Origin of the sequence: Bifidobacterium sp. UTCIF-39 (assembly GCF_006408715.1) — a bacterium.
GTDB classification, from domain to species: Bacteria; Actinomycetota; Actinomycetes; order Actinomycetales; family Bifidobacteriaceae; genus Galliscardovia; species Galliscardovia tissieri.
Map to the genome: position 1 here is coordinate 1 of NZ_JEOG01000009.1, position 57,671 is coordinate 57,671.

Here is a 57,671-nt window from a genome sequence, read left to right on the forward strand (position 1 = left end):
AGGCACAACATCCAGCGAACCAGACGCTGCCATGCCGGGCAACAGAAAGCTAATGTACAGGAATGTCCGAGCTATCGCAAATCGGGCATGATGAAGCGGAACGAAACCGTTGAAAACACAAGCTTCGCTCGGCGTGTCGCAAACCGCTTACAAAACACGTCTACAACAAGTTTATCGAGGAATATTACGAAAAATGCCGCACCTATCCCCCGTACACCAACCTTTCCGCTCTCTGACATAGCGCATTCACCCTCAGTTCAGGCAGACAAAACGGCATTCGCGCATTCAGGGCACCGACCATCCCGTCATCGACGCAACACAATGTGTACGATCGTACACATTTGATGTATGATGATGACGACGGTTGGTTCCCGTCACCGATATCAATCGGTCACGCGACGACAGACTTGTCATCCGTTTCTCTCAACGTCGCCGCGTGGCCGTTCTTCGACGACTATCGCCCATCACCATCACCCATCACCGCAGTCACGAGGGCAAGGCAATCTCACCGACACAAATACCCTCAACGCACTCGGCCGATCTTGGCCTATGCTGTTCCTGTCGCCGCTTTGACGCCACACGGCCCATCGGAAACAGTGCATCCACGGCAATAATTCCGATGCGATGAGGGAACGATCAACGACGACGAACCGCAAACACCGGCGCAACCGCAGTCAACGCCATCGTCGTCTGCGTTGTCATCAACGACGAAACGCCATGTTGTCATCAAAGGCCAAGGAAAGGAACAACGATGAGCTCCGACGCCCGCACGGAACAGGAGTATGCAGTCCACGCGGAATCACTGGGGTTCTACCGGCAGCAGAGGCTCATTCTCGCCGATGTGAACCTCGACATTCCCCGCGGTCAGCGCTGGGTGCTGTTCGGACCGAACGGCATCGGCAAATCCACGCTCGTCTCCATGATGGCCATGCGCATGTTCCCCAACGTCGGACACATGACGGTGCTGGGTTCGCGGACCGTGGGTGGTTCCGATATTCAGCGGCATCGTCGTCGCATAGCACTCGCCTCGGCATCGTTCGGCAGGGAGATCAGCCCGATCGAGGATCCACTCAACGTGGTGATGGACATCATGCGCGGACAGTTCGGCAACACGTGGAGAGATCATACCCAGGACGAGATCGATCGTGCCATGGACATCATGGAACGGTTCGGCATCGACTATCTGGCCGGCAAGCAGATGACACGCCTGTCCGAAGGCGAGCGAACGCGCGTACTGATCTGCCGGGCGTTGCTCGCCGACGCCGATCTGCTGATTCTCGACGAGCCGACGACCGGACTCGACCTGGGTGGTCGAGAGCTCATCATGCGCGAACTCGGGAAAGTAGGCACCGCGGACGACGATCGCACGATCGTGATCGTGACGCATCAGCTGGAGGAGATTCCGGACGGATTCGATCACATCGCTCTAATGGGCCGAATCGATCGCGCGCGTTACGACGACTATTGCGAGCGCCACCCGCAGATCTATTCCACGTTGGAGGGCAATCCGCTGCCCGGCTCGGTGATCTTCACCGGAGCCCTTGAGGACGGATTGACATCGGAACGACTTGGCGCATTGTTTGGCCTGGATCTTGACGTACATCGCGTGGGTACGCGTTGGACGGCGTTGAGAAGGAGATGAGATAGGACCGGTAACGGTTCAATTCGAGGTCGGTGTCGATTCCACGTTGTTCTCGATGCTGACCGTCGATTTCAGCGAAACGCCACAATGCAAAAACGGAAACCTGTTTCCTGTCCTCCCCTTCTCGGGAATCTCCGCACGATTCCCATACACTTCCCGATGCTCTTTATGACGTTCCTCATACAGAGCGCAGCTACCGAATCCGCGCTGATTCACGGATGTCTCCGGTTTCGCGCCCCGTAGAGCGAAACCGCTGCTCGTAATAATGGACCAGCGGCAGAAACAGTTCATCCACGACGGCGACGATGTCGTCATCCGCGAGCGGTTGCATGTTGCGGATGATGGCGGAACGTCCCAGATCTCCTGGCATGTGCATCAGACTGTCCGGCAGTTCGCAGGATGCCCCCCCCCCGTTCGCGGGCGTTGTCCACGGCCATGGCGATGCTCGGACGTTCACTCAATACCGTACGCCTATACAGTTCATGACTGTCGGCATCAAGCCAGCTTGCACCGATGCTGAATTTGGCCAGAATCATCACCGCATCCGATTGCCGCGCCGTCCGCATGGATTCCAATGCTCACCGGAGCCGCCCTGATCGTGGGATTCGTGGCCTGGGACCACCACGCCAGCAATCCACTGATGAAGCTGTCCTTGATGCGCAACCCATCGTTCGCGGCCAATGTGCCCGCGCTGCTCATGCTGAACTTCTCCATGTATGGCATCATCTTCATCATGTCCGCCTATCTGGAGACGGTGACGAGCCACGGCGCGTTCGTCGGAGGCCTGCTACTCATGCCGCTGGTGGTGGCCTCCATCGTCGGCTCCCTGTGCAACGGCCAAGCCACATCCTGGATCGGATACCGCGGAGCATCACTCCTATCCCTGATCATGCTGGCGGCCGGCATGGCCGCGATGGGTGGCGGAGCCTTCCTAGGTGACACCGTCGTGGGCTGGATCCTCCTGATCACCGGTCAGGCAGTGGCAGGACTAGGCCTTAGCGCAGGCCAGCCGGCCATGCTCACCTGGGCGATGTCCACCATGCCCGCCGAGCACAGCGGCTCCGGATCCAGCCTGCTCACCGTGTTCCACCAGTTCGGCTCGATCATCGGCGTGGGAATCTTCGGCAGTATCTCGGGAGGCATGTACGCCACGCGATTCCAGTCCGACGCGAGCGCAGCCGCGGCCGGCACGAACCCGGGCCACCTCACCTCGGCCGGGTCGGTCAATCTCGATTTCCAACAGGCGCAGCGGCTCACGGGGCAGGCCGCAGAGACGCTGAGAACCGTGGCCGCCAAGGCCTACGAATCCTCGATGCTCGCCAGCTTCCTCATCGCCGCGCTCGTCATCGCGATCACAACCACCGCCGTAGCGGCGATCTCGCGCAAGCACAACCTACACGACTGACCGTGGCGGCATCACCGCATGAGCCGCATGACATCTTATCCACGATTCGCCTGGCGCCGCCAATCTGTCCGATGCCCGCTGCGATACGGCGCGAGCGCGCACTTCGTCAAACCGCGCCATAAGCCGTCCCATCGGACGTCCTGCAGAGACGCAGCAAACACTAAAGCAGACTTTTGGCATCGACTACAGCAATGTTATGGTATTATATAGAGCAATGTTATGGTAAAAAGTAAAGCAAAGTTCTGGTCGCAGATTGTAGGCAAGGAGCCACCCATGATTCCAAGACTGCTCACCGAGCAGGCGCAGCGCTCCGCCACTTGGTTTCCGATCGTCTCCGTAACCGGCCCACGTCAAAGCGGGAAGTCAACGCTCGTCGAAAACGCTTTCGCGGATTATACATATCTCAATCTGGAAGATCTCGAACTGCGCAACCAAGCAAACGTCGACCCGATCAGCTTCGTCAGGAATCGTTCCACACATCTGATCATCGACGAGGCGCAATACGCACCGGACCTGTTCTCCGTGCTACAGGTGGTTTCCGACGAGACGAAACAACCCGGCCAATTCATCCTGTCAGGCTCGCAAAACTTCCTTCTGCTCAAGCAAATCAAGCAATCGCTGGCCGGCAGGGTCGGCGTGTTGAAACTGCTGCCGCTTTCGTATGCGGAAGCGCTCACAGCACACCCCGAGCTCACAATCGAGGAGTTCATCCTCGACGGCGGCTACCCTCATCTGCATGCCGCACACATACCGCGCAGCATCTTCTTCGAAAGCTATCTCAACAGCTATATCGAACGCGACGTCACCGACTATCTCGACGTACGCAATCTCACCACGTTCCGCACGTTTCTCCGCCTCTGCGCCCAGCACGTCGGAGGACTGATCAAAGCCACCTCCCTCGCCAATGAGCTCGGCGCCACCTACCGCACTGTCAAATCATGGATGTCGATCCTCGAATCAAGCTACATCACGTTCAGCCTGCCGCCATATTTCGGCAATCTGAACAAACGGCTGACCAAAACGCCGAAGCTATACTTCCACGACACCGGCCTGCTCTGTTACCTGCTGCGCATCGAAACCGTACAGGACCTTCAGGAACATCCGCTCTTTGGGGAAATTATCGAGAACCTCGTAATATCAGAAACCGTCAAGAGATACTACAACGCGTTGAAAACCCCCGAATTGTACTTCTACCGCGACGACAGCAAAATCGAGGTAGATCTCATCGACTGCACGCATTCCCAAACCAAGCCGGAACTCATCGAGATCAAATCCGGGCGCATGTACCATGACAGGTTCGCAAGGCATCTACGATCGGTTGGCACATTGCTGAACGTTCCGGAAACAAACCGCACGGTTGCCATGCGAATCGACAGCCCATACATCGATCACGGCATCAACGTATGCCCCATCCGCAATCTGCTGCTGCGAGGGGAACCTCCCGTCGCATGATTCACGGTTCCTCCGTTTCGCTGATTCGCCGCGCGCCGCCGAAACACGGCGCGCGGCGAATCAACAGCGTCTTCCGACGTCAAGAAACATCATATCCGGATGACGACCTTGCCGGCGGGATGTCCGTCGTTCACCAGCCGCAGGGCATCGCGCACGTCGTCCAAACGGAACTCGTTCGGGTCGATGGTCGGCGCGCCGCCCTGCCGGATGATGTCCGCGACCTTACGCAGCTGTTCGCCGTTGGCCTGGACCATCATGAATCGGTAGGTCACGTCCTTCGCACGCGCCTTGCGATCGTACGACGCGCTGAACAGGGAGAACATCAGCCGCTTGGCGCCCGTTATGCCGGCCCGCTCGGTGAATGCCTTGTTCGGCATGCCGCGCAGGCTCACCAGCACTCCGCCGGGCCTCATGACGGACAGTTCGTGGTCGAACTCGGCCGGACCGATCGCGTCGATCACGTGATCGACCTCGAGACCGGCCTCCCAGTAATGCTCCCTGCGGTAGTCGAGGTACCGGTCGGCGCCGAGGGCGAAGATCTCCTCGCGGGACCGCGCATTGCCGGTGACGATGACCGTCAGATTCCGCGCCTTGGCGAGTGGGACCAGCATGCGTCCGAGTCCGCCCGACCCGCCGGGAATGAGCACGCTCTGGCCTGACTTGGCGCCGAGCTCGTCAAGCGCCTGCCATGCGGTCAGTCCGGAGAGCGGAATGGCGGCCGCCTCGGCGAAATCGAAGCCGTACGGCAACGGCGCCACCGCGTCGGCCGGTGCGACGGCGAATTCGGCGAACGAGCCAATGCGGTCGAACGGCAGTCGCGCCATCACCCGGTCACCGGGATGGAAATCCCGAACCGCCGAGCCGATCCGTTCCACCATGCCCGCGCATTCGTTGCCCAAAGTGAGCGGCATGGCGTAATCCTGGACCATCTTGATGCTGCCGGTGATGGTGAGGATGTCCAGCGGGTTGACGCCGGCGGCCTTCACCCGGATGCGCACATCGTGCTCTCCGACCGACGGCGTGCCGATCTCGTTGACCGAAATGTTGTCGATGGCCTTGCCGGCATCCTTGAGATACCTGTTGACCTGTGCGGCTTTCATGGTTGTTCCCTTCGTTGTATGTCCTTATGTTCCGTGCTGCGTTATTGTCGATGGCCGACGGCTGCCGGCCATCGACGGGATGTCATTTGCGTCTATTCGGTCCTCAGCGCGATGACAGGATCCTGCTTGGCGGCCTTGCGGGCGGGCAGGAAGCCGCCGATCAGGGTGATGAGCACGCTGATGGCCACGAGGACGATCGCGTACGGGATCGGCAGTCCCACGGAGAGCGTGCCGGCGCCGAGCAGGTTCGAGACCACCATGTTGGCCGGGATGGTCAGCAGCGCGGTCACGCCCACGCCCAGCAGGCCGGAGGCGAGGCCGACGATGATCGTCTCCGCGTTGAACACCTGCGAGACGTTGCGCTTGGATGCGCCGAGCGCGCGCAGGATGCCGATCTCCTTGGTGCGTTCGAGCACGGAGATGCGCGTGATGATGCCGATCATGATGCACGAGACCACCAGCGAGACCGCGACGAACGCGATGAGCACATACGAGATCACGTTGACGATCGTGGTAATCGAGCTGGTCATCAGGGCCACGTAGTCGGTGTAGGTAATGCGGTGGTCCTCGTCCTTGCCATCGTTGTATGCCTTGATGGCGTCGGAGACCGCCTCCTTGTCGTCGAAGCTGTCGGTGTAGATGCTGATCGATGACGGGGCGTCGGTGTTGACCTTACCGAACGCGGCGAGGTTGTCGTCGGCGGTCCTGCCGTCCGCGAACACCTGGCCGGTGAGCACGTCCGTGTCCGGCTTGGACTCCTGCGCCTTGACGATCGCGCTGTCGTCGGCGCGGTCGATCATCCAGTCGGTGAGTTCGGGCGTGTAGGCGACGGCCGTGACGATGTTCGCGCCCTTCGCATCCTCCATGGGGCGGATCACGCCGCTGATCTTCAGCGTCCTGCCGTTGGTGCGCAGCGCATCCCAATTGGCGTCGCCATCCGCAAGGTAGGTGAAGGTGCCATCGCCGTCGTCCTTGTACCGGTCGGAGGCGGTCGTCAGCGTGAACTCACGTCCGACGAGATCGCCGTAGTCCCAATCCATGGCCGGCGCGTCCCCGCCGTCCTCGATCGCCTTGGCGGCGTCCTTGTACTGGTCGGCGGTGATCAGGCCGAGCTGATACATCGTTCCGGCAGACAGCGAGTTGTTCCGGTCAAGCACGAGCACCACGTCATCGGCGCTCTTCGGCCACGATCCGGAGAGCATGTCGTAGCTGTCGAGCGTGGCCTTGCTGATGCCCTTGCCGTCGGCGCCGGGAGTGAGCTGGGAGAAGTTCGGCGCGGTGGGTTTGGCCGGCGTCTGGGACATGGACTCACCGCCTGCGCCGGACTGCTTCTGCCGCTCCGCGAACGCCACGCCCAGCAGATCGTTGAGCCGGCTGCTCTGGAACTGCGCCTTGCCGCTGCCGCCGTTGCCCTGATGCTCCACCGCGTTCCAGTCGACGTCGCCCTTCATGCCGGGCGCGGCGATGTTGAGGATGACCGGCGACGGCGACTTCTCCAGCAGGTCGGTCAGACCGTAGCTCAGGATGTAGCGGCTCACGTACATGAGGGCGAACAGGAACTCGAATCCCTCGCCCGTGACCTTGGTTTCCTTCGCCTGCCTGAGCGATGCAGCCGCGAGGACGATGGAGTCCAATGAATCGTGCTTGGCTCTGACCTCCTTGATGACGCGGCGGTTCTCGCTCACGAGGCTCAGGTCGGCGCGGATGTAGGTGGCTCGCTTCTTGGCGCCCATTGCGGCGGCCTCGGCAAGGAACCGATCGCCCTTGCCCTGCGAATGCCCCACGACGACCACGGAGTCGCCGCGCCTGAGGTAATGCATGGCCAGACCCCTGCCCATGCCGTCCGTGCCGCCTGTGATGAGGATCGTCTTCATGTTCACTCCCGGATGATGAGGTATTGATGAATTCCAGTTGATAGCTTTACTTTATCAAGTAACTGGATAAAGTAAAGTAGAGAAAGATAGTATAGTAACTTGCAGAAAGTAAAGCTGGAGGATGCGATGAAGATAACCGAGGACGCGGTATGCGTCGAATCACTGCGCAATGTGATGGGCGTTTTCGGCGGGAAATGGCCTTTTCTCATCATGGGTGAGCTTCACGAGGGCCCCAAACGGTTCAACGATCTGAACAAGGAACTGAAGATCAACACGAAGTCCCTGTCCGATACGCTGAAACGTCTTGAAGCCGAGGGCGTAATCTCCCGTACCGTCTCGGACACCACGCCGGTCACCGTGGAATACGCGCTGACGGACAAGGGACGCGACTTCGAAACCGTCTTCCACGCCATGCGCGACTGGTGCGTCAAGTGGCAGTACTCCGGGGAGACGTCGCACACCGCGCACACCGCCCGCTGATTGCACGACCGCAGTCGCCCAATCCGGCCACCCAATGACAGCGCGGAACGTTTGGTCCGTTTCAGCCCATTTTCGAGCCCAAAAACGAACCAAATGTTCCGCGCTGTGAGTTCCCAGCTGCGAGTGTTACCATTCCAGCCTTTCCGTTACCATGGTGGGCGGTGGTTTGGCATGAAAGCGATCGCTATGCGGACAGACGCCGCACCGGGCGACCGGCATGCGCAAACCGACGGAACGGCGAAATTGCAATCTTTATTAAGGAGTAACTGCAAGTGGCAGAGTTCATCTTCCAAATGATCAACGCTCGCAAGGCATACGGCGACCGTGTGATTCTCGACAACGTGACGCTGAGCTTCCTGCCTGGCGCGAAGATCGGCGTGGTGGGCCCCAACGGCATGGGTAAGTCCACGCTGCTCAAGATCATGGCCGGAATCGATACCGTGTCGAACGGCGAGGCGACCCTGACCCCGGGCTACACGGTGGGCATTCTACAGCAGGAGCCTCCGCTGGACGACGACAAGACCGTGGGCGAGAACATCAAGATGGCGTTTGGCGAGATCGCCGCCAAGGTCGCCCGATTCAACGAGATCGGCGAGGAGATGGCGAATCCGGACGCTGACTTCGACGCGCTGATGGAGGAGATGGGCAAGCTGCAGACCGAGATCGATGCGGCCGATGGCTGGGATCTCGACTCGCAGCTCGAGCAGGCCATGGACGCCCTGCAGTGCCCCGACCCCGACACCCCGGTGTCCGTGTGCTCCGGTGGCGAGCGCCGTCGTGTGGCACTGTGCAAGCTGCTGCTTGAAGCTCCCGATCTGCTGCTGCTCGACGAGCCCACCAACCATCTGGACGCCGAGTCGATCCTGTGGCTGGAGCAGTTCCTGCACCAGTACAAGGGTGCCGTGATCGCCGTCACCCACGATCGTTACTTCATGGACAACGTGGCCGAGTGGATCTGCGAGGTGGACCGCGGTCAGCTCTACCCGTACAAGGGCAACTACTCCACATATCTGGAGACCAAGGCCAAGCGTATGGAGATCCAGGGTGCCAAGGACGCCAAGCTGGCCAAGCGACTCAAGAACGAGCTCGAATGGGTCCGTTCCTCGCCGAAGGCCCGTCAGGCCAAGAACAAGGCCCGTCTGGAGCGGTACGACCAGATGGAGCAGGAGGCACGCAACAACAAGAAGCTCGACTTCTCCGAGATCCAGATCCCGGCCGGCCCGCGTCTGGGTTCGCTGGTGCTCGAGGCCAACCACATCCACAAGGCGTTCGGCGACCGCGTGCTCATCGACGATCTGAGCTTCACCCTACCGCGTAACGGCATCGTCGGCGTGATCGGCCCGAACGGTGTGGGTAAGTCCACACTGTTCAAGACGATCGTCGGCCTTGAGCCGCTGACCAGCGGTGAGCTGAAGATCGGCGATACCGTGAAGATCAGCTACGTGGATCAGAACCGTGCCGGCCTGGATCCGAAGAAGAACCTGTGGGAGGCCGTGTCCGACGGTCTCGACTTCATCGAGGTGGCCGGCGTGGAAGTGCCGACCCGCGCCTACGTGGCCAGCTTCGGCTTCAAGGGCTCCGATCAGCAGAAGCTCACGGGCGTGCTCTCCGGTGGTGAGCGCAACCGTCTGAACCTGGCGCTCACCCTGAAGCAGGGCGGCAACCTACTGCTCCTCGACGAGCCCACCAACGACCTCGACGTCGAAACGCTCGAATCGCTCGAAAACGCATTGCTCGGCTTCCCGGGCTGCGCCGTGGTGATCTCCCACGACCGTTGGTTCCTCGACCGCGTCGCCACGCACATCCTCGCGTGGGAGGGCGACGACGAGAACCCGGCCAAGTGGTACTGGTTCGAGGGCAACTTCCAGGCCTACCAGGAGAACCGTGTGGCCCGTCTCGGCGAGGACGCGGCACGTCCGCATCGCCTGCACCGCAAGCTCACCCGCGTGTGATGCCACGCTGATACGCACAGCATGCGCATACGAAGGGGCGTTCCCTTGGAGAGATCCGGGGGACGCCCCTTCGTCGTCTGTGCAGTCGTCCGTGCGGTCGTTCGTGCGATCATACGGACAACGAAGTCCGAATCAGCCGTCCCGGTGTGTCCGCCCCACCATGAAACCCAATGGACACACCGTCATCTCACGTTCACCTATCTCACGAAGTCGTTACATGACACACCAAAGTTTCTTTACTCACGCCGCATAGACTGCTGTGCAGACATATTGAATCAGCCTATACGTGAAGTGAGGAAAGCTATGCCGGTCAAGGAACAAACGCCACTGGAACATCTGATCAAGGTGCTTCATCTGGGAGAGCCCTCCTCATACCGCAACCACACGTATATCAACGGCGAAAGCCTGTACTTCCCCACAGGCCGCGTCTACGGCGGGCAGGTCGTGGCGCAGTCCGTGGTTGCCGCCGCCCGAACGGTTGATGAGGATCGTCTGCCGCATTCGATTCACGCGTATTTCATCGCGGCCGGCGACATCCATCAGGACGTGCTGTTCGATGTGGAGAATCTTCGCGACGGCCGCTCGTTCTCCGCTCGCCGCGTGAACGCCACACAGGCCGAAGGCCCGATCCTCACCGCCATCGCCAGCTTCCAGAAGCATGGGCAGGACGGCGTGGAGTTCGCCGACCCGATGCCCGAGAACGTGCCGGATCCGGAGACATTGAGTTCGGCCAAGGAGCTCATGGAGCCGTATGCCAGCCAGTCGGAGTTCGCCAACTATTATGCGACCAAGTCCGCGTTCGATATTCGTCACGTGAATTCCACGGTGATGCTTGGCAGCGATAACACGGCGAAGACCCATGACAGCGGACGGCAGATGGTGTGGATGAAGGTGGACGGAAACGCCGATGTTCCGCAGCTGTGCCATCGCGCCATTCTCGCCTGCGGCTGCGATCAGATCATGATGGAACCGATCGTGCGCCGTGCGGGATTGAGTTTCATGACGCCTGGCATTTCATATGCGACGATCGATCATTCGATGTGGTGGTATCGCGACGTGGATGTGAACCAGTGGCATCTGTATGTGCAGGATACGCCGACCGCGGCGCATGGCCGAGGCCTGAGCTATGCGAAGGTGTACTCGCAGGATGGCCGTTTGGTTGCCGCCATGAGTCAGGAGGCCATGGTTCGTGTTCCGGAGTCGGCGACGGCGAAGACCGCGACGGCGGCGAAATAAAAAACGACGACGGCAACCAGCAACACGGTCATCGGATCGGCGATCATGCCCAGATAACCGTGAGGGCTTCGTTCCGATCACATCCGTTCGAGATGTCTGATCGGCACGAAGCCCTCGTTGCTTCACGCGGCTGTTTCATGCGTCGTCTGCGTCACGACTTCTGCGTCACGACTGTTCACGGGGTGCAAGCACGTTCGCCAGATGGCTCATCGTCATCACGGATTCGGCCGGCAGATAGGCGGGATCATCCTCATCCACCGTCGGGTCGGGAATCGTATACACCTGAGCCGGGGTATCGGGGAAGATCACCTCCTGCTCCTTCGACCGTTCGCGAATCCAATCGGCCAAGGTCCGATCGTTGTGGAACACCAGCATATTCGAATCGTCAAGGGCACCGGCGACGTCGGCGTACGTCGGATAGTCAAGGTTCACGGAGATCGCATCGCGGGCACGGGACAGGGTGGGTACCGCGGTCTCGTCAAGTTCCCCCATCAGAGCGCTGAACACCGCGTCGATGCCACGGTATACGGCCACTGGATTCTTCCGCTGGTTGGAGCGCGAGTACACGCTGGAAACGAACCATGCGTCCGGGTCCACGGGCACTCCGCGCATGGGCTGGTTCTTCTTCCAGTTCTTGGTACGGCGTACGTCCACGATCGGCTCGTCGTCGGGTCTTCTGACGTGGACCGCCACATGATTGCTCATCAACGCCCAGAGCGATCGGGCGTCCTTGAACCGCCGTGCGTTGCCGGAACCGTCGGCCGCGGCATGGGCCGCTCGCTGGGCGAGGTTCTTCAGGCTCACCGTCTTGCCGTCGGACGCCGCGGTCTCGATCCGTTCGTCGTCCACGACGGTGGCGTCGTTGCCGTCGAGCAGATCGAGGACGTCGAGGAACAGATTCGGCAGATTCGTATAGTATCGATCGGTCGTCAATGGATACTGTTCGTGCTCGCCATATACATGCACCGGGCGCAGTTCCCCACCATCGCCGGCGACCCACAGGGCGATGTCACGCGTACCCGTGATTATGCGCAATTCATAACGTGTCATGCTTTCCATTGTGTCATACACGTGTACATGCGAGTCGCGGGTACGCCCCAGGCCTTTCCCTGCCGGCCGGCTTACTGACGATCGTCGCCGCCATTCCAATGACGATCATGTTTGCTCCGGGTAGTCGAAGAGACAGCGGTGGCGTTCGTGGAAGTGGCGGCCGGGGTGGCCGGAGCCGCGCCGCGCAAGCGTTCGGTCTCCTTGACCTTGGGATGCTCCGGCCCCTCGCGTGGCGGCAACTGACACCAGTACTCCCCCACGATGCCGATGATCATATCGGCAAGACAGACCACGGCGCTCACTCCGCATTCGATGGCCGCATTGGCATAGTATTCGGCATCGAGATGTGGCAGGCACATGACCAGCTGGCCGCCGTACCATCCGACGAGGGCGGCACCGGCCACGCCCAGGGATTTGGCCAGCACGAGCGTGTTCACGGCCCGGGACATGCTCATTTCCCTGAGATCGCCCTTGATGTACCGGCGCACCTGCCATGCCATCACCAGCACCAGTATGCCCATCAGCGCCAGCAGCACGGGAACGATCCAAGGAGCGCCCGTGAACGTGTATTCGCTATGTTCGGTGAGCTTGACCAGCATCACGCCGGCGAATCCGCCGAGAATCACCGCGATGACGTAATACCACCATGGCGTACGACGTGCCTTCATATGTTGTCTCCCGTCAGTTCGTCCGTGCCGGTGTCCGCTGCGCTATGCTTCCGCAACGGATCCGCCAAGGATCCAACCATCCGAAACCTTGTGCACCTCGTCATGGTCCGGCGTGTTTGCGAGTAGTTCGGTCACACGGCCGCCATGCGGTCCCGCGAGACGGGCATCAGGATCGAGATCGGCCCATGGAGCGAGCACGAATGCCCGCTGCCATGCACGGGGGTGCGGCAGCGTGAGATGCGGGTCGGCGCTGATCTCACCGTCATAGTCCACGATATCGAGGTCGAGCGGACGCGATCCCCAATGCACGTCGTGAGACCGTCCGTGCGCGGATTCGATGGTCTGCAGGGCGGCGAGCAGGGTCTCCTGATCCAGCGTGGTGCTCACCTGAATCACAGCGTTGAGAAAATCGGGTGTTCCCGGTTCCATGCCCCATGCGGCCGTTCGGTACAGCGGGGAGATGCCCGTGAGCTGATTGCCGGGAACGCCGTCGATCGCCACCACGGCGGCTCTCAGCGTCTGTTCCACATCGCCGAGATTGCCACCCATGGCGATCACCGCGGAATGTACTTTTGGCGTGGAAACCTCTGAATCCGAGGACCGGTCGGCTCGGGTGCCGGTCATATCGCCGGTATCGACCGACGCCGATCCAGCCGCGGATGCCGCGATCGAGGCCGCAGTCGGGTTCTCGTCATCGTATCCGTCACGTGCGCGCTCGATCGTCACGCTCACGTCGTCGAACGGCACGGTGATGGGCGCGTTCGGTTTGTGCACGGTGACGATGACGCGACGGATGCGATGCGACAGCAGGATCGAGTCAGCGATCTTCGCAGCCAGACGTTCGATCAGATCGACATGTTCGCCTTCGATGACGTTGACGATGCGCTGAGCGATCTGGCCGTAGTCGACCGTTTCCGTCAGGTCATCGGTACGTCCGGCCTCCGAAAGATCGAGGAACATCGTGGCGTCGACGATGAACGGCTGCGGTTCGGCATGTTCGAAATCGAATACGCCGTGTGCGGCTTCGGCGCGGATGCCGGTGAGACGGATGGAATCCATGGGATCGGTGCCTTTCAGAACGAATGATGAAATGATGATGGATGACTTGACTGCTTACCGCTGACGGAAGTTGCGCCACAGCGTGCCGGCGTGCACGGCGGCGACGGATCGGGGAACATCGTGCACGCGCACAGCCCACGCACCATGTTCGGCGCAGAGTGCGGATAGCGCGGCGGTCATGGAGTCACGATCCTCCATCGTGGGCTCAGCGAATCCGGCTTCCTGCAGCATGGCGGTGACGAACCGTTTGCGGGACTGTCCGATCAGCACCGGATAGCCGGTCTCCTCGAACGTCTCAAGCCCGGCGAGCAACGGCAGATTATGTTCGATGCCGGGCTTGGAGAATCCCAGACCGGGATCGATGATCACCCGTTCGGGATCCACACCGGCGGCGAGCACCGCATCGACCTGTGCCATGAGCTCGTCCTTGACGTCGCGCAGCACGCCGTGCTCATAGACGGACGTGTCGGCGTCGGGAACTCCGCCCTTGCCGCCGGCGAGCCAGCCACGCCAGTGCTGCACAATGTACAGGCAGTCGTGATCGGCGACCACATGCGGCAGGTCGGGATCAAGCCGGCCGCCGGAGACGTCATTGATGATTTGTGCCCCTTCGTTGAGAGCGGCAAGCGCCACGGACGAACGGGTGGTGTCGATTGACAGCACGGCATCGTGGTCGTCGTTCAGCAACGCCTTGACCGCGCCGGTGACGCGTGCCAGCTCATCCTGTTCGCTGACGCGCTTGGCACCGGGACGCGTGGACTCGGCACCGATGTCGATCAGATCGGCCCCATCCTTCATCATCGCCTCACCGTGCTCCCGCGCCTTGACGGGATCGAGCCAGAGGCCGCCGTCGGAGAACGAGTCCTCGGTGATGTTGAGCACCCCCATGACCAGTGTGCGGTCGGGGTTGCGTAGTGCAGTGATATCGGTCATGTGATGACCCCCTTGTATACACGACTGAGGGTGGCCGCCGTTCCGCGACCACCCTCAGTCAGATTTCCCAGATTTCCGCCGTCATATCAATGGGGCGGATCAATGCTGTGACAGTATCAGGCTCATGGCTTCGGCGCGCGTGGCGGGCTGTCGCATGATTCCGCGCACCGCCGATGTGGTGGTACGGGCCTGCGACTTCTTCACGCCGCGCATCGACATGCACAGATGCTCGCACTCGGTGACCACGATTGCGCCGCGGGCATCCACATAGTCCATAAGCGCATCCGCGATCTGCTGGGTGAGTCGTTCCTGCACCTGCGGTCGACGAGCGTAGACCTCCACCAGACGGGCGAGCTTGCTCAAACCGGTCACGCCCTCCTTGGAGGGGATGTAGCCCACATGGGCCACGCCATGGAACGGCAGCAGATGATGCTCGCACACCGAGTAGAGCTCGATGTCGCGAACCAGCACCATCTCCTCGGTATCTACCTTGAACCGTGCGGAGAGCACGTCCTTCGGATCCTGATGCAGACCGGCAAAGAGTTCGCGAGACGCCCTGGCTATACGGTCGGGGGTGTCGAGCAGTCCTTCGCGGTCGGGGTCCTCACCGATGGACTTGAGGTAGAGGCGTACGGCCTGACGCACGCCCTCCTCGTCGAATGCACCCTGTGTCTGTTCCTCTTGTGCCTGTGCCTTCTGTGCGACTTCACTCATCAGGCGGCTCCCTGAGTGGCATCGCCATTGGCGGAAGCGGCAGAAGCGGCGGGGTCGGCAGGGGTGGGGGCGCTGTCAAGACCGGCATTGCGACGCAGCGATTCGGGGATCGGCACGGGAGGCAGATCGGAATCGGGGCGACGGTCGTTCGACAGCCACACCTCACGCTGCGGCGCCTTCTTCACCTTGGAGAAGATGACGGCCAGCTCCTTCTCGTTCAGGGTCTCCTTGACGAGCAGCTGACGGACGAGCTCGTCGAGCACCTCGCGGTTCTCGTTGATGATCGTCCATGCCTCGGTGTGCGCGGTCTCCACGAGACGAAGCACCTCATCGTCGATGGTCTCGGCGGTCTGATCAGAATACTTGCGCGGGCTCAGGCCGTCCATCACCGTGGTCTGATCGTCGTCCGACGCCCACTTGATCGCTCCGAGCTTGGAGGAGAAGCCGAACTCCACCACCATCTTGCGGGCGATGTTCGTGGCCTTCTCAATATCATTCGAAGCGCCGGTGGTCGGATCGTGGAAGACGATCTCCTCGGCGGTGCGGCCGCCCATGGCGTAGGCCATCTGATCAAGCAACTCGTTGCGGGACTGGGAATAGCGGTCCTGCGTGGGCATCACGGCGGTGTAGCCGAGCGCACGGCCACGAGGCAGGATCGTAACCTTGGTCACCGGGTCGGTGTTGTTGAGCGCGGCGGCGACCAGCGCATGACCACCCTCGTGATATGCGGTGTTGCGCAGCTCTTCGAGGGCCATGCCCTTGGAACGGCGACGCGGGCCGGACAGCACACGATCGATGGCCTCGTCAATGGCACGGTTGTCGATCAGCTGGGCACCGGCACGGGCGCACAGCAGCGCGGCCTCGTTGAGCACGTTGGCCAGATCGGCACCGGTGAAGCCGGGGGTACGCACGGCGATCATGTGCAGATCGACGTCCGGAACGAACGGCTTGCCCTTGGCATGCACCTTGAGAATGGCCTCGCGTCCCTCCAGATCCGGAGCCTCGACGGCCACCTGACGGTCGAATCGGCCCGGGCGCAGCAGTGCCGGGTCAAGCACATCGGGACGGTTGGTGGCGGCGATGATGATCAGATTCGTATCGTTGTCGAAGCCGTCCATCTCCACAAGCAGCTGGTTCAGGGTCTGCTCGCGCTCGTCGTGTCCGCCGCCCATGCCGGAGCCACGCTTGCGGCCGACGGCATCGATCTCATCGATGAAGATGATGGCGGGAGCGTTCTTCTTGGCCTCGTCGAACAGGTCACGGACACGGGACGCGCCCAGACCCACGAACATCTCGACGAAGTCGGAACCGGCCATCGAGTAGAACGGTACGCCGGCCTCGCCTGCGATGGCTCGGGCCAGCAGCGTTTTACCGGTTCCAGGAGGACCATACAGCAGCACGCCGCGCGGGATGCGGGCACCCAGGGCCTTGTACTTGGACGGGTCCTTGAGGAAGTCCTTGATCTCCTCGACCTCCTGCAGTGCGGCATCCTCACCGGCAACGTCGGCGAACTTGGTCTTCGGAGTGTCGCCCTCCAGCAGCTTGCCCGTCTTCTTGCCGCCCATGCCGAACATACCGCCGCCGGCTCCGCCCTGCATACGACTCATCAGCCACCAGAACAGGCCGAAGATGATGAGGAACGGCAGCAGGGAGCTCAGCAGATACGTCAGCATGCTGGTCTGCGGCACAGTGGAGGTCCAGCCCTTGGACGGGTTGGCCTTCTCCACCGCCTGCGAGACCTGGCCGCCCTGCGCGAACACGTAGTAGAACTGCACGTTCTTGCCGTAGTTGCGGATCTTGCCGGTGTCGGGATCCTTCTTGCTGAAGTCATCCTTCAGCTCCAGCTTCACGGTCTGCTTGTTCTCGGTGATCTCCGCGTACTGCACGGCACCGTCCTCAAGCAGTTGCAGACCGTCCTGGGTGTTGATGGTCTGGGTGCCGCCCATGGAGAACATCTGGAAACCACTGATGGCGAGCAGCACCAGCAGCGTGACCCAGATCCACGGCGACTGCCAGAACGGACGCTGCGTCCCATTGCCGTTTTTGTTTTTGTTCTTGTTGGACTTACCGCCCCGACCCCCATCGGGATTGGTGAACGGGTTGCCGTTATCGCCCCTGTTCGGGCCCGGAAAGCTCATGTACTACTCCTGGTTTTCTTGATATACCTTGGGATTGAGAACCGCGATCGAATCAAGATTGCGATACTTTTCGTCATAATCCAAGCCGAATCCCACCACGAATTTGTCGGGAATCTCGTACCCGCGGTATTTTACGTCGATATGCACCTTGTGACGTGCCGGCTTTTCGAGCAGGGCGAACACCTCCACGGAGGCGGCGCCACGACGCTTGAGCTCCTTGATCAGCCAGTCAAGCGTGATGCCGGAATCGATGATGTCCTCCACGATTAGCACATGACGTCCACGCACATCGGTGGAGAGATCCTGACGGACCGTGATCTTGCCGGAGCTTTCAGTACCCGATCCATACGATGACAGGCTCATGAAATCCATGGACACCTGAATCGACAGGGCCTGGGAGAACGATGCCAGCGTATTGATCGCCCCCTTCAATACTGCCACCAGCAACAGATCCTTGCCGGCGTAGTCACGACTCACCTGAGCTGCCGCCTCCTGAATTTTGGCGTCGATCTGCTCCTTGGTGACGAGTTCCTCAATGATGTCGTCTGGGATGTCAGCGATTTTCATGCATTCCATCATGGCACAGGAGAATGACGTGATTCTGACGGCTTGCTGAGTAACCGCTGGAAAGACGCACGGCACCTTGACCATGCCAGTCGACGATCAACCGATCGATGGCCTCCACATGCCGGGAAGATGTGGGGGCGCCAGCCTCGGTGAGCAGTCGTGCGATCACCCTCGTGCGGATCGCCTCATGCTCCTCGGCCAGCGTTCGCGCGTCGATTCCCGCAACAGCTTCGCCATGGGCGAAGTCCACCGCATGATCGTAGACGCGGGCGGCCTGCATATCGAGATAGTCCTTGTCCCGTTGCGCGATCCGCGCACTGCGGGCCAGATGCGACACCATGTCGGTTTTGATGAAGTTCGTCAGATACGGCAGCAGCGCGATACGGATACGACTGCGCAGCGGTAGGTCGGTCGACAGTCCTCCCTCATCGGCGGTGCCGCCATTGGTCGGGTCGTCCCACCATTCGATATCGCGGCTGACGCACACGGCGGTGGTCTGTGCCCGGGTGAGGTCGAGGAACGGCCGGGCGAAGGTCACGCCATCACGCTCGATCACGTCCGGCATGCCGGCCAGCGAATCCAGGCCAAAGGTACGGGTCAGACCAAGGAGCACGGTCTCCGCCTGATCGTCGCGCGTATGGGCGAGCAGCACCGCCGCGGCGTCGAGTTCCGAAGCCACGGCGGTAAGAGCCTCGTAACGGGCGTTTCTGGCTGCCGCCTCCACGCCGACTCCGGCGGCCTCCACGACCACACGGCGCACGATCACCGGGGCCATACCGAATCCGCGGCACTTGTCCGCGGCCTCCCGCGCCACATCGGCCGAGCCGAACACCAGCCCATGGTCCACGATCACCGCGCCGCAACGCACGCCGAGCGTGCCGCACACGGTGGCGGCGACGGACGACAGCGCCAACGAATCCCTGCCACCCGAGCAGGCGACGAGCACCAGAGGGGCGGTGCGATCAGGCCGGTGCACCCCATGTCCACGCTCTCCTGATCCTTGGATTCCCAGCATTTCCAAGCATCGACGCACATCGCCGATGGCCTTGCGAAGTTCCGGCGTATAGGTCATGGGTCACAGCTCCGGCAGTTGGCCAACCAGATGGTCAAGCGCCTGAATGGCGGACCACATGTTGGCGGGGTTGTTGATGATGATCGCGAATGTCAGCACGCCTCCCTTGGTCCGCGAGACATTGCCGGTCATGGACGTGACCGTGTCGAGCGTACCGGTCTTGAGACGGATCAGACCGTTGGTGGACGAGGGGAACGTGTGATGCAACGCGGTGCCGGACAAACCGCTGACGGCGAGCGCTTCGCTGGCGGACGCGACGGCGGTGCCGGTTTGCGCGTACTTGGATTGGGTCTGCATCAGGGTCTCCACGGTGAGCTGCGTGCCGGTGGACAGACCGGAGCAGTCGGCCATGGTGAGACCGGTGGTGGTGATGCCGTGCGCTTCGAGGATGCTTTTCACGGCTTTGGTGGCACCTTCGGGAGAGTTGTCCTGTCCGGTTTTGATGGCGGTGAGCCTGCCGAACAGTTCGGCTTCTGTATTGTTGGAGTTCTTGAGCATGAAGCTCATGATCTCACTGAGTTTCGCCGAGCTGACGGACGCGATGGGCTTGCTTTCAGGGGCCGTGCCTTCGGCGGTCGAGGTGACGGTGATGCCCTGTTCGCCGAGTTGCCGGGCGAATTCGGTAGCGGTGTCGGCGGCGGGGGTGGAGGATCGGGGCGGGAACTTCGAATCGACGTCGGGGTTGGTGGGCTTGGTGGTGCCATTCCAGTTGCGTGCGCCGTCGATGGCCATGGATGCCATGGGAGCGGCGTTCATGAGGTCGACATTGTTGGCGCCGATGGTGTCGGGCAGGCGTTTGCTGCCGAACAGGGAGTCGTCGTAGGCGAGGGCGACCGTGGTGATGTTCTTCTCGCGGAGCACGGCCGTTGTGCGTGCGACCAGTGTGGCGATGCCTGCCCTGCCGTTGATGTGGTTGGGGTCGGATTCGCCTGATCCGAGCAGCATATCGCCGTTGCCTTTGAGGGTGAGCGTTGCGGAGTCGCCACTGCCGGTGAGATACACGTCGGTGTCGAGCGTGGACGACATGTCGAGCGTGGACGCGGCGGCGAACGCGGTCAGGGTCTTGAGCGTGGACGCGGGTTCGCGAGCGACGGTTTCATTGCGTTTCACCACGGCATTGCCTTGTGCGTCGGCGATGATCAGGGAGAAGTCGTTCCCTACGCCTTCCGCCGATGCGAACTCGTCGACGAGCTTCTGCGCCTGGGCCGCGTCGATCGTCGGACCGTTCTGGAGCTGTCCGGTCAAGGTCTTCACCGTCCGGGTTTTCGCCGCGGCGGGGAAGGTGATCGGCTGCGCGGATGTCGAGGTGAGCAGACCGGGTGCCATGTCGGCCGCGTCGGCCACGATGTAGCCCACGGCGAGCAGCACGGTGACCGCCGCCGAGACGATCACCGTGATCTTGCGTCGGCCCATCGTCTGACGGTGGATACGCATGGACCGCCTGTCCCCCGGATTGGCGGGAGCGTTATCGGCAGTGGATACGGTCACGATTCCTCTTTTCGTATGCTTTCGTAATGAAGTCTACGATGGTTCCATCCGGCGGATCAGCGGCCACGATGCTCGATGGGTTTCCAACCGGGCTTGGAGAACATGGCCTGGAACGAGATCGGAATATAGCTGATCAGGTAGATGGGGAAGCTCAGGCAGTAGGCGACGAGCTCCTTGTTCGTTGCGTCGATCTTATCCCGTTCGGCGATGCAGGTGATGGCCGCCAGCGCCATCATGCCGATCACGGATGCCACACCGCCCACGATCCAGAAGTTCAGCGAGGCGAGTTGGCTTGACAGCGAGACGAATCCCAGAGCGACGAACAGGCCGGCGAGCGCGGTGCGGATCACCGACAGTGCGGTGAACGGGCAGATCAGCAGCGTCAGGTCGATGCAGGAGAAGTCGCGCTCCTTGATGGCCCTTTGGATCATGGCCGGACCGTAGTAGCGGAATACCTGCAGGAATCCTCGGCTCCACCGCAGGCGCTGACGCCAGCTCTGCTTGAAGGTGACGGGCTGCTCATCGTAGAGCACCGCGGTGCCGCAATAGCCGATGCGGTCGCCGTGAAGGATCGAGTCGAGTGTGAATTCCAGATCCTCGGTGAGCAGGTGGAACTTCCATCCCTCGTTGCGTTCCATCACCTCACGGGAGAACATGAATCCAGTGCCGCCGACGTGGCAGCTGGATCCGAACACCATACGGGAGTTGTTGAGGAAGCGCGATTCCCTGACGAACCATAGCGCCGATCCGGAGGAGACCCAGTTGTCGTCGAAGTTGACGGAGTTACGGTAGCTGGTGAGGATGCGGAAGCCCGACTGGAAGGCGTTGTTCATCTGCGTGAAGTAGTCCTTGTCGAGCAGATTGTCCGCATCGAATACGAAATAGGCGTCGTACTGTTTTGTGGCCCCCGAGTCGATCATGGTGTTGAGCAGGAATGTCAGGGCGAATCCCTTGCCGATTTGTGTCTGGTCGAATCGTTCCACGACATGGCATCCCTTGGATCGTGCGAGTGCCGCCGTGCCGTCGGTGCAGTTGTCGGCCACCATCCAGATGTCGATGAGTTCGCTGGGATACGTCTGGTTCTGTATGCAGTCGATGAGATTGCCGACCACGGTCTCCTCGTTGCGCGCCGAGATCAGCACGGCGTACCGCTTGTTCTGCGGCGCCTGGGGGAATGTGGTGGTCTTGGCAAAAAATCCGGTGAGCAGACACACCGCCTGGTAGATCATGCCGGCGGCTCCGAGTACGAACAGCAGTACGTCGATGGCGGACAGCAGGGCCATTTAGCGCCACTCCTCCCTGGCACTACGGCCGGTATCGGTATCGTTCGTGTCGGAACGAACGGATGCGTTCTGATCATCGCCGTCGTGATCGTTAACGGCATCGTCTACCGTATCATCCGCAGCATCGGACGGATTGAGATCGGGCTTGACGGCATCGGGTTTCACGGTGTTCTTCGGAATCGCCACCGTCTGTGAGTCGTCGAGTTCGGCGGCCGTCGAGTATCCGGCCAGTCGGCTGTGCACGTAATCGAGTTCGTCACTCATCGCGGATGCGTTCACGCGGACGCGGGCGGTCGAGCCTTGGGAGGCACGCGGCATGTGATCGGTCACGGGCTTGACCACATGGGTGGCGAACGCCTCCACGCCTTCGACCATCTTCGATTTCTTCACCGGCTTGGGATCACTCAGCAACGGCGAGTCGATGAGCTCGTACCGCTTGGTGTATGCCTTGAACACGGTCTGGAAGCTTGCGGTGAGCGGTAGGGCGAGGAACGCGCCGAGCGCGCCGAACACCGAACCGAGCGCCAGCACGGCGAGGAATGCGATGGCCGGGTTGAGGTCCATGGTGCGCTGCGAGATCGCCGGAGACAGGATCAGGTTCTCGATCTGCTGGTACACGATGATGTAGATCAGTACGAACATCGCGTACTTGATGCCGTTGGTGCCCCACGCGGAGACCACCGGCAGCGCACCGCCGATGTACGTGCCGACCGTCGGGATGAACTGCGATACCAGTCCGCAGAAGATCGACAACGGCAGCCAGTACGGAATATCGAGCATCATCATGAAGATCGACATGCACACGCTGGAGATGGCCGCCAGGATGATGCGGCTGTACAGGAAGTTGGAGATCTGATCCTGCACCACCGTCCACACCACCAGGAACCGTTCCTGGCTCTTGGGCGCGATCCACTGGCACAGACTGCGACGCATGGCGGGGAAGGCCGCGGAAATATAGTAGGTGACCAATGCCACGGTCATGATGCCAAGCAGCACGTTGAGCAATGAGAACGTGGTGGTCAGCGCCTGATTGGCGAAGTTGGTGACCGTGCTGGTCTGCAGGCTCTTGAACACCTCCATGCCCAGATCCTCCATGCTGGGGACCTTCCAGTTCGTCTGCGATTCGATCACGTCGACGATCTGGTTGTACAGTCCGGGCAGGCTCTTGACCATGCCGACCAGCTGCTGCACGAACATGTTGCCGAACAGCGTGAGCAGTCCGCAGATGATCACCAGCAGGGACACCAGCGTCACGCCGGAGGCGGCACCGCGCTTCCAGCCGTGGCTGACCAGCCAGCGCACCACGGGCTCCACGGCCAACGCGATGAACATGGAAATCACCACGTACAGGATGATCGAGCTGATCTTGCCCCAGGTGTTCCATACGAATACCGCGGCGAATACGGCGATCGCCGCGTACAGCAGACCTCGTCCAAACCATTCCGGAGGCCTTCTGGGATCCCCTTTACCCGGAAACACCGATCCGACGTCGAAGCGTTCTTCCTGACGATCATTCATACGCGACATTATTCCCACCGACGGTGACATGTAATCGGCGATTATTGCGGCGAGGCATGTCAACGATACGGTTTCGTTTACGAAATGTTTGCTTGACAAACGTCATGCAATCCCCGCTCTCGCGTATTGTGGGAAACGTGCTTACCGTCTCGATTGTGATTCCGGCATGGAATGAGGAAGAAAGAATCGCCGACTGTCTGCTCAATGCTACCCGGCAGACCGTCCGACCCCACGAGGTCATCGTGGTGAACAACCGATCCACCGACAACACCGCGCAGGTGGTACGGGACTTCATCAAGAACCATCCCGACGATAACGTCATCCTGCTCGATCAGGATAAGGAACAGGGACTGATCCCCACCAGAAACTTCGGTCTTAATCACGCCACGGGTGATATCCTTGGCCGGTTCGACGCCGACTGCATGATCAAACCCGACTGGGTGGAGGTCGTGACCGGCATCTTCACCGAGGATCCCGAGGCCATGGGCGCCACCGGACCGGTGATGTACTACGATATGCCGTCACGTCATTTCGGGCTGAAGGGCGACAACTCGATTCGCAAGCGCATCTTCCGCGCCGACGATGGGCGACCGCTGCTGTTCGGATCGAATATGGCATTGCGCGCATCCGCCTGGCGACAGATCTCCGGCGAGGTGTGCCGTGACAAGTCCGACGTAATGCATGAGGATATCGACATCTCGCTGCACCTGATCGGCAAGGGGCTCAAGACCGTGTATTCACCGCGTATGATCGCCGGCATGAGCGCGCGTCGCATGGATACGTCGCTGTCGTCGTTCCGCAATTACATGCGCCGGTTCAAGAACACGTTCGACGCGCACCCCCAGCATTGGCGCAAGCATAAGCCGGAGATCCTGTTCACCGCCATGTATCCGGTGATGCATCTGTTCTACCCGGTGTGGCAGAAGGTGCTGGATTCCGCCGATATTAATCCGGCCGAGGCCGCGTGGATCAACGAGCAGATGGAGCTCGCGGAGAACGAGGGCAAGGCGCTCTATGACGAGACCTCCACCGATGAGGAATGGGATGAGGAGCACGCCGAAGGGCAAGCCGGTCAGAATCAGCAAGGCGAGTGAACCGTGCTGATTCCGGTGCGTGTACCGGAATCCGTGTCTCGAGAAAGACTACATGACGAAGGGGAGCCCGTACGGGCTCCCTTTCCTGTTGTTGGTTGTTGTTGATCGTTCATTTCATTCCGCTCAGGAGTTCCTCCGAGGGGGATCCTGAGCGGAATACGGGCTGGTTACATGAGGCTCTTGTAGATGGCGAGGATGTCCTCCTCGGTGGCCTTGCGCGGGTTGCCCGGGGTGCACACGTCATGGAACGCGTCATGGGCCAGGGGCTCGAGGTCGGCCTCGGTGGCGCCGACCTCGCTGATCGTGGTCGGGTTCTTCAGGTCCACCGTCAGCTGGTGCACGGCCTGGACCGCGGCCTCACGCACGGTCTCGAGGTCGGCCGTGTACGCGTCCGCCACGCCGAACGCGTCCGCGATGTCGCGGAACTTCTCGCCCGTGTAGTCCTTGTTGTACTCCATGACCGGGGCCAGCAGGATGCCGTTGGCCACGCCGTGCGCCACGCCCAGACGGCCGCCCAGCGGGTGCGCCATGCCGTGCACCAGGCCCAGGCCCACGTTCGAGTACGCCATGCCCGTGATGTACGACGCGTACGCCATCTGCTCGCCGGCCGGCACGTCGCCGTCCGCGCTCTTCGCAAGATTCTTCGCGATCATGCGGATCGTCTGCATGCTCAGGCAGTCCGACAGGCTCCACGCGCCCGGCGTGATGAACCCCTCGATCGCGTGCGTCAGCGCGTCCAGACCCGTGGCCACCTTCAGGCCGCGCGGCATCGAATCGGTCAGGTCCGGGTCCACGAACGCCACGATCGGGATGTCGTGCGGGTCCACCGCCACGAACTTGCGCTTGTTCTTCGTGTCCGTGATCACGTAGTTGATCGTCGTCTCCGACGCCGTGCCCGCCGTGGTGGGCACGCCGAAGATCGGCACGCTCGGGTTCTTCGTGTCGGCCACGCCCTCCAGGGACAATACGTCGCCGAACTCCGGGTTCGTGGCTATGATGCCGATGCCCTTGCACGTGTCCTGCGGGCTTCCGCCGCCCAGACCGATCAGGAAGTCCGCACCCGACGCCTTGAACCGCAGCACGCCGTCCTGGATGCACTCCACCGGCGGGTTCGGCTTGACGTTGTCGAACACCTCGTACTCCAGGCCCGCCGCGTCCAGCACGTCCGTGACCCTCTTCGCGGTACCCGTCTCCAGCAGCACCGGATCGGTCACGATGAACGCCTTCTTAAAACCGTGCTTCCTCGCGACCTCCGGGATCTCCTTGATCGCGCCACGACCGAAATACGCCGTCTGATTGAAAATCATCCTGTAGACCATATGCTCTCCTTTGACTAAGGTCCGTATCGGTTGTTGCGAGACCTTCCCACGATGGCAGGCTCGCTTCGGTACTCATCGTACCGCCGATTTGACCGTTCCAGCGACGATTCTCCCAAAATGTCTTATATCGTCCCTATATATGGGACGTCATGCAGGGTTTGCTACCTTGAAGAATTTCCCCTCCGCCACACAGCGACGACATACGGGCCGAAAAAGACGATATCGGCGATTCGTAGTGGCTTACGGACGCTATGACACCCTGGAACGTCCGTAAACCACTACGAATCGCAGGAAACGTCTTTTTCAGCCTGTAATCGTATATACGTTCGTCATGGAAACCGCAGATACGACAACCGTGGATACGACGGATACGAAAAATCCCCGACCGGATGTACCGGACGGGGATTCAAGTGGTGGCTCCGAGCGGCATCGATCCGCTGACCTAACGATTTTCAGTCGTTCGCTCTACCAACTGAGCTACAGAGCCATTGAACAAAAAACCCGGCATGGACCGGGTTCTTATCCAAGCGACTCCGACCGGACTTGAACCGGCGACCTCCGCCGTGACAGGGCGGCGCTCTAACCAACTGAGCTACGGAGCCACATTGACTTCGCTTGAAGCAACGAGTAGAAATATTACATGAAAGTGGGAATGACGCAAATCGAGCATGCCGTTCGGCGTGTCGCGCTATGCCCCCAAGCCGCATAATCGTTGAAATATCAAGGAAATGTACTTGTTTACACACGATTCTATGATTGTGTTTGGTTTTGCGCGCATAATTGCCCATCGGTGGGCTATACTGAAGATGTTAGAAAAGATAACAAAAGCGAGCAAAAGTGAACATTTCGTGTCGTGACCAACGACAATCGTCCGTCATTCACACGATCACCCCGCCCGCAATGTCAGGAAGGTACACCATGACAGTTCTGGTCACAGGAGGCTGCGGCTACATCGGCGCACACGTGGTCCACGCCCTTCATCAGGCCGGCGACAAGGTCGTCGTCGTTGACGATTTGAGCTACGGCAAGCCCACCCGCATCGAGGGATCCCGCCTGTACGGCATGGATATCGCCGCCCCCGGTGCCGGCGAGCGCCTGGCCGAGATTCTCGACGCCGAGGACGTTGACGCCGTGATCCACTTCGCCGCCCGCAAGCAGGTTGGCGAGTCCGTCGAGAAGCCGCTGTGGTACTACCAGCAGAACATCAACGGCATGCTCAACGTGCTCACCGGCATGACCAAGTCCAAGAAGGCCAAGAAGCTCGTCTTCTCCTCCTCCGCCGCCACCTACGGCGTTCCGCCGGTGGACGTGGTGCCCGAGGACGTGGTGCCGATGCTGCCGATCAACCCGTACGGCCAGACCAAGCTGTTCGGCGAGTGGATGGCCCGCGCCTGCGAGGAGCCGTTTGGCATCCGCTTCTGCGCACTGCGCTACTTCAACGTGGCCGGCTGTGGCCCGGTCGAGCTTGAGGATCCGGCCATTCTGAACCTGATCCCGATGCTGCTCGACCGTCTGAAGAAGGGCAAGGCCCCGGCGATCTTCGGCGACGACTACCCCACCCCGGACGGCACCTGCGTGCGCGACTACATCCACGTGAGCGATCTGGCCGACGCGCACATCGCCGCCCTGAGCTACCTCGATCGCGACGAGCGCAAGTACGACGCCTTTAACGTGGGCACCGGTGAGGGCACGTCCGTGCGCCAGATCGTCGACGAACTCAAGAAGGTCACCGGTCTGCCGTTCAAGGAGACCGTGATGGGCCGCCGTGCCGGCGATCCGCCGCACCTGATCGGCTCCCCCAAGCGCATCAACGAGGAGATGGGCTGGCACGCCAAGTACAACGTGGAGGACATCGTCCGCTCCGCATGGGAGGCCTGGCAGGCCAACCCCGAGCACCACATCGACGTCGAGAACTGGAAGCAGGCCGACTGATCGAGTGGCTCGGTAATCACATCCAGCCAACTCCGGAAAGGGGCCGGCAGCCGTCCAACCGTGGCGGCCGTCGGCCCCTTTCCCGTTATCGAGGTCCGTCGCATTCGCCACGATTCGCTAGGGTGGATGTCATATATCGCATTCACGACCAGCAATCGGAGTTTTTCAATGAACGATTCCCCCAGCATGCCGGCACCGAGCGCATCCGGCACCGCACCCGCCGCCGACCGTCCGTACGAACACCGCGAACTCATGTCGTTCGTACGACGCTCCTCACGACTCGACAAGCGCCTGCAGAAGGCATGGGACAACTATGCCGACACCTACCTGCTCGATCTGCCGCAGGTGGGAGGACGAGAGCTGTCGGTCTCCCCCGACTTCCGTTTCGATCACGCATTCGTGGAGCGCACATGGGGCAACAGCCACCCGATGATCGTGGAGATCGGAACCGGGCAGGGCGAGAACATCGTCGCCGCCGCGCAGAACAACCCTGACGTGAACTTTCTGGCGCTGGAGGTGTATCGCCCCGGCGTGGCGCACGCACTGCTCAAGGCAGGAAAATACGAACTGACCAATCTGCGTGTGGCCGAGGTCAATGCCCCCGATCTGATGGCGGTCTGCGAAACCGGACTGCTTAACGAGGTCTGGACGTTCTTCCCCGACCCCTGGCCCAAGACCAGACATCACAAGCGCCGTATCGTACAGGCCCCGCTCGCGGCCGAGGTGCATCGCGCGTTGAAGACCGATGGACTGTGGCGTATCGCCACCGACATCGAGGATTATGCCCTGCATGTGCATGAGGTGATGGACGGCCGCGACGACTTCGACAACATCGGAACACGTATCGTCAGCCTGCCCACCGAACACGTCAGCAAGGGAACCGCCGACACCGCCGCATCCCTGCCCCACGCCGACTTCACCGAATCGGAACGGTTCGACGGCCGAGTACTCACCAACTTCGAAAAGAAGGGCATCGACGCCGGACGCGTGATCCACGACTTCACGTATCGCGCCCGGTAGGTCGTCAGCCGTTGTCAACGGTTATTCGCGGCCGTCGCCGGATAGTGACGGCCGTGGATTGTCACGAGACCCCGGTGATGTGCTCAAATCATTGCAAATACAGCGTTTTGAACACATCATCTGATCGCGACACGCCGAGAGTTGCACATATGGGACGACTCCCGTAATATCAATCGAGTTGTCCGCCCCCGTCGTCTAACGGTTAGGACATCAGACTTTCAATCTGACAACGAGAGTTCGACTCTCTCCGGGGGTACGAAATCAACCGCAAGGTTGGATTTCATGAGTAGTTCACTACTTGTGGCTCCGTAGCTCAGTTGGTTAGAGCGCCGCCCTGTCACGGCGGAGGTCGCCGGTTCAAGTCCGGTCGGAGTCGCGAATGGAGAAGCCCGGTTTCGGCCGGGTTTTTCACTATTCATGGCTCTGTAGCTCAGTTGGTAGAGCGAACGACTGAAAATCGTTAGGTCAGCGGATCGATGCCGCTCGGAGCCACCACTCAGATCCCCGCCCGGTACACCCGGTCGGGGATTTTTCGTATCCGGGGTTCGCACGACGAACACGACGAACGTATATACGATTACGGGCTGAAAAAGGCATTTCCGACGATTCGTAGTAGGGTACGGACGTTCTGACACGCGGAAACGTCCGTATCCTGCTATGAATTGCCGATATCGTCTTTTTTAGCCCGTATATCAGGGGCCGCCACGGCTTGGCGGTCGCTCTGACCGCCAAGCCGCTGTCAGAGCTGGGTTTCGATCCAGTCGACGATGTAGGGGGCTACTTCCTCGATCTGGTCGATGGCCACATCGAACTCGCGCGGACCACCATACCAGGGATCCACCAGATCGATCCGGTCCTCCTGACCGGGTTTGGGCTGCGGCAGGTTCGGATCAAAGCTGCGGTACATGTGCACTTCCGCCCGCTTGCCCGCAGGCAGTTGCCGCAGCAGAGCCCGCATATGTGACGCGGTCATGGGCAGGAACAGATCGGTCTGCTCGATCTCGTCACGGGTGATGCGATGAGCGAAGTGATGCGGATCAACCGCGTAACCACGTTCACGTAGCACCTTCTGGGCGCGCGGATCGATCGGATTGCCGTGCTCCTCGCTGCTTACGCCGCTGGACATCACGCGCACGCGATCGCCGAGCCCGCGCTCCTCCACGACATGCCGCAGAATGATCTCGGCCATGGGGGAACGGCAGATGTTGCCGGTGCAAACGGTCATCACCGTGTAACGGTCATCGTGCTGATTGGCGGAACGGGTATCGGTCATGACTTCCTTTCATATTCCACAAAACGATATCCGGCGATGCCGGTGTCGGTGTCCTTGGATGGCTTCATCCATCCGGTCTCACCGGACACCTGCCACAGACCGGCCTCCACCAGCTCATTCAGCGGCGGGGCGAATGTATCGGCGGGGAATTCGGCATCGATCTCGGTGATGAACACCTTGTCGGCGAACGGCAGCGCCTCGCGGAAGATCTGTGCTCCGCCGATCACCCACAGTTCGTTGCGCTCGATGCCATCGTCCGGAATGGCCTCCTGACGAGCCAGATCCAAGGCGTCGTCGATCGAGTCGACCACGGTGGCTCCCGGCGCGCGATACCGATCGTCGTGGGAGATGACGATGTTGTCGCGGTTCGGCAGCGGACGATACCGCTCCCCCAGCGACTCCCATGTGCGTCGGCCCATGATCACCGGATGCGAGATCGTCAGATCCTTGAAATGCTTCATATCCTCGGCAAGATGCCATGGCATGGTCCCCTCGAATCCGATCGCGCCCTCGCGACCGTCCGTGCTACGGGACTGTGCCCAGATCAGATTGACGCGGATCGGACGCAGACCATCGTCATGCAGGTCCTCGTTCTCCCAATCCTCATCGTAAAGCCCGGCAGAACCGGGCTTGGGTTCGTGATAGCCGCTTCGGCTACTGTCATGCTCCATAGAAAAACTCCTTCGTACGCAGTGTTTTCATCCTAACGATCCGGCCAGACGGGGGCGTGCAACAACGTCATTCGACGCCGATCAGCGTCACGCCCTGCGAACCATCGCCGGAATCGTTGAGTCAGACGGCCACCGGTGCCTTGATAGCCGGGTGATGACGATAGTCCACGATCTCGAAATCATCGTAATCGTAGTCGAAAATCGACGCGGCCTTGCGGATGCGGATCGTCGGATAGGGGTACGGTTCGCGTTCCAGCTGAGTGAGCACCTGCTCGATGTGGTTGTCGTACACATGGCAGTCGCCGCCCGTCCATACGAACTCGCCCGGCTCGAGCCCGGCCTGCTGGGCCATCATGAGCGTGAGCAGCGAGTACGAGGCGATGTTGAACGGCACACCCAGGAACATGTCGCAGCTGCGCTGGTACAGCTGGCAGGACAGTCGACCATCGGCCACGTAGAACTGGAACAGTGCGTGGCACGGCGGCAGGGCCATGTTCTCCACTTCGGCCGGATTCCATGCGGAGACGATCATGCGGCGGGAATCGGGATGGTTCCTGATCAGATCCATGACGTTGGCGATCTGGTCGATGGTGCGGTTGGGATCATCGGGGGTCGGTGCCGGCCAGCTGCGCCACTGCACGCCATAGATCGGGCCAAGATTGCCATCGGCATCGGCCCACTCATCCCAGATATGCACATTGTGCTCCTGCAGCCAGCGTATGTTGTTCGATCCCTTGAGGAACCACAGCAGTTCGTATGCGATGCCTTTGAAATACACGGTCTTGGTGGTGAGCAGCGGGAACGATTCCCGTAGATCGAAGCGCATCTGCCGGCCGAACAGGGAGATGGTGCCGGTGCCGGTGCGGTCGGATTTCAGTGTGCCTTCGGTGAGAATGGTGCGCACCAGATCCTCGTACGGCATGGGGATGTCCGTTTCCGGCCGCGCGGGGATGCGTGCGCGAATGTCATCGAGTTGTTCTTGAGTCAAAGCCATGGGCACCAGTCTAGCGACCGGAGAACCCGATGACATCGCTCAGAGGGCACTCGGATGACACTCGGGAAACGGAAACGTGTGATCCTCCACAATGCGAATCCACTGGGAGAGTATATGAACGCATGGAACACAACCGTGGATTACATTGGAGGGTGGAATGCCGGCATACCCGCCGGTCATGCCGGGACATAACGAATTCTTCGATATCAAGGAGGAATCATGGGCAAGCGTATTTGGGTGGAGCGGAACAAGGACGGTTCCTGGGACGCCTTCTCCGATGATGGAGCGCATATCAAGTTCGGCAAGGACAAGGGACAGTTCACGCCTGGCGATCTGATGAAGGTGGCGTTGGCCGGCTGTGCCGCGCTGAGCAGCCAGTTCGCCGTGGAGAGCGCCTGCGGTGAGGGCAAGGGTGCCAAGGTGGTTGTGGACGGCACGTACGACCAGTATCACGACGCCTACATCAACTTCACCGAGCAGCTCACCGTGGACGCCGTGGACGCCGGCCTGAGCCCCGAGGACGTGGAGAAGCTCAAGGAGCGCATCCGCCGCCACGTGGAGAAGGGCTGCACCGTGAAGCACACCTACGAGCAGGACACCCCCTGCCGCATGGACATCACGGTTCGTTCCTGACGAACGGCATGCAGGGGCTGGTTTGACACCGTCCTCACAACCTGAAGATCCCTCCGACGAATGGTTATCGTCGGAGGGATCTTCTCATATGCACGGCATGCCGCGGGCTACAGCGGACGTCAGGCGAAGCCGATCAGTCCTTGTGCTCCGGGTCGATGGTGGCCTCGATGGCGTGTGCGGCCTCGGCGTCGGCGGTGGGCACGGAGACCTCCTGCACGCCGCTGATGTCGTCAAGCGACTTGGGCGTGACATCGGCCGGGGATGCCGGTACCGTGTCGAGACGGGACTCGGCGGCCTCCACGTACTTGCGCGGCACCACATAGACGGGGCTGACGGAGTGCTGCAGCAGACCCTGGCTGGTGGAGCCAAGGATCAGACCGGTGAAGCCTCCACGTCCACGGGATCCGACGACCACCACATCGGTGTTGTGGCTGGCCTCGGTGAGCGCGGTGACGGCCGACCCCGGCACCACGGACTTGGCGATGACCAGATCCGGGAAGCGCTCCTGAATGGGGGCGATGCGCACGTCCAGATCCTCCAGATACGACTCCATGATGCTGTTCGCCTCGGCACCGGTCGCACCGCCGGATGCGAACATTCCCATGCCGCCGAAGCTCGGTACGGCACTCATCACCGTGAGCTTGGCACCCCACTGGTGGGCGAATTCGGCGGCGATGTCGAGCGCCTTGAGACCCCACTTGGATTCGTCGGAGCCCACGACCACCGACGTGATGGTGTTGTTCAGGTGCATGAGGTTGCCGTCGTCGTCGGTGTAGGGCACGACCACGATCGGGCAGTATGCGTAGGCGGGCAGGCTGGAACTGGTGGTGCCCAGCAGACGTTCGGCCAATCCGCCCTTGCCGCGGTTGCCGATGACGATGAGATTGTAGTTGCGGGAAAGCTCCACGAACACCGAGCTCGGATCGCCAGTGACGATAAGCGTGGCGGCCTCAACACCCTGCTCGTCGGCGATCGCCTTGGCCTTGGACAGGATCTCCTGGGCATCGGTATGCGCCACATTGTCGTCGCCCATGGCGGTATAGGTGGCGTCGAAAGAGACCGCGGCATAGCTCGGCAGTGAATATGCGCAGACGATCTGTAGTGTCAGGCCGGCGTGCTTGGCGTAGTTCGCCGCCCACCAGGTGGCCTTGTAGCTGGCATCCGAACCGTCCACACCAACAAGAATGGCCTTTTCGTTGACAGTCATGATGTACCTCCCCTTGTGTGCTGGGAAAGGACCATGCGTCTGTGCATGGCTCCTACTTGCAAGGATAGCGTCTGAAATCACGAAACGCGGGAGGTGCCGTCAGCGAACATGTGATACGTCTGACGTGTGGATATTGGAGGAGTCGGAAACGGCGGTTTTCCAACCGAATACGACGTTGCCCGCATCGTTCTCCGATGCGGGCAACTGATGATGAACAGATGAATGCGTGTCGTCATCGTTCCCATATGGGAGTCAGATGACGTCGATGATGATCAGATGAATCAGATGATGCGGTAGTACTCGAAGTTGGCGTAGGACGCGGAACTGACGATGGTGCCGGTGCTCGGCGTGGATGCATGGACCATCTGTCCCCCACCGATGTAGATGCCCACGTGGCCGGATTTCCACATCAGATCGCCGGGTTCGGGATTGGTGACCTTGACGCCGTGCGCCACGGCGTAGGCGCGCTGATCGGCATCGGTACGACCGATCTCCAGACCGAACTGACGGTATACGTACGAGGTGAAGCCGGAGCAGTCCCAACCGGACGGCGTGGTGCCGCCGTAGACGTAGGGCACGCCTTGGAACTGCAGGGCATAGGAGACCACTGCGGCACCGGAGGCGCTGGTGGGCGCGGTTACGGCGGAGGGAGCGACAGCAGCGGATGACGACGAGTCGGTGGCCGTTGCGGATTCGGACTGTGCGGACGATGAGGTGCGGCCGGTGGAGGCACGGCTGGCTGCGGCTGCTGCCTGTTCACGGGCCTGCTGCGCCTGCACTTCGGCCTCGGCACGGGCTTTGGCGTCCTTCTCGGCCTGGGATTCGGTCTTGGGGACTTCGAGGTTTTCCACACCGCCCCAGCTGGAGTCGCTGTCGACGGATGTTGCGGCCGCTTCCTTGAGCAGGGATGCGTATCGGGACTGCTGTCCCTTGAACGAACGGGATGATGTCACGACATGATCGCCCGCGGCACTGGCCGTGGGAGCAAGGAACGCGGACATGGAGACCACCGCAAGAGCGGATGTAAGGATAGAGAAGAGCCTGACGTGGATTTGTGAGTTCATCATCACCACACGAGTATATCAAGGTGTTGATATCAAGGCATTGGAATGATCGGAGATAAAAAAGCGCCCCCGGATGGGGGCGCCGCACGCAAATCATCGGACTGTCGGAGGCGACGGCACTGGTCGGATCAGAGCACTCGACGGATGGAGTAGCCGCCGGTAAAGGCGACGTTCACCGGAGTGACGGCCGTGCCGACTCGGCTGTTCAGGGAGTTGACCACCTTGCCATCACCGATGTAGATGCCGGCGTGAACGCTGTTGGCGATGATGTCACCGGGCTGGGCCTGATCAAGGCTGGGCACTGCGGTACCGACCGTGGCCTGGGCGCCGGAGGTGCGGGGAAGGCTGACGCCGACCTGAGAGTAGACGTACTGCACGAAGCAGGAGCAGTCCCACTGACGTGCGGCCACGTTGCATCCGCCATAGGTGGCGTTGCCGACGAACTGCATGGCGAAGCCGATCACGGCGGAGGCGCTGGTGCCGTTCACCGGGGTGACGGCAGCCGCGGAGCTGGATGATGAGGAATTGGACGACGTTCCCGCCGTGGTTCCGGTCTGGGAGCTACGTGCATTGGAACGGCTGGCGGACTGGGCCTGCTGTGCGGCCTGCTGACGGGCCGCAGCCTCGGCTTCCGCCTGCGCCTGGGCCTGAGCGGCCGCAGCAGCAGCGGCTGCCTCGGCATCCTTCTCGGCCTGGGACTTGGTCTGCGGAACATCCAGCGACTCGATGCCGCCGTAAGTGGAATCGGAATCCACGCTGGTGGCGGTGGACTCCTTCAGCAGGGCGGCGCTACGGGACTGCTGTCCCTTGAAGGAACGCGACGACGTGACGACACCGGTATCGGCGGCACTGGCCGCCGGAGCGACGAATGCGGACATGGACACGACGGCAAGCGTCGCGGCAAGAATAGAAATAGATTTACGTGCTTTCATCATTACCTCACTACCCTAACACTATGCGCCGAAAACACTCAGAACGTTAACAGCGAGGAACACCGGACGCGACCACGCACATCATCGGTCACGCCCACACGTCGCATACTCGCGACGGTAACGCAAAATACTCGGTACAACCAGTACGGATCAGTAGTGGATGTACTGGAAATCATGCACGTTGGAGAACGTGCGGGACATGGTCTGGCCGTTGAGCGAAGCGCCGCTTTCGGAGGTGACGACCGAACCGTCAGGGTTGATCGACTCGACGATGGCCACATGACCGTAGACGGGGCTGGCACCCTCCTGGCCACGCTGGAACACCATGACATCGCCGACGCGCGGGGTGTTATCGACCCAATAGCCGAGAGCACGCGCGGAATCGGCCCATTCCGCACCGTTGCCGAAGTAGGATCCAACGGGCAGACCGAGCTGCTGGCGACGCAGATACGCCCACCAAGTGCACTGGGAGAACGAATAGGCGTTGCCGGTGTCTCCGGTGGCGTGGTTCGGATTGAAATCGGCAGGCAGATCGGCCGCATCACGGTCCATCAGCTTGGCGACCTCGGGGTTGTCGGCCAACGACTTCGACATCTGCGAGGTGTCGAGCGCATCGGATGCGGACGATAGGCTCCAGGCGGCGGATTCGTCGGCGCTCACACGGGCCTCGGAACGGGAGACCGTGGCAGAGGACACGTCGACGTTGGTGTCACGCAACGTCGTCGTGGTGGAAGACGAGGATTCATCGGTTGCGGGCGTCGAAGTGGTGGCATCAGTCACCAGAGACGAGACCGCGTCGGATGCGGACGGCAGACCGGCGGAGGAGGCCGTGGACGCGTAGGCGACACTGCTGGCGGTTGCCGCAAGCAGCGCAAATGCCGATGCGCTCAGAAACTGCTTCTTGTGGGCCTTCTGACGAGCCGCCTGACGAATGGCCCTACGAGTGGTCGGAGCCCCTTCGTTGAGCATCTTGGCGACCTCAGGCACCACCGCAAGAGGAGACTTCGCATACACTACGGCCGAAGTATGCGCCGCGCGTCCCGGACGGGCAGGCTTGTATACGCGTGCCGAACCGGTGCTCTGGGCATTGGCCTTATGAGCCGCATGTCTCATTGCTAATCACTCCTTGGATGTCTTTGTCCAAACTTGGATAGTAACCGGTCCGCATGACGGATACAAATCGAACCTACCGATCGGAAAGGCGAAACGTTTGACGGACTTGACAGATCAATAACTCTCTGATAAAAGCAATCTTCACCATATTGTCAAATCATCCGAAGCGCTGAAACTCCCCCGGTTTGACCGTGCAACATCAACCCCAATATTTCTTGTCAAACCATCAGTCTTCCGGATGATTTTCGATATATCGACAGAAACGCACAAAAAGAATCATAATGTCCACAATCTCACATTATGAGAAAATATGGCGGTCTGGGTACGCTGGACCACATGATCGAACCCGTGAAAATTCCTATGTCCATGCTGCCCGAAGACGGTCGATTCGGCTGCGGGCCCAGCAAAATCCGTCATAAGCAGGTCAAGGCACTTACCGAGGCCGGATACAACCTGCTCGGCACCTCGCATCGCCAGGCACCCGTCAAGCATGTGGTCGCCTCCATTCGAGAAGGACTGGCCGACTACTTCTCCATCCCCGAAGGATGGCAGATCGCACTGGGCAACGGCGGCGCCAGCGCCTTCTGGGAGGTCGCCTGCGCCTCACTGATCTCGCGCAGGGCCGCATTCGGCACCTATGGATCGTTCAGCGGCAAGTTCGCCACCAGCGCCTCCAAGGCCCCCTTCCTTGAGGAACCCGTCATCTACAAGGCCGAATACGGCTCGTGCGCCATCCCCCAGTACACCGATGACGTGGATGCCTACTGCTGGGCGCAGAACGAAACCTCCACCGGCGTGATGGCCCCCGTCCACAGGGTCCCCGGCAGCGTGGAGCAGGGAGCCCTCACGCTCATCGACGCCACCAGCGGTGCCGGCGGTCTGCCCATCGACATCAGCCAGACCGACGCCTACTACTTCTCCCCGCAGAAGGTGTTCGGATCCGACGGCGGCCTGTGGTTCGCCATCCTCTCCCCCGACGCCATCAAGCGCGCCGAGGATGTGGAGAAGAGCGCCGAACTCGAAGGCGCACGCCGCTGGGTCCCGCCGTTCCTGTCGCTCACCCAAGCGCTCGCCAACTCCCGCAAGGATCAGACGCTCAACACCCCCGCCATCAGCACGCTGGTGCTCATGGACGAGCAGGTTCGCTGGCTCAACGAGCACGGCGGCCTGACCTGGGCGCAGGAGCGCTGCGCCAAGTCGGCCGACATCCTCTACACCTGGGCCGAAAAGTCCGACTACGCCACACCGTTCGTCTCCGACCCGTCACTGCGCTCCAACGTTGTGGTGACCATCGATCTGGACGATTCGATCAAGGCGGCCGCAGTGGTTGCGGCGCTGCGCGACAACGGCATCGTGGACACCTCGGGATACCGCAAGCTGGGACGAAACCAGCTGCGCATCGGCGTGTTCCCGTCCGTAAAGCCCAGCGACGTGGAAGCACTCACCTACTGCATCGACTACGTGGTGGAACACCTGTAGTAGGAGATTCACACGGGTCGAACCGACGTCGGTTCATATGGTGTCCATATATATAGATCAGCAATATGAATCAGCGTCGACTCGAATAATCCGTTAGCAATCACAGACCGGTGGAGGCCAGAAGATAGGTCCCACCGGTCGTTTCATTCCCGCCGTCGATCGACACCGGACCGTCTGAGGCGGGAATGAACACGGCATCGCCCTGCCGCATCGTCACGGTTCGCAGACCACCCCGGTTCACGCCCGCACCCGTATCCGTCACATGCCCGACACGGGAACGCAATTCGCCGGACAGGCAGACCAGCACACGAGGACGATCCACGCACTCGGGCGGAGGCACAATCGCCGAGGTCTCATACCACGGATGACCATCGGAAACACCAACAGCCGCCGCATACGGATCCAACGCATTCACCACACCATATTTGAGCGAGAACTCATCAAGCCCCGGACGATACAGCACGCCATCAGCCACGGCAAAGGACTCCGGACGCCTCACCGGCTCCGGCGAGGGGCGGAGGTTACGCAGCAGATTCGGCACATCCCGGTGCTTCACCGTCAGACCGGCCCTCAGCACATTATCGGAATTCGTCATGATCTCCACCGCCGTCCCCCGAATATAGGCATGGGGAACGCCGGTGGGAATAAACGCCCCCGCCCCGGGAGCCAGATGCACGGCATTCATCATCACAAGCGCCAACACGGCGGAATCGCCCGGAAACGTCCGAGCGGCATCGACGGCATTGCCAAGAGCCGAACGGACGCCGTCGATCATGAATGACGTCTCCCCGCTACCCGCGGCTCCCATACGCGACGCCCGATCCCGGGCGGCGATCAGCAGAGGCAACCAATCCGTCGACTTCCACGCGCCACAACCGCGCACGCCCTGACCGGCCGTCACCGCCAACCAGAATGCACGGAATATGTTTCGTTCCGAATGCCCCCACGATGCCGCGGCTGGAGGCATGCAATCATCCGCCGCAGAGGACATCGCAACGGCATCCCCCTCCAGCAGCCGGACCATCAGCCTGGCAAGATCATGGTCGATCAGCCGAAAGGCCGCCAGCTGCAAGGTAACAGGAGCGAACCCAATGGAGGCGCGAAAATCATCCAGCGCCACCACCATCTCCGATTTGCCCCGATCATCGCGGAACGATCGGACGTCGGCATCCAACGGCACTCCGGCGGCGTTCTCCCGATGGAATCCTGCACGGGCCTCAAAATCCAACGGATGCACCTGCAATGACAACGGCGTGCGAACGGCGATCATCTTGAGCAGATACGGCAGCGCCGGCCCCCATCGACGGGAGACCACCGTGCCAAGCATATGCTCAGGATCACGGCGAATCGCGGCATCCAACGTCATCTCATCATCGCCAAGCACCACCATGGATGGTGACTGCGGGTGTCCCCCATACCATAATTCAGCCAACGGCCCACGCATATCACGCATGGACGGCACCAACGACTGCAGACGGTCATAGGATCCCCATGCATACGGCTTCGGCACCGGTCGAATCGGAATCACGCCATCCCCTTTCCGCCGCCGTGGCCGGCCCCATTCCAACGCGTACCGTCCGGGCACACCCTCCCAAGGTTACCCAACACGCATCGGAAGACAACCCCCGGCGGTAAGGTATTCCCTATGAAATTGGCACCCATTCTCGATCCAGGCGCTCGCAGGCCCGGTCCCAAGCCCGCACAGGTGGATCTGCACAGGGTGTTCTTTATCGGGACGACGCTATGGCTGATCGCAGGCATCGTCTGTCTTATTCTCGTTCTGCTCGGCAAACACGCCACCGGCGCGCTCATCGTATGCGTATCCGGCATGATCATCGGCGTGCTGCTGCTGATCTGGGAGCATTTCAACCGCTGGTATTACCGTCGATTGGGTAATCAGAAGTAGTCCGGTCGGCACGATCGTCGATTCACGATGCATACATTCATAATGCATAATGAATCGACCGTCCGAATAGTGAATACGTGAATTATTTGGCGAGCGGCAGGGAGAAGGTGAACGTGCTGCCCTGCCCTGGGGCACTCCATACCGCCACCGAACCATGATGGGTGAGTGCCACATGCTTGACGATCGCCAAACCCAGTCCCACGCCATCGCCGGTGCGGGGGGACTGATTGGAACCGCGATAGAAGCGCTCGAAGATGCGCGGCTGTTCCTCGCGGGCAATGCCGCATCCCTGATCGACCACACGCACCACGGCATGATCGCCATCCTTGGCCCGTGAGACGGCAACGCCCACCGCCTTGTTCGCCGGGGAATAGTCGATGGCGTTCTCGATGAGCTTGGACAATGCGCCCTGCAACTGTTCGGTCTCCGCATGCACCATGATGTCATCCGCACCGTTGACGATCACACGAATATGGCGGGCCTTGGCAAGCGCCGCAGCGGAATCCGCGGCGATATGCACCTGATCCATCAGGTTCACAAGATTGCTCCGGCTTGGCACCACCTTGGTCTGCGCCTTGATCAGCAACAGCAGATCGGCTACCAGATGACTCAGATGACTCGCATAGCTGCGTACGCGGGACGCCTCCACAAGGATCTGGCTGATATCCACATCGTCCTGTTCCAGATCCTCGCCGAGCGTTTCCAGTGCCCGCGTGGGCTTGATCAGCTGTTCGGTCACATTCGCGACGAAATCATCACGGACCTGTGCGAACCGGTGTTCCTCGCTCACGTCGTCGATGATCACCAGCGTCTTCGTATCGCTGATCTGTCCAACGGTCACCTTCAGCCAGTTGGGACGGGAGACCACCGCCATGCCGTCGCCTTCCGGTGTTTCCGCGGCCAGCCCGTTGTTGTCGCCGTCGAACCGATATTGCTCGGCGTATTGTTCCGGGGTCTGTGTCACAAGTTCGCAGGATCGTTTGCCTCCCGACTTGCGAACGCTGTGCACGGCCTCGAGAATACGGTCGTTCACAAGACTCTGGTCGTTGACAAGGCCGAGTCGATACGTGTCCGTACTTGCCTGCAGCACCTCATCGTTCTCATCGACCACCACCGTGAGCCCGGGAATGACGGACAGAATGCGCACGGTCTCGAAATCAAGACCGTTGTCGTCATCGTCGTCGTCATCACCTCGCCTGCGGGACCGACGAAACCCGATGCTGGCACGCCAGTGCGCAATGGCATCGGTGTTTATATACTGGGAAAGGAACGGATACGCCCAGTTGTACAACCTGGAGATCAGAGCCACGAGCGCGATGAGCATCATCACGCAGAAGATCACGAAGATCACCATTGATACGATCTGGGCGTTTTGCGTAGTCATGGCACTATTGTTGCACGGCGCGGGGAATCCGCTGGGAAATCGCGGAACGTCGCAAGGTGAAAGCAAAGTGAACATGCCGGTGAACACTCAGACAACTCGTGGTTTACACCGTGCGGCAACGGCGTCGTTTCGATGTTCATCGCCTAGAATGGGAAAAGGTTTGCAGCTGACTGTTGCAATGAAATGAAAGGCAAAGAGAAATGCGCGTAATCTTCACCGAGGAGATGAAGCAGGTGGCCGACGATCTCGATCGCATGGCGCAGGAAGTGCGCACCGCGATCCTCGGCGCCGGCAAGGCTCTGCTTGAATCTGATGTCGAAGTCGCCCAGAACGTCATTGATGGCGATCTGGAGATCGATGCTCTGGAAACCAGCGTGATCAACCAGTGCGTGCAGCTGCTGGCTCGTCAGAACCCCGTCGCCACCGATCTTCGTGTTGTGGTGTCCACGCTGCGTCTGGCTTCCACATTTGAGCGTATGGGCGATCTTGCCCGCCACGTGGCCGAGATTGCTCGTCGTACCTACCCCGAGTCCGCACTTACCCCGGAGACCCGCGAGGTCTTCACTCAGATGCAGGACTTCCTCGACAAGACCACCGAAGAGCTTCTCCACGTGCTCAGCGATCGCGACGTTGAAGCTGCCGAGCAGCTGATCATCAACGACGACAAGCTCGATGCTCTGCACCAGCAGATCTTCGACATCGTCAACGGCGAGAACTGGACCGGCTCCACTCAGCAGACCATCGACGTGGTGCTGCTGGGCCGCTTCTACGAGCGCTTCGGAGACCACGCCGTGTCCGCCGCCCGTCGTCTGGTCTACATCGTCTCCGGTTTCGACCCTACCAAGGCCCCGCAGGTCAAGGCCGATTCCTCCGATAACGATCCGTACCTGTCCGCTCCGGCGAAGTAAGGTATGTGCCGATTCATTCGGCATCTTTTCAACTGACAGAACGTCGGTCTTCCGAGATGATCGGGAGGCCGACGTTTTTTCGTTGTCGGATAGTCGCGTTTGTCGGATAGTCGCGTTTGTCGGCGGTTCGTTGACGATTGCAAACGCATCGCTTCTGACGGTTGCAAACCATGAAAACAAGAAAAGGGTTTCCCGCCATACGACGGAAAACCCTTCGGAATGATTCTGAGATTCAGTCTCGGTGTTCTGTTCGGTGACCGTCAGCCATCGATGGGCCGACGATCACCGCTCGAATCACTTGCCCTGGTTGGCCACGGCGGCGGCACCGGCAGCGGCGGCCTCCGGATCCAGGTACTCGCCACGCGGCTTGATCGGCTTGAAGTTCTCGCCAAGCTCATAGACCAGCGGGATGGCGGTGGGGATGTTCACCTTGGCGATCTCCTCTTCGCTCAGGTCGTCAAGCATCTTGACAATGGCGCGGAGGCTGTTGCCGTGGGCGGCGATCAGCACGGTCTTGCCAGACTTGAGCTCGGGGATGATCTCGGACTCCCAGTACGGGGTCACGCGGGCCACGACGTTGGCCAGAGCCTCGGTCTCAGGCACCGGATCGCCGGCGTAACGCGGATCGTTGTTCTGCGAGTACTCGTCGTTCGGATCGATCTCCGGCGGCGGGGTGGCGTAGGAACGACGCCAGAGCATGAACTTCTCGTCACCGTACTCCTGACGGATCTCGGACTTGTTCTTGCCCTGCAGAGCGCCGTAGTGACGCTCGTTGAGGTGCCAGCTACGCTTGACCGGAATCCACAGACGATCGGCGGCATCCAGCGCGATGTTGGCGGTGTTGATGGCGCGACGCAGCAGGGAGGTGAACACGATGTCCGGAAGGACGTTCTTCTCCTTGAGCAGCTCGCCACCGCGCTTGGCTTCGGCTTCGCCCTGCTCGGTCAGCGGGACGTCCACCCAGCCGGTGAACTGATTGGTCTTGTTCCATGCGCTCTGTCCGTGACGGAGCAGTACTAGTTTGTAAGTCATACGGCACAGTTTATGCCAATCTTGCGACGAAAACCATGGAAAACCCTCGCCGTTCCATAACATTCAGGTAAACATTCGGCGTGTGTATTCACTAGTGTGATCACACTTACGGTGAACAATCCATTGATGATCAGGCTCAGTATCGCCGATCGGGTTCATGCCAGCGGCAACGCGGCCGACTGCACTTCCGTACCGAACGACACCGTGCCGATGACAACGATCACGGCAAAGACCAGACACTGCATGCCGGACAGACCCAGAGCACGCCCGAAATCGCGCTTCAACACGGCGCGAATGATCTGCGTCTGCATGATGCCACCGGCCGCAATCCACAACCATGACGCATACGGAGCCCACTCCACCAGCATCAGCGGAATAGCCGCGATCCAATCGGCCACGCAGCATGCGACAAGCGCTATCCATGCGCCACGCCAGCCCAGTCGTACGGCAAGCGTGCGTTTGCCATGGACCACATCGTCGTCGATGTCACGCAGATTGTTGACCATCAGCACCATCACGGCATGCAGTCCGACACATATGGATGCGAGCATCCCCACGCCATCGATGCCATACTCCCCCTGTAGCAACCAGGCCACGCTCACGGGCGATGATTCGCCGATGCCGGTGAAATCGAATGCCGTCACGTTCGGGATGCCGAATCCGTCGAAGGACCGGCAGATGGCGAATTCGGTGCCGAGCGTGGCCACCAGTCCGAAGAACAGGAATACGAACAGTTCGCCGAATCCCGCATATCCGTAAGGATGACGACCGCCGGTGTAGAACCAGCCGGCGATCAGGCAGAGTGCACCAAGACCGATCAGCCAGTACTGACGGCTTGCGATGGCGACGCCGAGACCGCACAGACATGTCAGCGCCGCGGATATGCCGGCGGCGGCAAGCACATGCTTCGGCGGCACCAGACCGGAGGCAGTGAGTCGCTGCGGCTTGCCGGTGCGGCTTTCGTTGGCGCCTCGATGGTCATCGGTGCCGCGCACGCCGTCGGAATAATCGTTGGCGAAGTTCACGGCGATCTGCAGGAACAGGGCCACACCCATGCACAGCATCATCATGCCAAGGAACCGCGGTATCGCACCGTCAATGGCGGTCCACGTCGTAGCGCATGGACCGGTGCCGGTCTCCATTGCCATCAGCACGGCGTCATCGGTCGACAGACACCGCAGTCCCCAACCGTCGTCACGGGTCAACACACCGTACGCGGATGCCGCACCGACGATGACCGGCGCGATCGACGCCGGTAGTGTTCGCGGACGCATCCCCCGCGCCCAAAGTCCCAGATTCATGGTTTTCAGCATAGTGATATGGACGATGTGAGTGATGTGAGTGATGTGGCAGTCAAAGACAACACGCAACAAAGAACGACAAACAGCAAGGTCCCCTCACCCGTTTCCGGATGAGGGGACCTTGTCTCTGATCGCAATGATCGCAATAACGATTCCGTCGATCAGCGGGTGGTGCCGTAGGACTTGAAGAACGCACCCATGCATGCGATGTACAGCACGCCAATCGACATGACGAGGATCGCGCCGAGCTGCATGCCCATCGCATCGGATGCCAGGCCCATGAGCGGCGGGAAGATCGCACCGCCGATCAGGCCGATCATCATCAGGCCGGAGACCTCGTTTTGGCGTTCGGGCAGATGCAGCAGACCAGTGGTCAGCATGATCGAGAACACGTTCGCATTGCCCATGCCCACGCAGGACAGACCGACATAGGCCAGCCACGTCGGCATGCCGGCGATGCCGGAGAACAGGAGGAAGCACACGGCGGCAACGACCATAAGTACGCCGCAGACACGCAGCATCGCCTTGCGGCTGAACTTCTGAAGCAGCACGGAACCGGACAGGCAGCCCAGCGTACGGAACGCGAAGTACACGCTGGTGGCACCGCCCGCGGTCTCAAGACCAAGGTTCGAATGCTCCATGAGGATCTTCGGAGCAGTGGCGTTGATACCGACGTCCACGCCCACATGGCACACGATGCCAAGGAAGCACAGCAGGATGACCGGGCTCTTCAGCAGGGCGAAGCATCCGGCGATGCTGGTGCGTCCGGCGTCGGGGGCGTTTTCCTTGATCTCGTCGAAGCTCAGCATGACGAACGCCAGCACCGCCACCACAAGGTAGATCGGGTACAGCAGCCACCACTTGCCGAAGGTGACCGCGGCCCAGCCGGCGATCAGCGGGGCGATGAACGAGGCGATGGCCTTGACGAACTGGCCGAAGGTGAGCATGCCGGCGAGCTTCTCGTCGTGGGCCAGATTGCCGACGAGCGGGTTGAGCGAGACCTGCATGAACGTGTTGCCGATGCCGAGCAGGCAGAACGAGACGACGATGAATGCGAGCTGTGCGCCCTTGGACGGGATCAGATAGCCGATGATCGGCAGCAGGCAGCCCAGCGCGGTGATGCCGATGCTCACCAGTACGGTATGACGACGGCCGATGTGGTTCATGAGCATGCCGGCCGGAACGGACAGCACCAGGAACCAGAAGAACACCATGGTGGTGAAGATGTTGCTCACCGAATCGGACAGGCCGAAATCGGACTGCACATAGTTCGATGCCGTGCCGACCAGATCGACGAAGCCCATCACGAAGAACGACATCATGACGGGAATCAGCACCGCGAAGGGAGCGTTGCCGAGCTTGTCGGCGGTCTGCGCGGAGGTCGCCTCGACCTCTGTAGGCTGTGCGCTGCTCATCGTTGTTTTCCTCTCCATATCCGTCCCCTGCGGAACGGTCATCTGTTCATTACGACCGTCGAATGCACGACCGTCGAATATGTGCAACAACAACTCCGCGGATCGAAAGGCTGTGGGATTCTTCGATGAGATCACGAAGTAACGTCGTTAAACAATTGACAGAGTTTATTAATAGAACGTTCAAAAAGGCAAATCGACACGCAACGCCCCGGCAACGCCTCGCGGCACAACGCATGACGCGTACGCGACTCGCCGCGCACCGGCCGCCTACCTCCCATATAACGCAAACGGGGACACCCCTTATGGAGTGTCCCCTAGATGATCGCGGCGGATTCACGCCGAACGGCTGACGGAAACAGAACCAGCGTCGCCGGTTCCGTTCGGCCGACTCCGACGATTCCGTTAGTTCTGCAACGGCTTGACCAGCGGGAAGGTGATGGTCTCGCGGATCGTGGCGCCGGTCAGGGCGATGAGCAGACGGTCGATGCCCATGCCCATGCCGCCTGCCGGAGGCATGCCAACGCCGAGGGCCTCGAGGAAGTCCTCATCAATGTCGCAGGCCTCTTCGTCGCCGGCGAGCGCATCCTTGGCCTGGGCCACGAAGCGCTCACGCTGCACGATCGGGTCGTTGAGCTCGGAGTAGCCGGTGGCGAGCTCGAAGCCGCGCACGTAGAGATCCCACTTCTCCACCACGCCGGGCTTGGAGCGGTGGCCCTTGACGAGCGGGCTGGTCTCGACCGGGAAGTCGCGCACGAAGGTGGGCTCGTACAGCTTGTCCTCGTAGAAGTGCTCCCACAGGTGCTCGACGAGCTTGCCGTGGTTCTCCACGTCGTCGCGTTCCACGCCGAGCTTGTCGGCGATGGCGCCCAGATGTTCCACGGAGGTGCCGGGGTGATCGGGGCCGCCGTTGGGCACGATCTCCTCGCCGAGGGCCTCGGACAGGGAGTCGTACATGCTGATCTGCTTCCATTCGCCGCCGAAGTCGTATTCGGTGCCGTCGAGCAGCGTGACCTTGTAGGATCCGAAGACGTCCATGGCGGTCTTCTGCACAAGCTCCTTGACGAGCCGGCCGATGGTGTCGTACGTGCCATAGGCCTGATAGGCCTCGACCATGGTGAACTCGGGGGCGTGCGTGGCGTCCACGCCTTCGTTGCGGAAGTCGCGGTTGATCTCGAACACGCGGTCGATGCCGCCGACCAGGCAGCGCTTGAGGAACAGTTCCGGCGCGATGCGCAGGTAGAGGTCCAGATCGAAGGCGTTCATGTGCGTGGTGAACGGACGGGCGGCAGCACCACCGTGCACGGTCTGCAGCATCGGGGTCTCCACCTCGATGAAGTCGTGGTCGTCGAACGTGCGGCGCAGGGAGGCGACTGCCTTGGAACGGTTGCGCACCATGTTGCGGATATTCTCGTCGGCGATCATGCCGATGTACGGCTTGCGCGTACGGGTGTCTTCGTTGAGATCCTTGTGCAGGGCGGGCAGCGGCTGCAGGGCCTTGGCGGCGATCGCCCAGTCGGTGGCGAACACGGACAGCTCGCCGGTCTTCGACGAGATCACGCGGCCGCGGATGTACAGGTGGTCGCCGAGATCGACGATCTGCTTGAACTGCTTCAGCGAGTCGGCACCGATCTCGCGCTTGGAGATCATGCCCTGGATCTTGGTGCCGTCGCCGGCGGACAGCTGCACGAAGCACAGACCGCCCGCGTTGCGCAGGAACAGCACGCGGCCGGCGATGCCCACCACGTCGTCGGTCTCATCGCCGGCGTTGAGCTTGCCGTCGTACTTGGCGCGGACGGACTCGATGGTGTCGGTGACGTCCAGATGCACCGGGTAGGGCTCGATGCCGTCCTTGAGCATCATCGCGCGCTTGGCGACGCGCATCTGCACCTGCTCGGGGTGGCCATAGGACGACAGATCGCCGAGCTTGGCGTTGTTCGGATCGACGGCCTCGTCCAGCGTGGCACCGGATTCGATGCGGGCGCGGATGTCAGCGTCCTGATTCAGCAGCAGTTCGGCATGTTCAACGGTGGTAAGGTGACGGCGTTCACTGCTTTCCGCAGTGTTTTCGGCAGTGTTCTCGCCGTTTTCGATGATGTCTTCACTCATAACTGCACAGTGTAGCGATGCGACGATACACCATGTACAACACCTGAACAACCGTTGAAAACTAGTGCAACACGCCGATCTTTTGCACGAATCACGAACTCGTGTAATATCTATCGAGGTTCGACGGGCTGTAGCGCAGCTTGGTAGCGCGCTTCGTTCGGGACGAAGAGGCCGCGGGTTCAAATCCCGCCAGCCCGACCACTGACCCCGCTCAGCAATGAGCGGGGTTTTTTATTATTCATCATTGTTCACATCACCATCAGTATCGCCACCAGTAAGTATTCGACCACTGTTCATAGGAAAGCCATGAAGAAAAGTCTTTTTGCGCTGGCACTCGGCGCATTCGCACTCGGCGCCGCCGAATTCGTGATGATGGGAATCCTTTCCCAGGCAGCGCACGACATGGGCGTCACCATCCCCCAAGCCGGACATTACATCTCCGCCTATGCGATCGGCGTGTGCGTCGGCACGCTGATCCTCGTTTTCGGTCGTCGAGTTCCGCCGAAGAACCTCATCATCCTCTTCATGGTGCTGGTGGTTGTCGGCAACAGCATGTCGGCCATCTCCGCGAATTCCGTCATGCTGATCATCGCACGATTCATCTCCGGCCTGCCGCACGGCGCATTCTTCGGCACCGCCACGCTGATCGCCAAGACGGTGGCCGATAAGGGCAAGGAGGCACAGGCCGTCGCCGCAATGGTTACCGGCCAGACCGTCGCGAACATGCTCGGCGTTCCCGCGGGAACCATACTCGGCGAATTCCTGTCGTGGCGACTCGCGTTCGTCGTGCTCGCCGTCTGGGCCGCAGTGACGATCGTGTTCGACGTGGCATGGATTCCTCGCATCCCCGCCGTACCGGACAAGGGTCTGGCCGGCCAGTTCGAATTCCTGAAGAAGCGCGGCCCCTGGCTGATCCTTATCGCCGTGTTCGTCGGCAACGGCGGCGTCTTCTGCTGGTGGAGCTACGTCTCGCCGTGGCTGACCACCGTGGGCGGATACCCGTCCGGCATGGTGCCCATGCTCATGATGCTCGCCGGATTCGGCATGGTGGTCGGCGGCATTGCCGGAGGCAGGATCTGCGACGCATGGCGATATGCCGGAACCGCCGCACTCGGCCAGTTCATCTCCATGATCGGACTGCTGATCATCTTCTTCCTTCCCGGCGGACGCATCGGCACAGCGATCATGACGTTCATTGTGGCGTTCGGTCTGTTCTTCGTCGGTTCCCCGCAGCAGCTGCTCATGGCGAACGCGGGCAAGGGCGGCGGCGAACTGATCGGCGGCGCAACCGTACAGGTGGCGTTCAACTTCGGCAACGCCGTCGGCTCCGTGATCGGCGGTACGGCACTGACCCTGACCAATATGGACTATCATTTCACGGCACTGTCCGGCGTTCCGCTGACGTTGCTGAGCGTGATCTGCCTTATCGTGTACTCGGCCCGGCATGAGACGAATACCGGCGCCTACGAACGCATGCGCGAAGTGCATGTGTGACGGTACCGTCACGGCCTAGTGATCGTGTCCATATCGCTGCGAATGGGTGAGCCCGACTGATAATGGCGAACGGGTATGACGAACGGGTTGAATCGGTGGTTCGGACGACCATCGGATTCGACCCGTTCGTCGTATTCGGCTCCATTTGGTCCAGTGTGGGTAAGATCACAGCCGTTTCATATGATCCGCGTCTTCCTCGTATCGTACGGACATCTACACTGGGAAACGGAAAACCGCGGGACACGACGAACGTGCCCGCCGCAACCGACCGGATCAGGGGGATGCATGGGCAACGAAGCGAACAGCACATTCGACGTCAACGGATTCATTCAGGGACTGGACGCCATATTCTCCGCGCACGACGCGGCCACCGAGGCGGAACCGTACCTGTTGCAGGCGCTCGACGAGGCACGTCGGCTCAACGATGACGCCGGACGGCTCACCGTGATCAACGAACTGCTCGGCTTCTACCGTTCGCAGGGCCGCCACGACGACAACCTGCCGCTGGTGACGGAATCGCTTGACCTCGCCAAGCGGATGGGGCTCGAAGGCAGCGACGCGTGGACGACCACGCTGATCAACGCCGCCACCGCCATGCGTGCCGCCGGCAAGTACGACGATGCGGAACGGCTCTATCGAGAGGCCCTCGAATCCTCGGAGAAGACCCTCTCCCCCACCGACCGTCGTCTGGCCGCATTGCACAACAACCTCTCCATTCTCTATAGCGAGACCAACCGATACGAGCCGGCCGAGCAGGAGCTGCGCAAGGCCCTGCACATCCTCGAATCGTCCAGCGTGAATGCCGCCGAGGATGTGGACGTGGCGTCCACGCATACCAATCTTGCGCTGATCCTGCTCAACGCCGACCGTGACGACGAGGCCATGAAACACGCCGCCGAGGCGTTGCGTATCTACAAGCGCGGCCATCTGGAGAACAGTGCGCACTTCGCCTCCGCACTGGCCGGCTACGCGCAGGCCTGCTTCCACGCCGGACGACTCGACAACGCCGTGCGCGCCTACCGCAAGTCGCTGGCGGTGATCGAGGAATGCTACGGACACAACGACTACTACACCATCACCAAGGAGAATCTGGACGCCGTCGAGCAGGCCGCAGCCAAGGCCGGCGTCACCGTTCCGGCCGACGACGGGTCCGACTTCTGGAACGATGACAGCGACCAGTTCGCCGACGATTCGCAGACCGCCGCCAGAATCGCAGGGGCCGCGCAGGAATTCGATTGGCGCATCCAGCATGAGGACCAGCCGATGACGTCGTCGGCGGCTGCGGCGAAGGCCAAGGCGGCACCGCGAACCGACACTGGCGCGAACGCGAATATGACGTCGGCCGGCGGCGCGAACACTGCCGCAAGCACCACCCCGCGCGCGTCCATCCAGCCGGAGATCAGCGGACTGGCACTGGCGAAGCAGTACTGGCTGCACTGCGGCAAGCCGATGATCGCCGATCGCTACCCCGAATATCAGGGCCGGATCGCCGCCGGACTGGTCGGGCACGGTTCGGAATGCTACGGACTCGACGACGCCATCTCGCAGGATCACGATTTCGCGCCACGGTTCTGCCTGTGGCTCACCGACGAGGATTACGCCGCGATCGGCGAGCGCCTGCAGCATGATTACGAGACGCTACTGCCGCATGAGTTCATGGGGTTCACGGTGAAGACCGCCGATTCCGCGACGCCGCGCGCCCAGGGTGCCAGCCGTCGCGAGGGCGTGTTCTCGATCGGTGATTTCTTTGAAGGCATCACCGGATACCGCGAGGTGCCGGGCAATGATCCGTCGAAGGCCCACGAATGGCTGATGCTCGACGAGGCCACACTGGCCGCCGCCACGAACGGGCAGGTGTTCGCCGACCCGCTGGGACAGTTCTCCAAGACACGTCAGGGATTCAAGACCATGCCCGATGATGTGCGCGTGGCATTGCTGTCGCGCAGGATCGGCATGATCTCGCAGGCCGGACAATACAATTTCCCGCGCATGATCGAACGCGGCGACGGCGCGGGCGCATGGCTGTCGCTCAACGAGTTCGTCAGGGCGACCGCCTCGTTCGTGTATCTGGTCAACGAGCCGATCACCGTGGGGTATCTGCCGTACTACAAGTGGAGTTTCGCCGCGCTGCGCCGGCTCAGCCGCGGACTCGCCACCCGCATGTCGGACGTGTGCGAGCAGCTGGAGACGGTGCTGCGTCTTTCCTCCGCAGCCTGCTACGGTGGTGCCGGATTCGGCGAAGGCGGCAAGGGTTCCGGTCCCGCCGTGGCGCAGATCAACGAGATCGTCGATCACGTCTGCGCGGAGATCGTAACCGAACTCAAGCGCGACGGACTCACCCGCAGTGACGAGACCTTCCTCGAATGGCAGCGGCCGTACGTGGAGGAACACATCGCCAATCCGTGGCTGAAGAGTCTGTGATCATCACAGGGCCGTTAAGGCCATTCGGCTATCAGGACCATCAAGGCCATCAAGGCCATCAAGCATCAGGGTTATCAAGCATCAGGAAGCGAGCACCATGGAAAACACCACAACATCGGACAAGAACGTGCTGACGAGCACGCTGTGGTACGACGATCAGCACAATATCAACGAACAGGCGCACAAGGCCGAACTGATCGTACGTCATGAATGGCAGCAGTTCCAGCAGGTCAATAACGAGGGCGGCCGCGCCAACTGTCAGGGCAACTGGCCCACCTTCCACCAGATGCGCATCAGCCAGTTCCTCACCTGGCGGCTGGATCTGCTCGACAGCTATGCGCAGGATCTTGACGACGCCGACGAATCGGGACGCAATCTGCTCACCGAGAAGTACGCGCGCATGATGGAGTCGACCGAGCCGGAACGGTATCATGCCGAACTCGAACCGTCCCTGCCCGTGCTCGACCCGGAACGCGTGGCGGCGCAGGAGGCCGTGATCAAACAGCAGGTGGCGTGGGCGCGCGATTTCCGTGAACGGTATCCGAAGCTCGGTCAGGCCATGCGTGTGCTGACCACGGACGAGGATGTGATCGGCACGACATCGTTTGAAACGTATCTGCGCGGCGAGCTCGGCACATATTCGGACCGCACGTTCCACAAGTACGCGCTGATGGTCATCGATCTGCGCAACGCCGGAGTGAATCTGACCGAGCAGACCATCGCCACGACGGTGATCCTCGGTGGTTTCGACGGTCTCGAGGAGGCCGAAGCGGCGCAGTAACCGGCGTCCGGCCGTCGGCGCGCGCACGTTACGTGGGCCGTGTATGTTACGTGGGCCGCGCACCACATAACGTGGGCCGCGCACGGCCCGCGTAACATACACGTATAATCGTTGAAATTTCAACCTTATTGCGTATGCGTTACGTGGGCCGCGCGCGGCCCAGGTAACGTTGCGCGGTCAGGAACACGGCCCACGTAACACCATACGTCCTATGTCAGGCACCGGTCAGGCACCGGAAATAAGCGGAAATCCCACAATGTGAATGGGTATTCCTTTGCTGGACATCCTGTTTTATGATGAGGATGTTTCATCAATCAGAGCATCGCCGCCCGTCCATGACTGTCGCGTTTATCGATGACGGGGGAAATCGAGGGCGGCGTGACTCCCAACATGCTAAGGAGCATGATGCTGAACAACGAGTATCTCAAGCGCGTCTACGCACAGGTGGAACAGCGTGACGGAGACCAGCCCGAATTCCTGCAGGCCGTGCGCGAGGTCTTCGAGACCCTCGAGCCGGTTGTCGAGAAGCACCCCGAGTACGAGAAGAACGGCGTTCTCGAGCGCATCGTCGAGCCCGAGCGTGTGGTCAAGTTCCGCGTGGCCTGGGTCGACGACGAGGGCAAGGTGCAGGTGAACCGTGGCTACCGTGTTCAGTTCAACTCCGCCATCGGACCGTACAAGGGCGGTCTGCGTTTCCACCCGACCGTGAACGAGGGCGTCATCAAGTTCCTCGGCTTTGAGCAGATCCTGAAGAACAGCCTGACCACGCTGCCGATGGGCGGCGGCAAGGGCGGCTCCGACTTCAACCCGAAGGGCAAGTCCGACGCCGAGGTCATGCGCTTCTGCCAGGCCTTCATGACCGAGCTGTGCCGTCACATCGGCCAGTTCACCGACGTTCCCGCCGGCGACATCAACGTGGGCGGCCGTGAGATCGGCTACCTGTTCGGCCAGTACAAGCGCATCCGCGACGAATACTCCGGCGTGCTCACCGGCAAGGGTCTGGAGTTCGGCGGCTCGCTCGCCCGCACCGAGGCCACCGGCTACGGCGTGTGCTACTACACCGCCGAGGCGCTGCGCGTGCTGAAGAACGATTCCTTCGAAGGCAAGACCGTCGTGATCTCCGGTTCCGGCAACGTGGCCATCTACGCCGCGCAGAAGGCTGAGCAGCTGGGCGCCAAGGTCGTCACCGTGTCCGATTCCAACGGCTACGTCTACGATCCGAACGGCATCAACGTCGACGTGGTCAAGCAGATCAAGGAAGTCGAGCGCGGCCGCATCAAGGAGTACGCCGAGCGCGTGGACGGCGCCGAGTACCACGAGGGCTGCTCCGGCGTGTGGACCGTGCCGTGCGACATCGCCCTGCCGTGCGCCACCCAGAACGAGATCAACGAGGAGTCCGCCAAGGCTCTGGTCGCCAACGGCTGCAAGGTCGTCGTCGAGGGTGCGAACATGCCGAGCACCCCGGAGGCCATCGCCGTGTATCAGGAGAACGGCCTGCTGTACGGCCCGGCCAAGGCTGCGAACGCCGGTGGCGTGGCTGTCTCCGGTCTGGAGATGAGCCAGAACAGCTACCGCCTGAGCTGGTCCTTCGAAGAGGTGGACGCCAAGCTCAAGAACATCATGGAGACCATCGTGTCCGAGTCCCTGGCCGCCGCCAAGGAGTACGGTCACGAGGGCGATCTGATGCTCGGCGCCAACGCCGCCGGCTTCGTCAAGGTCGCCAACGCCATGGTCGCCCAGGGCGTACTGTGATCTGACTTGATCTGACCTGATTCAGATTCGCTGATACGCGAAATGAAATGTGCCCTACCGTGTTCCGTACTCGGTAGGGCACTGTTCGTTTCCGTACGCGTTTCGTATCAGTGCTCCAACACTCCGGCGCTCTCAACCACGATCCGTAGCGTTCCGCCACGTCCGCACCTGATTACTCGCTTACCGTCCGGACGTGGCGGAATGTACGGACGAGAACACCGGCGATGAGGGCAAGTCCGGAGACGGCGAGAAGCGCCGCCAACAGAATGGCGTCGATGGAACCGGATTGCGCGGAGAACACCGGCTCGGGGAAGCGGTAGACGGCAAGGAAGCCGACGCTGGAGAGCATGAGCAGAATCAGGCCGAAGGTGACGGTCAGCGCGCTGACACCGGTTTTCCACGGAGAGGGTTCTTCTGTTTGCTCGGATTCGTTGCGTTCCTTGTCCGGTGCTGTCGTGTATGCAGTCGTGTCCTTGTTGTCGATATCCCCAGTGTTATGCGCCGGGGTGTGCATGGCATCTGACCGCGTCGCGGAATTATCCCCAGAGTTATCGTCGCCGTCCACAGTGAGACGCACAGCCTTGCCCGGAATCGGAATCGTGGATTCGGCCGATGCGTCGGCACAGAATTCCCCAGTATAGGGGACGTCGGACGCGGCCTGCACGGTTTCGGCGGTTCGTGTCGTGGTCGACTTTGCCGCCGATGCCGCAGACTGCGACGCTGCGTCCGACGATGTCACCGCCGGTATTGTCATCGTCGGCGCCACCTCATGCGCAGCCGACGCGTGTGCATCAGACGACGTGACGGGCAGCGGCGTGGTGGGGGGAAGATCACTGGCAGTATCGGCGCTATCGCCGGGTCTGCCGGACCTGCCAGTCGCGGTTTTCGGCAGTTCAACGGTGTTAACGGAATCCGCGGAGAACAGCGGTACTTTGGCCGCATTGGCGGCAAAGGGATTCGCGGACGAGGCAGAATCGTCGGCGGACAATACAGGAGCATTGTCGAGGGCTGCGGAAGGGGGGTTGCCGGTGGAGTCGGTGTCGGACTTGCGGTTGGATGATGTGGAAGCCATGATGACAGTCCTTTATCTTTGGGTTCAGGTTCGAATTCGGATTCACGTGTGTTGTCTGCAATTCGAACGATTGATGGTGTGCAATTGGGTATGTGATGATGTGCGTCATCGTGCGATCGGCTGTGTGATCGTGCGTTTGCAGTTGTCGTCCGTGAACACGAAACGACTGCATGCAACGCACGAATTCGCGAGCACGATCAGGACGGGAATCAGGGCAAATCAGGACTTGGGGGCGATCACCTCGACCGAGGCGAAGTGAATGGATGCGTCGATTTTGAGCAGTTTGGTGTCGTCATAGGACCAGTAGGTGTTGTCCGACGACAGATCGTATGCGTCCCCATCGGAATACTCGCCGTTCGAATCGGCACTGTCAGCGCTATCGGCACCGTCGGCGCTGCCCGCGCTATCGACGCCGTCAACACCGTCAGACTGGAAACCCGCGGCATCAGCGGACACCTGGCCGCTGGCAAGATCATCGTATGAGTGATCCGTGAATCGACTCAGCCACGGCGAACTCGAGGACAGACCCTGCAGGCCATCGATACCGGTCATGTACCCCATCGATTCGTTGCCCAGCAGGAAACTGCATCCCTTGGGCATGCGCACCACGAGTTTCGCATATTCCACGTGCAGGTGAATGGTACCGGTCGGGCATTCCTGCAATTGACTGAGATTGATCGTCGCGCGACTGGACAGATTGAAGGAGCGCTCGCCGCTTAACGTCAGACCGTCACGATACATCTGTATCTGATCGTCGCCGGACCCCAACTCAAGGTTCGAAGAGACTGTTTTCCGAACGGGATAGTGCGATTCATCGGCGGAAAACGTGCCGGCATACATGATTCCGGACATCGACAGCACCGTCACGGCGACGAGGAACAGCGCGGCGATCGGCAACAGTCCGCCGGACTTGCGGCCGAGGAATCCGAGCACCACCAGCGTCGCACCCATTGCGAGCGCAGCGGCGCACACCCAGAGCAGAACATTGCGGATGGCATCCTGCTGGCTCGTCTGTGCAACGACGTTCGTCAGCAGTACGCCGGCCAGCGAAATCAGCAGAAGGCCGCAGGTCACGCCGACCACGATGAATCCGGCGGGACGTCGACGTGGAGCACGCCGGACGGTCGGGCGCGGCATCATAGACGACGCGGCCGCAGATGTCATCGGAGACGAGCCAGCCGACGGGTCAGCGTTCGTGACGGGAATCGGGACGGATGAGACCGCCGAGGCGGGTCGCCCGTCATCAACGCCGTCATCAACACTGTCATCACCGTTGCCAGCACTGCCGACAAATTCACCCGGAACCGGACGAATCCGACTGAACGGCACCACCACATATTGCGCGTGCGATCCACTCCAGTTCAGGAACATCAGCAGCGCTGCCGTGGCGATGCAGAACATCCAGAATCCGCTCATGCCGCGGACCGCCCCGCCCATCAGCGATGACGGCAGGCTGCACGCCGTAATGAACGCGGTCCAGAACAGTGCGCTCGCGCCGACGAATGGCCACGACAGTTTGGCATGACCGAAGTCCTGCAGCAGAATGCGTCCGGTGCGCCCGTCCGGCAGAATCAGCCATGCCAGCGCATACACTGCCGCGCCTACGCCGAAGAAACAGCAGGCCGCCACGAATATGGCGCGGATCAGCAGTTCGCTCACGCCGATGCGATAGGCGATGCCACTGCACACGCCGCCGACCCACCGGTACGGCGAGCGCTCCACCGCGCTGGCCCGCAC

The 57,671-nt window shown here is 61.0% G+C and carries 46 protein-coding genes and 6 tRNA genes (1 of these 52 running past the window's edge); 21 read left to right on the top strand and 31 right to left on the bottom strand.

Annotated elements, in window-relative coordinates:
* The first annotated feature begins 751 nt into the window (after window positions 1–751).
* From EP30_RS05660 to EP30_RS05670, 3 genes are all read left to right on the top strand, one after another.
* Complete coding sequence (locus tag EP30_RS05660; protein ID WP_140556889.1) at window positions 752–1,642, top strand: ATP-binding cassette domain-containing protein; 891 nt, start codon at window positions 752–754, stop codon at window positions 1,640–1,642.
* Between the two features lie 574 nt (window positions 1,643–2,216).
* Complete coding sequence (locus EP30_RS05665; protein ID WP_140556892.1) at window positions 2,217–3,047, top strand: MFS transporter; 831 nt, start codon at window positions 2,217–2,219, stop codon at window positions 3,045–3,047.
* Between the two features lie 273 nt (window positions 3,048–3,320).
* Window positions 3,321–4,499, top strand: coding sequence for an ATP-binding protein (locus EP30_RS05670; RefSeq protein ID WP_140556895.1), 1,179 nt, complete (start codon window positions 3,321–3,323; stop codon window positions 4,497–4,499).
* An 89-nt stretch (window positions 4,500–4,588) separates the two neighbouring features.
* Here the strand turns inward: EP30_RS05670 and EP30_RS05675 are convergent, their stop codons facing one another.
* Both EP30_RS05675 and EP30_RS05680 read right to left on the bottom strand, forming a co-directional pair.
* On the bottom strand, window positions 4,589–5,599 hold the full coding sequence (locus EP30_RS05675; protein ID WP_140556898.1) for an NADP-dependent oxidoreductase: 1,011 nt from the start codon (window positions 5,597–5,599) through the stop codon (window positions 4,589–4,591).
* Window positions 5,600–5,691: 92 nt separating this feature from the next.
* Window positions 5,692–7,473 carry an SDR family NAD(P)-dependent oxidoreductase gene (locus tag EP30_RS05680; RefSeq protein ID WP_219846794.1) on the bottom strand — a complete coding sequence of 594 codons (1,782 nt, stop codon included), beginning with the start codon at window positions 7,471–7,473 and terminating at the stop codon, window positions 5,692–5,694.
* Window positions 7,474–7,599: 126 nt separating this feature from the next.
* On the opposite strand from EP30_RS05680, the gene EP30_RS05685 reads away from it, so the two are divergent.
* The 3 genes from EP30_RS05685 to EP30_RS05695 all read left to right on the top strand — a co-directional run bounded on the left by EP30_RS05685 (window position 7,600) and on the right by EP30_RS05695 (window position 11,141).
* The gene (locus tag EP30_RS05685; protein ID WP_094664686.1) at window positions 7,600–7,953 is read left to right on the top strand and encodes a helix-turn-helix domain-containing protein; all 354 of its coding nucleotides are present in this window, start codon (window positions 7,600–7,602) and stop codon (window positions 7,951–7,953) included.
* Window positions 7,954–8,225: 272 nt separating this feature from the next.
* On the top strand, window positions 8,226–9,905 hold the full coding sequence (ettA, locus tag EP30_RS05690) for an energy-dependent translational throttle protein EttA (RefSeq protein ID WP_140556901.1): 1,680 nt from the start codon (window positions 8,226–8,228) through the stop codon (window positions 9,903–9,905).
* 303 nt (window positions 9,906–10,208) lie between these two features.
* On the top strand, window positions 10,209–11,141 hold the full coding sequence (locus EP30_RS05695) for an acyl-CoA thioesterase II (protein WP_140556903.1): 933 nt from the start codon (window positions 10,209–10,211) through the stop codon (window positions 11,139–11,141).
* A 165-nt stretch (window positions 11,142–11,306) separates the two neighbouring features.
* Here the strand turns inward: EP30_RS05695 and EP30_RS05700 are convergent, their stop codons facing one another.
* The 11 genes from EP30_RS05700 to EP30_RS05750 form a co-directional block, all read right to left on the bottom strand.
* The gene (locus EP30_RS05700; RefSeq protein ID WP_140556905.1) at window positions 11,307–12,191 is read right to left on the bottom strand and encodes a hypothetical protein; all 885 of its coding nucleotides are present in this window, start codon (window positions 12,189–12,191) and stop codon (window positions 11,307–11,309) included.
* 71 nt (window positions 12,192–12,262) lie between these two features.
* Entirely contained in the window at window positions 12,263–12,859 is a 597-nt protein-coding gene (locus tag EP30_RS05705) for a DUF3180 domain-containing protein (protein ID WP_140556908.1), read from the bottom strand.
* A 42-nt stretch (window positions 12,860–12,901) separates the two neighbouring features.
* On the bottom strand, window positions 12,902–13,918 hold the full coding sequence (gene folK / locus EP30_RS05710) for a 2-amino-4-hydroxy-6-hydroxymethyldihydropteridine diphosphokinase (RefSeq protein ID WP_140556910.1): 1,017 nt from the start codon (window positions 13,916–13,918) through the stop codon (window positions 12,902–12,904).
* Window positions 13,919–13,972: 54 nt separating this feature from the next.
* Complete coding sequence (gene folP / locus EP30_RS05715) at window positions 13,973–14,851, bottom strand: dihydropteroate synthase (RefSeq protein WP_140556913.1); 879 nt, start codon at window positions 14,849–14,851, stop codon at window positions 13,973–13,975.
* A gap of 99 nt (window positions 14,852–14,950) precedes the next feature.
* Complete coding sequence (gene folE / locus EP30_RS05720; protein WP_094664672.1) at window positions 14,951–15,565, bottom strand: GTP cyclohydrolase I FolE; 615 nt, start codon at window positions 15,563–15,565, stop codon at window positions 14,951–14,953.
* The gene (ftsH, locus tag EP30_RS05725) at window positions 15,565–17,703 is read right to left on the bottom strand and encodes an ATP-dependent zinc metalloprotease FtsH (RefSeq protein ID WP_140556915.1); all 2,139 of its coding nucleotides are present in this window, start codon (window positions 17,701–17,703) and stop codon (window positions 15,565–15,567) included. The genes folE and ftsH overlap by 1 nt, the downstream gene beginning before the upstream one ends.
* Window positions 17,704–17,706: 3 nt before the next feature.
* Complete coding sequence (gene hpt / locus EP30_RS05730; protein ID WP_094664668.1) at window positions 17,707–18,270, bottom strand: hypoxanthine phosphoribosyltransferase; 564 nt, start codon at window positions 18,268–18,270, stop codon at window positions 17,707–17,709.
* Complete coding sequence (tilS, locus tag EP30_RS05735) at window positions 18,257–19,342, bottom strand: tRNA lysidine(34) synthetase TilS (protein ID WP_140556918.1); 1,086 nt, start codon at window positions 19,340–19,342, stop codon at window positions 18,257–18,259. Before tilS ends, hpt begins: the two co-directional genes overlap by 14 nt.
* Before the next feature lie 3 nt (window positions 19,343–19,345).
* The gene (locus EP30_RS05740; protein ID WP_258185387.1) at window positions 19,346–20,830 is read right to left on the bottom strand and encodes a D-alanyl-D-alanine carboxypeptidase/D-alanyl-D-alanine-endopeptidase; all 1,485 of its coding nucleotides are present in this window, start codon (window positions 20,828–20,830) and stop codon (window positions 19,346–19,348) included.
* Between the two features lie 56 nt (window positions 20,831–20,886).
* Window positions 20,887–22,113: a glycosyltransferase family 2 protein gene (locus tag EP30_RS05745; protein WP_140556920.1), complete on the bottom strand. Its 1,227-nt coding sequence runs from the start codon at window positions 22,111–22,113 to the stop codon at window positions 20,887–20,889.
* Window positions 22,114–23,631, bottom strand: coding sequence for an AI-2E family transporter (locus EP30_RS05750; protein ID WP_140556921.1), 1,518 nt, complete (start codon window positions 23,629–23,631; stop codon window positions 22,114–22,116).
* A gap of 137 nt (window positions 23,632–23,768) precedes the next feature.
* Between EP30_RS05750 and EP30_RS05755 the strand changes: the two genes are divergently transcribed.
* Window positions 23,769–24,725, top strand: coding sequence for a glycosyltransferase family 2 protein (locus EP30_RS05755; protein WP_140557000.1), 957 nt, complete (start codon window positions 23,769–23,771; stop codon window positions 24,723–24,725).
* 167 nt (window positions 24,726–24,892) lie between these two features.
* Here EP30_RS05755 and fucO read toward each other — a convergent pair whose 3' ends face one another.
* The 3 genes from fucO to EP30_RS05770 form a co-directional block, all read right to left on the bottom strand.
* Window positions 24,893–26,044 carry a lactaldehyde reductase gene (gene fucO, locus EP30_RS05760; protein WP_140556923.1) on the bottom strand — a complete coding sequence of 384 codons (1,152 nt, stop codon included), beginning with the start codon at window positions 26,042–26,044 and terminating at the stop codon, window positions 24,893–24,895.
* A 411-nt stretch (window positions 26,045–26,455) separates the two neighbouring features.
* A tRNA-Phe gene (locus EP30_RS05765) sits at window positions 26,456–26,531 on the bottom strand.
* Between the two features lie 41 nt (window positions 26,532–26,572).
* Window positions 26,573–26,646, bottom strand: a tRNA-Asp gene (locus tag EP30_RS05770).
* Between the two features lie 316 nt (window positions 26,647–26,962).
* Between EP30_RS05770 and galE the strand changes: the two genes are divergently transcribed.
* The 5 genes from galE to EP30_RS05795 all read left to right on the top strand — a co-directional run bounded on the left by galE (window position 26,963) and on the right by EP30_RS05795 (window position 29,491).
* Window positions 26,963–27,976, top strand: coding sequence for a UDP-glucose 4-epimerase GalE (gene galE, locus EP30_RS05775; protein WP_140556925.1), 1,014 nt, complete (start codon window positions 26,963–26,965; stop codon window positions 27,974–27,976).
* Between the two features lie 186 nt (window positions 27,977–28,162).
* Window positions 28,163–28,996: a tRNA (guanosine(46)-N7)-methyltransferase TrmB gene (gene trmB / locus EP30_RS05780; RefSeq protein WP_375137740.1), complete on the top strand. Its 834-nt coding sequence runs from the start codon at window positions 28,163–28,165 to the stop codon at window positions 28,994–28,996.
* Between the two features lie 184 nt (window positions 28,997–29,180).
* Window positions 29,181–29,252: transfer RNA gene (locus tag EP30_RS05785), tRNA-Glu, on the top strand.
* 46 nt (window positions 29,253–29,298) lie between these two features.
* Window positions 29,299–29,372, top strand: a tRNA-Asp gene (locus tag EP30_RS05790).
* A gap of 43 nt (window positions 29,373–29,415) precedes the next feature.
* A tRNA-Phe gene (locus EP30_RS05795) sits at window positions 29,416–29,491 on the top strand.
* 244 nt (window positions 29,492–29,735) lie between these two features.
* Here the strand turns inward: EP30_RS05795 and EP30_RS05800 are convergent.
* The 3 genes from EP30_RS05800 to EP30_RS05810 all read right to left on the bottom strand — a co-directional run bounded on the left by EP30_RS05800 (window position 29,736) and on the right by EP30_RS05810 (window position 31,934).
* Window positions 29,736–30,269, bottom strand: coding sequence for a low molecular weight protein-tyrosine-phosphatase (locus tag EP30_RS05800; protein WP_094665465.1), 534 nt, complete (start codon window positions 30,267–30,269; stop codon window positions 29,736–29,738).
* On the bottom strand, window positions 30,266–30,940 hold the full coding sequence (locus tag EP30_RS05805; RefSeq protein WP_094665463.1) for a dihydrofolate reductase: 675 nt from the start codon (window positions 30,938–30,940) through the stop codon (window positions 30,266–30,268). Before EP30_RS05805 ends, EP30_RS05800 begins: the two co-directional genes overlap by 4 nt.
* Before the next feature lie 121 nt (window positions 30,941–31,061).
* Window positions 31,062–31,934: a thymidylate synthase gene (locus EP30_RS05810; protein WP_094665461.1), complete on the bottom strand. Its 873-nt coding sequence runs from the start codon at window positions 31,932–31,934 to the stop codon at window positions 31,062–31,064.
* A gap of 219 nt (window positions 31,935–32,153) precedes the next feature.
* On the opposite strand from EP30_RS05810, the gene EP30_RS05815 reads away from it, so the two are divergent.
* Complete coding sequence (locus EP30_RS05815) at window positions 32,154–32,567, top strand: OsmC family protein (protein WP_094665459.1); 414 nt, start codon at window positions 32,154–32,156, stop codon at window positions 32,565–32,567.
* A gap of 133 nt (window positions 32,568–32,700) precedes the next feature.
* Here the strand turns inward: EP30_RS05815 and EP30_RS05820 are convergent, their stop codons facing one another.
* From EP30_RS05820 to EP30_RS05835, 4 genes are all read right to left on the bottom strand, one after another.
* Window positions 32,701–33,774, bottom strand: coding sequence for a universal stress protein (locus EP30_RS05820; protein ID WP_094665457.1), 1,074 nt, complete (start codon window positions 33,772–33,774; stop codon window positions 32,701–32,703).
* A 281-nt stretch (window positions 33,775–34,055) separates the two neighbouring features.
* The gene (locus EP30_RS05825; RefSeq protein ID WP_258185388.1) at window positions 34,056–34,775 is read right to left on the bottom strand and encodes a C40 family peptidase; all 720 of its coding nucleotides are present in this window, start codon (window positions 34,773–34,775) and stop codon (window positions 34,056–34,058) included.
* Between the two features lie 191 nt (window positions 34,776–34,966).
* Window positions 34,967–35,773, bottom strand: a complete 807-nt coding sequence (locus EP30_RS05830; protein WP_308810405.1) for an NlpC/P60 family protein — start codon at window positions 35,771–35,773, stop codon at window positions 34,967–34,969.
* A 147-nt stretch (window positions 35,774–35,920) separates the two neighbouring features.
* Window positions 35,921–36,883: a CHAP domain-containing protein gene (locus EP30_RS05835; protein WP_140556930.1), complete on the bottom strand. Its 963-nt coding sequence runs from the start codon at window positions 36,881–36,883 to the stop codon at window positions 35,921–35,923.
* Window positions 36,884–37,219: 336 nt separating this feature from the next.
* Between EP30_RS05835 and serC the strand changes: the two genes are divergently transcribed.
* Complete coding sequence (serC, locus tag EP30_RS05840) at window positions 37,220–38,362, top strand: phosphoserine transaminase (protein ID WP_140557008.1); 1,143 nt, start codon at window positions 37,220–37,222, stop codon at window positions 38,360–38,362.
* Window positions 38,363–38,462: 100 nt separating this feature from the next.
* On the opposite strand, the gene EP30_RS05845 is transcribed toward serC, so the two are convergent.
* Entirely contained in the window at window positions 38,463–39,890 is a 1,428-nt protein-coding gene (locus EP30_RS05845; protein ID WP_181160812.1) for a type I phosphomannose isomerase catalytic subunit, read from the bottom strand.
* Between the two features lie 117 nt (window positions 39,891–40,007).
* On the opposite strand from EP30_RS05845, the gene EP30_RS05850 reads away from it, so the two are divergent.
* Window positions 40,008–40,268 (top strand): DUF2530 domain-containing protein, encoded by a 261-nt coding sequence (locus EP30_RS05850; RefSeq protein ID WP_094665449.1) that lies wholly within the window; start codon window positions 40,008–40,010, stop codon window positions 40,266–40,268.
* 82 nt (window positions 40,269–40,350) lie between these two features.
* On the opposite strand, the gene EP30_RS05855 is transcribed toward EP30_RS05850, so the two are convergent.
* Window positions 40,351–41,652 (bottom strand): cell wall metabolism sensor histidine kinase WalK, encoded by a 1,302-nt coding sequence (locus tag EP30_RS05855; RefSeq protein ID WP_258185389.1) that lies wholly within the window; start codon window positions 41,650–41,652, stop codon window positions 40,351–40,353.
* A 200-nt stretch (window positions 41,653–41,852) separates the two neighbouring features.
* Here EP30_RS05855 and phoU point away from each other — a divergent pair, with 200 nt between their 5' ends.
* A complete protein-coding gene (phoU, locus tag EP30_RS05860; RefSeq protein ID WP_094665447.1) occupies window positions 41,853–42,560 on the top strand; it encodes a phosphate signaling complex protein PhoU in 708 nt (235 codons plus the stop codon).
* 294 nt (window positions 42,561–42,854) lie between these two features.
* Here phoU and EP30_RS05865 read toward each other — a convergent pair whose 3' ends face one another.
* The 4 genes from EP30_RS05865 to lysS form a co-directional block, all read right to left on the bottom strand.
* Window positions 42,855–43,592, bottom strand: a complete 738-nt coding sequence (locus EP30_RS05865; RefSeq protein ID WP_140556934.1) for a phosphoglyceromutase — start codon at window positions 43,590–43,592, stop codon at window positions 42,855–42,857.
* A 155-nt stretch (window positions 43,593–43,747) separates the two neighbouring features.
* Entirely contained in the window at window positions 43,748–44,893 is a 1,146-nt protein-coding gene (gene menA, locus EP30_RS05870) for a 1,4-dihydroxy-2-naphthoate octaprenyltransferase (protein ID WP_181160813.1), read from the bottom strand.
* A gap of 161 nt (window positions 44,894–45,054) precedes the next feature.
* Window positions 45,055–46,308, bottom strand: a complete 1,254-nt coding sequence (locus tag EP30_RS05875; protein WP_140556938.1) for an MFS transporter — start codon at window positions 46,306–46,308, stop codon at window positions 45,055–45,057.
* Window positions 46,309–46,710: 402 nt separating this feature from the next.
* Window positions 46,711–48,414, bottom strand: coding sequence for a lysine--tRNA ligase (gene lysS / locus EP30_RS05880; RefSeq protein WP_140556940.1), 1,704 nt, complete (start codon window positions 48,412–48,414; stop codon window positions 46,711–46,713).
* A gap of 124 nt (window positions 48,415–48,538) precedes the next feature.
* Here lysS and EP30_RS05885 point away from each other — a divergent pair.
* From EP30_RS05885 to gdhA, 5 genes are all read left to right on the top strand, one after another.
* Window positions 48,539–48,615, top strand: a tRNA-Pro gene (locus tag EP30_RS05885).
* A 105-nt stretch (window positions 48,616–48,720) separates the two neighbouring features.
* Window positions 48,721–49,908 (top strand): MFS transporter, encoded by a 1,188-nt coding sequence (locus tag EP30_RS05890; protein ID WP_140556942.1) that lies wholly within the window; start codon window positions 48,721–48,723, stop codon window positions 49,906–49,908.
* Window positions 49,909–50,193: 285 nt separating this feature from the next.
* The gene (locus EP30_RS05895) at window positions 50,194–52,329 is read left to right on the top strand and encodes a DUF3856 domain-containing protein (protein WP_140556944.1); all 2,136 of its coding nucleotides are present in this window, start codon (window positions 50,194–50,196) and stop codon (window positions 52,327–52,329) included.
* A 97-nt stretch (window positions 52,330–52,426) separates the two neighbouring features.
* A complete protein-coding gene (locus EP30_RS05900) occupies window positions 52,427–53,110 on the top strand; it encodes a DUF4125 family protein (protein ID WP_140556946.1) in 684 nt (227 codons plus the stop codon).
* Window positions 53,111–53,515: 405 nt separating this feature from the next.
* Complete coding sequence (gene gdhA, locus EP30_RS05905; protein WP_094664296.1) at window positions 53,516–54,862, top strand: NADP-specific glutamate dehydrogenase; 1,347 nt, start codon at window positions 53,516–53,518, stop codon at window positions 54,860–54,862.
* Window positions 54,863–55,034: 172 nt separating this feature from the next.
* On the opposite strand, the gene EP30_RS05910 is transcribed toward gdhA, so the two are convergent.
* Both EP30_RS05910 and EP30_RS05915 read right to left on the bottom strand, forming a co-directional pair.
* Window positions 55,035–55,934 carry a hypothetical protein gene (locus EP30_RS05910; RefSeq protein WP_140556948.1) on the bottom strand — a complete coding sequence of 300 codons (900 nt, stop codon included), beginning with the start codon at window positions 55,932–55,934 and terminating at the stop codon, window positions 55,035–55,037.
* Window positions 55,935–56,153: 219 nt separating this feature from the next.
* Window positions 56,154–57,671, bottom strand: partial view of a PspC domain-containing protein gene (locus EP30_RS05915; RefSeq protein ID WP_140556950.1) — the 3' portion only. Its footprint extends 186 nt past the window's final position; the window shows 1,518 of its 1,704 coding nt (coding positions 187–1,704); its start codon lies beyond the right edge, outside the window; it ends in the stop codon at window positions 56,154–56,156.

Bases quoted from the DNA above. Each gene is read 5' to 3' on its own strand.
- EP30_RS05660 (WP_140556889.1), top strand. From the start codon at position 752: ATGAGCTCCGACGCCCGCACGGAACAGGAGTATGCAGTCCACGCGGAA.
- EP30_RS05665 (WP_140556892.1), top strand. From the start codon at position 2,217: ATGCTCACCGGAGCCGCCCTGATCGTGGGATTCGTGGCCTGGGACCAC.
- EP30_RS05670 (WP_140556895.1), top strand. From the start codon at position 3,321: ATGATTCCAAGACTGCTCACCGAGCAGGCGCAGCGCTCCGCCACTTGG.
- EP30_RS05675 (WP_140556898.1), bottom strand. From the start codon at position 5,599: ATGAAAGCCGCACAGGTCAACAGGTATCTCAAGGATGCCGGCAAGGCC.
- EP30_RS05680 (WP_219846794.1), bottom strand. From the start codon at position 7,473: ATGAAGACGATCCTCATCACAGGCGGCACGGACGGCATGGGCAGGGGT.
- EP30_RS05685 (WP_094664686.1), top strand. From the start codon at position 7,600: ATGAAGATAACCGAGGACGCGGTATGCGTCGAATCACTGCGCAATGTG.
- EP30_RS05695 (WP_140556903.1), top strand. From the start codon at position 10,209: ATGCCGGTCAAGGAACAAACGCCACTGGAACATCTGATCAAGGTGCTT.
- EP30_RS05700 (WP_140556905.1), bottom strand. From the start codon at position 12,191: ATGACACGTTATGAATTGCGCATAATCACGGGTACGCGTGACATCGCC.
- EP30_RS05705 (WP_140556908.1), bottom strand. From the start codon at position 12,859: ATGAAGGCACGTCGTACGCCATGGTGGTATTACGTCATCGCGGTGATT.
- folK (WP_140556910.1), bottom strand. From the start codon at position 13,918: ATGGATTCCATCCGTCTCACCGGCATCCGCGCCGAAGCCGCACACGGC.
- folP (WP_140556913.1), bottom strand. From the start codon at position 14,851: ATGACCGATATCACTGCACTACGCAACCCCGACCGCACACTGGTCATG.
- folE (WP_094664672.1), bottom strand. From the start codon at position 15,565: ATGAGTGAAGTCGCACAGAAGGCACAGGCACAAGAGGAACAGACACAG.
- ftsH (WP_140556915.1), bottom strand. From the start codon at position 17,703: ATGAGCTTTCCGGGCCCGAACAGGGGCGATAACGGCAACCCGTTCACC.
- hpt (WP_094664668.1), bottom strand. From the start codon at position 18,270: ATGAAAATCGCTGACATCCCAGACGACATCATTGAGGAACTCGTCACC.
- tilS (WP_140556918.1), bottom strand. From the start codon at position 19,342: ATGACCTATACGCCGGAACTTCGCAAGGCCATCGGCGATGTGCGTCGA.
- EP30_RS05745 (WP_140556920.1), bottom strand. From the start codon at position 22,113: ATGGCCCTGCTGTCCGCCATCGACGTACTGCTGTTCGTACTCGGAGCC.
- EP30_RS05750 (WP_140556921.1), bottom strand. From the start codon at position 23,631: ATGAATGATCGTCAGGAAGAACGCTTCGACGTCGGATCGGTGTTTCCG.
- fucO (WP_140556923.1), bottom strand. From the start codon at position 26,044: ATGGTCTACAGGATGATTTTCAATCAGACGGCGTATTTCGGTCGTGGC.
- galE (WP_140556925.1), top strand. From the start codon at position 26,963: ATGACAGTTCTGGTCACAGGAGGCTGCGGCTACATCGGCGCACACGTG.
- trmB (WP_375137740.1), top strand. From the start codon at position 28,163: ATGCCGGCACCGAGCGCATCCGGCACCGCACCCGCCGCCGACCGTCCG.
- EP30_RS05800 (WP_094665465.1), bottom strand. From the start codon at position 30,269: ATGACCGATACCCGTTCCGCCAATCAGCACGATGACCGTTACACGGTG.
- EP30_RS05805 (WP_094665463.1), bottom strand. From the start codon at position 30,940: ATGGAGCATGACAGTAGCCGAAGCGGCTATCACGAACCCAAGCCCGGT.
- EP30_RS05810 (WP_094665461.1), bottom strand. From the start codon at position 31,934: ATGGCTTTGACTCAAGAACAACTCGATGACATTCGCGCACGCATCCCC.
- EP30_RS05815 (WP_094665459.1), top strand. From the start codon at position 32,154: ATGGGCAAGCGTATTTGGGTGGAGCGGAACAAGGACGGTTCCTGGGAC.
- EP30_RS05820 (WP_094665457.1), bottom strand. From the start codon at position 33,774: ATGACTGTCAACGAAAAGGCCATTCTTGTTGGTGTGGACGGTTCGGAT.
- EP30_RS05825 (WP_258185388.1), bottom strand. From the start codon at position 34,775: ATGTCCGCGTTCCTTGCTCCCACGGCCAGTGCCGCGGGCGATCATGTC.
- EP30_RS05830 (WP_308810405.1), bottom strand. From the start codon at position 35,773: ATGATGAAAGCACGTAAATCTATTTCTATTCTTGCCGCGACGCTTGCC.
- EP30_RS05835 (WP_140556930.1), bottom strand. From the start codon at position 36,883: ATGAGACATGCGGCTCATAAGGCCAATGCCCAGAGCACCGGTTCGGCA.
- serC (WP_140557008.1), top strand. From the start codon at position 37,220: ATGATCGAACCCGTGAAAATTCCTATGTCCATGCTGCCCGAAGACGGT.
- EP30_RS05850 (WP_094665449.1), top strand. From the start codon at position 40,008: ATGAAATTGGCACCCATTCTCGATCCAGGCGCTCGCAGGCCCGGTCCC.
- EP30_RS05855 (WP_258185389.1), bottom strand. From the start codon at position 41,652: ATGACTACGCAAAACGCCCAGATCGTATCAATGGTGATCTTCGTGATC.
- phoU (WP_094665447.1), top strand. From the start codon at position 41,853: ATGCGCGTAATCTTCACCGAGGAGATGAAGCAGGTGGCCGACGATCTC.
- EP30_RS05865 (WP_140556934.1), bottom strand. From the start codon at position 43,592: ATGACTTACAAACTAGTACTGCTCCGTCACGGACAGAGCGCATGGAAC.
- menA (WP_181160813.1), bottom strand. From the start codon at position 44,893: ATGAATCTGGGACTTTGGGCGCGGGGGATGCGTCCGCGAACACTACCG.
- EP30_RS05875 (WP_140556938.1), bottom strand. From the start codon at position 46,308: ATGAGCAGCGCACAGCCTACAGAGGTCGAGGCGACCTCCGCGCAGACC.
- lysS (WP_140556940.1), bottom strand. From the start codon at position 48,414: ATGAGTGAAGACATCATCGAAAACGGCGAGAACACTGCCGAAAACACT.
- EP30_RS05890 (WP_140556942.1), top strand. From the start codon at position 48,721: ATGAAGAAAAGTCTTTTTGCGCTGGCACTCGGCGCATTCGCACTCGGC.
- EP30_RS05895 (WP_140556944.1), top strand. From the start codon at position 50,194: ATGGGCAACGAAGCGAACAGCACATTCGACGTCAACGGATTCATTCAG.
- EP30_RS05900 (WP_140556946.1), top strand. From the start codon at position 52,427: ATGGAAAACACCACAACATCGGACAAGAACGTGCTGACGAGCACGCTG.
- gdhA (WP_094664296.1), top strand. From the start codon at position 53,516: ATGCTGAACAACGAGTATCTCAAGCGCGTCTACGCACAGGTGGAACAG.
- EP30_RS05910 (WP_140556948.1), bottom strand. From the start codon at position 55,934: ATGGCTTCCACATCATCCAACCGCAAGTCCGACACCGACTCCACCGGC.